The 57,671-nt window shown below is 64.8% G+C and carries 44 protein-coding genes and 1 pseudogene (1 of these 45 running past the window's edge); 25 read left to right on the top strand and 20 right to left on the bottom strand.

All coding sequences use genetic code 11. The features are described from left to right. The 5 genes from FNJ47_RS02000 to FNJ47_RS01980 all read right to left on the bottom strand — a co-directional run. A protein-coding gene (locus FNJ47_RS02000) for an ABC transporter substrate-binding protein (RefSeq protein WP_163150035.1) crosses the window boundary here: on the bottom strand, nt 1-681 show its 5' portion. The gene continues 510 nt to the left of window position 1, outside the view; only the first 681 of its 1,191 coding nucleotides appear in the window; the start codon lies at nt 679-681; its stop codon lies off the left edge, out of view. Between the two features lie 42 nt (nt 682-723). Then, nucleotides 724-894 carry a hypothetical protein gene (locus FNJ47_RS01995; RefSeq protein ID WP_163150032.1) on the bottom strand — a complete coding sequence of 57 codons (171 nt, stop codon included), beginning with the start codon at nt 892-894 and terminating at the stop codon, nt 724-726. A gap of 47 nt (nt 895-941) precedes the next feature. Further along, nucleotides 942-2,486 (bottom strand): SpoVR family protein, encoded by a 1,545-nt coding sequence (locus tag FNJ47_RS01990; protein WP_163150029.1) that lies wholly within the window; start codon nt 2,484-2,486, stop codon nt 942-944. A gap of 4 nt (nt 2,487-2,490) precedes the next feature. Further along, nucleotides 2,491-3,759, bottom strand: a complete 1,269-nt coding sequence (locus tag FNJ47_RS01985; RefSeq protein ID WP_165445493.1) for a YeaH/YhbH family protein — start codon at nt 3,757-3,759, stop codon at nt 2,491-2,493. Between the two features lie 115 nt (nt 3,760-3,874). Beyond that, complete coding sequence (locus FNJ47_RS01980; protein WP_163150023.1) at nt 3,875-5,818, bottom strand: PrkA family serine protein kinase; 1,944 nt, start codon at nt 5,816-5,818, stop codon at nt 3,875-3,877. Between the two features lie 508 nt (nt 5,819-6,326). Between FNJ47_RS01980 and FNJ47_RS01975 the strand changes: the two genes are divergently transcribed. From FNJ47_RS01975 to FNJ47_RS01940, 8 genes are all read left to right on the top strand, one after another. Then, complete coding sequence (locus tag FNJ47_RS01975; RefSeq protein ID WP_163150019.1) at nt 6,327-6,956, top strand: hypothetical protein; 630 nt, start codon at nt 6,327-6,329, stop codon at nt 6,954-6,956. 57 nt (nt 6,957-7,013) lie between these two features. Continuing rightward, a complete protein-coding gene (locus FNJ47_RS01970; RefSeq protein WP_163150016.1) occupies nt 7,014-7,460 on the top strand; it encodes a DsrE family protein in 447 nt (148 codons plus the stop codon). 216 nt (nt 7,461-7,676) lie between these two features. Further along, a complete protein-coding gene (locus tag FNJ47_RS01965; protein ID WP_163150013.1) occupies nt 7,677-10,523 on the top strand; it encodes a bifunctional transaldolase/phosoglucose isomerase in 2,847 nt (948 codons plus the stop codon). A 12-nt stretch (nt 10,524-10,535) separates the two neighbouring features. Next, nucleotides 10,536-11,519 (top strand): phosphogluconate dehydrogenase (NAD(+)-dependent, decarboxylating), encoded by a 984-nt coding sequence (gnd, locus tag FNJ47_RS01960; protein WP_163150010.1) that lies wholly within the window; start codon nt 10,536-10,538, stop codon nt 11,517-11,519. 19 nt (nt 11,520-11,538) lie between these two features. Next, the gene (gene zwf, locus FNJ47_RS01955) at nt 11,539-13,032 is read left to right on the top strand and encodes a glucose-6-phosphate dehydrogenase (RefSeq protein WP_175068338.1); all 1,494 of its coding nucleotides are present in this window, start codon (nt 11,539-11,541) and stop codon (nt 13,030-13,032) included. A 1-nt stretch (nt 13,033) separates the two neighbouring features. After that, entirely contained in the window at nt 13,034-13,786 is a 753-nt protein-coding gene (gene pgl / locus FNJ47_RS50960; RefSeq protein WP_163150004.1) for a 6-phosphogluconolactonase, read from the top strand. A 66-nt stretch (nt 13,787-13,852) separates the two neighbouring features. Further along, nucleotides 13,853-14,341 carry a gluconokinase gene (locus tag FNJ47_RS50955; protein ID WP_430649343.1) on the top strand — a complete coding sequence of 163 codons (489 nt, stop codon included), beginning with the start codon at nt 13,853-13,855 and terminating at the stop codon, nt 14,339-14,341. Next, nucleotides 14,338-15,144 (top strand): HAD family hydrolase, encoded by an 807-nt coding sequence (locus FNJ47_RS01940; RefSeq protein ID WP_163149999.1) that lies wholly within the window; start codon nt 14,338-14,340, stop codon nt 15,142-15,144. Before FNJ47_RS50955 ends, FNJ47_RS01940 begins: the two co-directional genes overlap by 4 nt. A gap of 117 nt (nt 15,145-15,261) precedes the next feature. Here the strand turns inward: FNJ47_RS01940 and FNJ47_RS01935 are convergent, their stop codons facing one another. Both FNJ47_RS01935 and malQ read right to left on the bottom strand, forming a co-directional pair. After that, nucleotides 15,262-17,070: a glycoside hydrolase family 15 protein gene (locus tag FNJ47_RS01935; RefSeq protein WP_163149997.1), complete on the bottom strand. Its 1,809-nt coding sequence runs from the start codon at nt 17,068-17,070 to the stop codon at nt 15,262-15,264. Nucleotides 17,071-17,085: 15 nt separating this feature from the next. After that, nucleotides 17,086-19,035 carry a 4-alpha-glucanotransferase gene (gene malQ, locus FNJ47_RS01930; protein WP_163149994.1) on the bottom strand — a complete coding sequence of 650 codons (1,950 nt, stop codon included), beginning with the start codon at nt 19,033-19,035 and terminating at the stop codon, nt 17,086-17,088. A gap of 203 nt (nt 19,036-19,238) precedes the next feature. Here malQ and FNJ47_RS01925 point away from each other — a divergent pair, with 203 nt between their 5' ends. From FNJ47_RS01925 to treY, 6 genes are read left to right on the top strand one after another with little or no spacing between them, the layout of a single operon-like run. Beyond that, the gene (locus FNJ47_RS01925) at nt 19,239-21,188 is read left to right on the top strand and encodes a maltotransferase domain-containing protein (RefSeq protein ID WP_163149991.1); all 1,950 of its coding nucleotides are present in this window, start codon (nt 19,239-19,241) and stop codon (nt 21,186-21,188) included. 10 nt (nt 21,189-21,198) lie between these two features. Beyond that, a complete protein-coding gene (gene treS / locus FNJ47_RS01920; protein WP_163149988.1) occupies nt 21,199-24,504 on the top strand; it encodes a maltose alpha-D-glucosyltransferase in 3,306 nt (1,101 codons plus the stop codon). Then, nucleotides 24,501-26,648, top strand: a complete 2,148-nt coding sequence (glgB, locus tag FNJ47_RS01915; protein ID WP_163149985.1) for a 1,4-alpha-glucan branching protein GlgB — start codon at nt 24,501-24,503, stop codon at nt 26,646-26,648. Before treS ends, glgB begins: the two co-directional genes overlap by 4 nt. Nucleotides 26,649-26,651: 3 nt before the next feature. After that, nucleotides 26,652-28,724: a glycogen debranching protein GlgX gene (gene glgX / locus FNJ47_RS01910; RefSeq protein ID WP_163149982.1), complete on the top strand. Its 2,073-nt coding sequence runs from the start codon at nt 26,652-26,654 to the stop codon at nt 28,722-28,724. Then, nucleotides 28,721-30,472: a malto-oligosyltrehalose trehalohydrolase gene (treZ, locus tag FNJ47_RS01905; RefSeq protein WP_163149979.1), complete on the top strand. Its 1,752-nt coding sequence runs from the start codon at nt 28,721-28,723 to the stop codon at nt 30,470-30,472. Before glgX ends, treZ begins: the two co-directional genes overlap by 4 nt. Before the next feature lie 4 nt (nt 30,473-30,476). After that, nucleotides 30,477-33,260 carry a malto-oligosyltrehalose synthase gene (gene treY, locus FNJ47_RS01900; RefSeq protein WP_163149976.1) on the top strand — a complete coding sequence of 928 codons (2,784 nt, stop codon included), beginning with the start codon at nt 30,477-30,479 and terminating at the stop codon, nt 33,258-33,260. 9 nt (nt 33,261-33,269) lie between these two features. Here treY and FNJ47_RS01895 read toward each other — a convergent pair whose 3' ends face one another. Further along, complete coding sequence (locus FNJ47_RS01895; protein ID WP_163149973.1) at nt 33,270-33,578, bottom strand: polyhydroxyalkanoic acid system family protein; 309 nt, start codon at nt 33,576-33,578, stop codon at nt 33,270-33,272. Nucleotides 33,579-33,744: 166 nt separating this feature from the next. On the opposite strand from FNJ47_RS01895, the gene FNJ47_RS01890 reads away from it, so the two are divergent. After that, complete coding sequence (locus FNJ47_RS01890) at nt 33,745-33,909, top strand: DUF3309 family protein (RefSeq protein ID WP_021080901.1); 165 nt, start codon at nt 33,745-33,747, stop codon at nt 33,907-33,909. A 179-nt stretch (nt 33,910-34,088) separates the two neighbouring features. Here the strand turns inward: FNJ47_RS01890 and ligD are convergent, their stop codons facing one another. Next, a complete protein-coding gene (gene ligD / locus FNJ47_RS01885; RefSeq protein ID WP_163149969.1) occupies nt 34,089-36,719 on the bottom strand; it encodes a DNA ligase D in 2,631 nt (876 codons plus the stop codon). A gap of 104 nt (nt 36,720-36,823) precedes the next feature. Here ligD and ku point away from each other — a divergent pair, with 104 nt between their 5' ends. Next, nucleotides 36,824-37,711: a non-homologous end joining protein Ku gene (gene ku / locus FNJ47_RS01880; protein ID WP_163149965.1), complete on the top strand. Its 888-nt coding sequence runs from the start codon at nt 36,824-36,826 to the stop codon at nt 37,709-37,711. Nucleotides 37,712-37,823: 112 nt separating this feature from the next. Here the strand turns inward: ku and FNJ47_RS01875 are convergent, their stop codons facing one another. From FNJ47_RS01875 to FNJ47_RS01845, 7 genes are all read right to left on the bottom strand, one after another. Then, a complete protein-coding gene (locus FNJ47_RS01875; RefSeq protein WP_163149964.1) occupies nt 37,824-38,048 on the bottom strand; it encodes a DUF6496 domain-containing protein in 225 nt (74 codons plus the stop codon). 54 nt (nt 38,049-38,102) lie between these two features. Then, on the bottom strand, nt 38,103-38,792 hold the full coding sequence (locus FNJ47_RS01870) for a response regulator (protein WP_163149961.1): 690 nt from the start codon (nt 38,790-38,792) through the stop codon (nt 38,103-38,105). Continuing rightward, nucleotides 38,789-41,500 (bottom strand): sensor histidine kinase, encoded by a 2,712-nt coding sequence (locus tag FNJ47_RS01865; RefSeq protein WP_163149958.1) that lies wholly within the window; start codon nt 41,498-41,500, stop codon nt 38,789-38,791. The genes FNJ47_RS01870 and FNJ47_RS01865 overlap by 4 nt, the downstream gene beginning before the upstream one ends. Nucleotides 41,501-41,539: 39 nt before the next feature. Continuing rightward, complete coding sequence (locus FNJ47_RS01860) at nt 41,540-42,145, bottom strand: K(+)-transporting ATPase subunit C (protein WP_163149955.1); 606 nt, start codon at nt 42,143-42,145, stop codon at nt 41,540-41,542. A 116-nt stretch (nt 42,146-42,261) separates the two neighbouring features. After that, nucleotides 42,262-44,373: a potassium-transporting ATPase subunit KdpB gene (gene kdpB, locus FNJ47_RS01855; protein ID WP_163149952.1), complete on the bottom strand. Its 2,112-nt coding sequence runs from the start codon at nt 44,371-44,373 to the stop codon at nt 42,262-42,264. A 23-nt stretch (nt 44,374-44,396) separates the two neighbouring features. Next, nucleotides 44,397-46,100 carry a potassium-transporting ATPase subunit KdpA gene (kdpA, locus tag FNJ47_RS01850; protein ID WP_163149949.1) on the bottom strand — a complete coding sequence of 568 codons (1,704 nt, stop codon included), beginning with the start codon at nt 46,098-46,100 and terminating at the stop codon, nt 44,397-44,399. A 119-nt stretch (nt 46,101-46,219) separates the two neighbouring features. After that, a complete protein-coding gene (locus FNJ47_RS01845) occupies nt 46,220-46,309 on the bottom strand; it encodes a K(+)-transporting ATPase subunit F (RefSeq protein WP_163149946.1) in 90 nt (29 codons plus the stop codon). A 494-nt stretch (nt 46,310-46,803) separates the two neighbouring features. Between FNJ47_RS01845 and FNJ47_RS01840 the strand changes: the two genes are divergently transcribed. The 6 genes from FNJ47_RS01840 (at nt 46,804) to FNJ47_RS01815 (ending at nt 51,149) form a co-directional block, all read left to right on the top strand. Continuing rightward, nucleotides 46,804-47,268 carry a hypothetical protein gene (locus FNJ47_RS01840; RefSeq protein ID WP_163149943.1) on the top strand — a complete coding sequence of 155 codons (465 nt, stop codon included), beginning with the start codon at nt 46,804-46,806 and terminating at the stop codon, nt 47,266-47,268. A gap of 13 nt (nt 47,269-47,281) precedes the next feature. Further along, nucleotides 47,282-47,557, top strand: coding sequence for a hypothetical protein (locus FNJ47_RS01835; RefSeq protein WP_163149940.1), 276 nt, complete (start codon nt 47,282-47,284; stop codon nt 47,555-47,557). Nucleotides 47,558-47,671: 114 nt separating this feature from the next. Further along, on the top strand, nt 47,672-47,926 hold the full coding sequence (locus tag FNJ47_RS01830) for a hypothetical protein (RefSeq protein WP_163149937.1): 255 nt from the start codon (nt 47,672-47,674) through the stop codon (nt 47,924-47,926). A gap of 21 nt (nt 47,927-47,947) precedes the next feature. Continuing rightward, entirely contained in the window at nt 47,948-48,877 is a 930-nt protein-coding gene (dapA, locus tag FNJ47_RS01825; protein ID WP_347341598.1) for a 4-hydroxy-tetrahydrodipicolinate synthase, read from the top strand. Nucleotides 48,878-48,993: 116 nt separating this feature from the next. Beyond that, nucleotides 48,994-50,391, top strand: coding sequence for an NfeD family protein (locus tag FNJ47_RS01820; RefSeq protein ID WP_163149931.1), 1,398 nt, complete (start codon nt 48,994-48,996; stop codon nt 50,389-50,391). Beyond that, on the top strand, nt 50,388-51,149 hold the full coding sequence (locus FNJ47_RS01815) for a slipin family protein (RefSeq protein ID WP_163149928.1): 762 nt from the start codon (nt 50,388-50,390) through the stop codon (nt 51,147-51,149). Before FNJ47_RS01820 ends, FNJ47_RS01815 begins: the two co-directional genes overlap by 4 nt. Nucleotides 51,150-51,158: 9 nt before the next feature. On the opposite strand, the gene FNJ47_RS49755 is transcribed toward FNJ47_RS01815, so the two are convergent. Together FNJ47_RS49755 and FNJ47_RS01810 are read right to left on the bottom strand one after the other, a co-directional pair. Further along, entirely contained in the window at nt 51,159-51,323 is a 165-nt protein-coding gene (locus FNJ47_RS49755; RefSeq protein WP_165445485.1) for a hypothetical protein, read from the bottom strand. A gap of 1 nt (nt 51,324) precedes the next feature. Further along, nucleotides 51,325-51,600: a hypothetical protein gene (locus tag FNJ47_RS01810; RefSeq protein ID WP_163149925.1), complete on the bottom strand. Its 276-nt coding sequence runs from the start codon at nt 51,598-51,600 to the stop codon at nt 51,325-51,327. 259 nt (nt 51,601-51,859) lie between these two features. Between FNJ47_RS01810 and corA the strand changes: the two genes are divergently transcribed. The 3 genes from corA (at nt 51,860) to lon (ending at nt 55,853) form a co-directional block, all read left to right on the top strand. Beyond that, nucleotides 51,860-52,876, top strand: coding sequence for a magnesium/cobalt transporter CorA (corA, locus tag FNJ47_RS01805; protein WP_163149922.1), 1,017 nt, complete (start codon nt 51,860-51,862; stop codon nt 52,874-52,876). Between the two features lie 179 nt (nt 52,877-53,055). Then, nucleotides 53,056-53,463, top strand: a complete 408-nt coding sequence (locus tag FNJ47_RS01800; protein WP_163149919.1) for an Hsp20/alpha crystallin family protein — start codon at nt 53,056-53,058, stop codon at nt 53,461-53,463. Between the two features lie 11 nt (nt 53,464-53,474). Beyond that, the gene (lon, locus tag FNJ47_RS01795) at nt 53,475-55,853 is read left to right on the top strand and encodes an endopeptidase La (protein ID WP_163149916.1); all 2,379 of its coding nucleotides are present in this window, start codon (nt 53,475-53,477) and stop codon (nt 55,851-55,853) included. Between the two features lie 329 nt (nt 55,854-56,182). On the opposite strand, the gene FNJ47_RS01790 is transcribed toward lon, so the two are convergent. Beyond that, nucleotides 56,183-56,458: a hypothetical protein gene (locus tag FNJ47_RS01790; RefSeq protein ID WP_163149914.1), complete on the bottom strand. Its 276-nt coding sequence runs from the start codon at nt 56,456-56,458 to the stop codon at nt 56,183-56,185. A 90-nt stretch (nt 56,459-56,548) separates the two neighbouring features. Next, nucleotides 56,549-57,550 (bottom strand): annotated as a pseudogene (locus tag FNJ47_RS01785) (MFS transporter); the annotation flags it as partial. Between the last annotated feature and the right edge of the window lie 121 nt (nt 57,551-57,671).

Genomic DNA, 57,671 nt, shown 5'->3' with positions numbered 1-57,671 from the left:
GAAGAACACGTCCGCGCCGGACTCGCGCATCGTCACCATCTGGGAATCGATAGTCGGGTCGGTCGTGAGGTAGGTGGTCTCGGCCACGATCTGGCCGGCATGCTCGCCAAGCCCGTCCTTGAAACCCCTGAGATAATCCTTGCCGGCGTCTTCGTTCGGCGTGATCACCGCGATCTTCGCGTCCGGCTTGGTCTTCAGGATGTATTTTGCGTAGAGCCGACCTTCGAGCTCGTAGGTTGGATTGAAACCGACCGTCCACGGGAATTGCTTCGGATCGTTCCAGCGCGTCGCGCCCGAGGACACGAACAACTGAGGCACCTTCTTGATGTTCAGGTACTTCTGCACCGAGATATTGGGCGCGGTGCCGACCGCGCTGAAGATCGCGAGCACCTCGTCCTGCTCGACGAGCTTGCGCGTCTGCTCGACGGTCTTCGACGGCGAATAGGCGTCATCGAGACTCTCGAAGTCGATCTTGCGGCCGTTGATGCCGCCCTGATCGTTGAGCATCTGGAAATACGCGGCTTCGGCGCGCGCGATGGTGCCGTAGGCCGACGCCGGGCCGCTGTAGGGCGCGGTGTTTCCTATTCTGATCGCGCTTTCGGCTGCGATGGATGGCGGGATCGTGGCGGCCGTGAGCGCGGTGAAGGCGAGCAGGCCCGCCAGGCGAGAGCGAGTTGACAAGAGCATATCCTTTTCTTGGTTTTCTTGACGCGGCGCACATTATCAATCGCGCCCGAGCAGGCAATCACCAAGAAAGCCGCCGCGAAATTTCCGCATGCCGGCCATCACGTTCGCGCACAGAACGTGATGTGTTTTCAGAGCCTGCAATGTTGCCGGAATGTTCATGATGTGAGCCTTCGCCGGACGCGAAGGTTCACCGAGCAAGATCTGCATTCCGCACGGCGGGCCGCGCCGCACTCAGGTCAGCGACAGCGTCATCCTCAAGCCGCGACCGCTGCCGCGCGTGGGCTGACGACGTATTCCTTCAGCACCTTGTCGGTACCGTCAACTTCGGTCAGCGCGACGTCGTAGGTCCAGAGATCGGCGAGATGCTGCAGCACGCGCCGTGCGTCGGTCTCGTTGAGCTGCGCGCCCTTCACGGTGGTGTGACGCAGCATCAGGCGGCGATCGCCGTCGAGATCGACATCCACGACCTCGATATTGGCGTCGACGAAGCCGACGTCGTATTGCCGCGCCAGCTCGCGACGAACCCGGCGGTAGCCACGCTCGTCATGGATCGCATCGACCTTGATCCCCTGGCTTTCGGCGGGGTCGTCGTGCAGATGGAACATGCGGAAGCGCCGGATCAATGCCGGACTGAGGAACTGGTTGATGAAGCTCTCGTCGCGGTAGTTGCTCCAGATCTCGCGCAGCACGCCCTCGACGTCACCCTTGCCGGCGATGTCGGGGAACCAGTCACGGTCTTCGTCTTCCGGATTCTTCACGATCCGCTCGATGTCCTGCATCATCGCAAAGCCGAGCGCATAGGGATTGAAGCCGGAGTAGCGGCGGTCGTCGAACTCGGGCTGGAACACCACATTGGTGTGCGACTGCAGGAATTCGAGGAAATTGCCGTCGGTGATCCGGTCCTGCTGATGCAGCCGGCTCATGATGCGGTAATGGACGTAGGTCGCGGTGCCTTCGTTCATCACCTTGGTCTGGCCCTGCGGGTAGAAGTACTGCGCGATGTGGCGCACGATGCGAATGAGCTCGCGCTGCCAGCCTTGCAGGCGCGGCGCGGTCTTCTCCAGGAAGTAGAGGATGTTCTCCTGCGGCAGACCGAGCAGCGCGCGGCGCCGCTCGGCAGTGAGCGCGGCCTTGCTCTTGGCCTTGGTGTTCGGCACCGTCCGCCACAAATCGTTGAACACGGCCTCCTCGTGCTGGCGGCGCTCGCCGGCACGCTTCTCCTCGGCACGCAGATCGAGCGCCTTCTTTCCGGGATAGCGGTCGACGCCATGCGACATCAGCGCATGCGCGGCGTCCAGCGTCCGCTCCACCGTCTCGCGCCCATGGCGATCCTCGCAGGCCGCGATGTAGCCTTTGGCGAATTCGAGATAGTCGAGGATGCCGTCGGCATCGGTCCACTGCTTGAACAGATAGTTGTTCTTGAAGAAGTGATTGTGCCCGAACGCCGCGTGCGCGATCACCAGCGTCTGCATCGTCGCGGTGTTCTCCTCCATCAGATAGGAGATGCACGGCGAGGAATTGATCACGATCTCGTAGGCGAGGCCCATCAGGCCCTTGCGATACGACGCTTCCTGGAAAGCGAACTGCTTGCCGAACGACCAGTGCTTGTAGAACAGCGGCATGCCGACCGACGAATAGGCGTCGAGCATCTGCTCGGCGGTGATCACCTCGATCTGGTTGGGATAGACGTCGAGCCCAAGCTCGGTGCGCGCGATCTTCTCGCAGGCGTCGTGAATCCGCTGCAAGGTCTGGAAATCCCAGTCGGCGCCCTCGAACAGCCTTTCCCCGGAAGAACCCATTACGCTACACCCTTTCCTGCTTGGCTCGGCGCTTGAACAGGTCCTGGAACACCGGGAAGATCTCGCCGCGTTCGCTGACCTTGCGCATCGACAGTGGCTGGCCCTCGTTGCGCAGGCGCTCATAGAGCGTCCAGAGCGAGGAGTCCGGCATGTCGAAGGTATAGTTGGCGGCTTCACCGACCTCGAGATAGGCGAAGAACTGGCAGACCGGCAGGATCTTGTCGGTCAGCAGTTGCCCGGTCAGCCCGCTGTCCGAGGTCATGTTGTCGCCGTCGGAGGCTTGCGCAGCGTAGATGTTCCAGTCGGCCGGACGGAAGCGGGTGCGCACGATGTCGTTCATCGCAACCAGCGCGCTCGACACCAGCGTGCCGCCGGAAGCCGGCCCATGGAAGAACGTATCCTCGTCCACCTCCTCGGCGCGGTCGGTGTGCCGGATGAACACGATCTCGACGTGCTTGTAGCGCCGCTTCAGGAACACGTAGAGCAGCATGTAAAACCGCTTTGCCAGGTCCTTCATGTGCTCGGACATCGAGCCCGAGACGTCCATCAGGCAGAACATCACAGCCTGCGCCACCGGCTTCGGCACCGTCTCGAAGCGGCGGTAGCGGATATCGATCGGATCGATGAACGGAATTCGCTTGGCCTTGGCCTTCAGCGCCTCGAGCAGCGCCAGCAGCTCGGTGCGGCGCGTCTCGTCGTCGCACTCTGCAAGCTCCGCCTCGAGCGTCTCGATCTCATCCTTGCGCGGCCGGCGCAGCGCCACGCGTCGCGCCAGCGCCCGGCTCACCGTGCGACTGATCGAGATGTTGGCGGGCGAGCCCGATGTCGCATAACCCGCGCGGCGGATACCCTCGCTCTCGGTCTCCGCGAGCTTGCGCTTGGCAAGATCGGGCAATTCGAGGTCGTCGAGGAAGAGATCGACGAATTCCTCGCGGCTGAGCACGAAGCGGAAGGCGTCTTCGCTGTCGCCCTCGCCCGCGCCGGAACCCTTGGCGCCGCCCTGGTTCGGGCGTTGCAGCCAGTCACCCTCGACGAACTTCTTGTTGCCCGGCATCACCATGTCGCGCGTGCCGCCTTCGCGCCGGAAACGCGGCTCGTCCATGCCGTCCAGGGGGATGGTCACTTCGCCGCCCTCCAGGACATCCTTGATGTCCCGGTCCTGAGACGACTTCTTGACGGCTCCCTGCACCAGCGCCTTGGCGCGGCGCAGGAACCGCTGCCGGTTCTCCAGGCTCTTGCTACCCGGATTCAACCGCCGATCGACGATATGCATGACCACGTTGCATCTGCCTCACCGGATGCGATCATGACCAGTCGCATCGCATTTTTCTTGGACGGGACGGAACGGGACGAAACGGAAAGCCGATGCCGGCTTTCCGTTTCGTGTACTAGCCGGCCTGCTTCACCCGCATGTACCACTCGACGAGGCGGCGGACCTGGCGCTCGGTATAGCCGCGCTCCACCATCCGCTCGACGAACTCGCCGTGCTTCTTCTCGGTCTCGCCGTCCTTCTTGGAGCCGAACGAGATCACCGGGAGCAGATCCTCGACCTGCGAGAATATCCGCTTCTCGATCACGTCGCGGACCTTTTCGTAGGAGGTCCAGCTCGGGTTCTTGCCGTTGTTGTGCGCCCGCGAGCGCAGCGAGAACTTGACGACCTCGTTGCGGAAGTCCTTCGGGTTGGCAATGCCGGCCGGCTTCTCGATCTTGGTCAGCTCCTGGTTCAGCAGCTCGCGGTTCATCAGCTGGCCGGTGTCGGGATCCTTGAAGTCCTGATCCTCGATCCAGGCGTCGGCATAGTCGACGTAGCGGTCGAACAGGTTCTGGCCGTAGTCGGAGTAGGATTCCAGATAGGCCTTCTGGATCTCGTTGCCGATGAACTCGGCATAGCGCGGCGCGAGGTCGGCCTTGATGAATTCGAGATAGCGCTTCTCGGTCTCGTCAGGCAGCTGCTCGCGGCGGATCGCCATCTCCAGCACATACATCAGGTGTACCGCATCGGCGCCGACCTCCGTGGTGTCGTGATTGAAGGTCGAGGCCAGCACCTTGAAGGCAAAGCGGGTAGAGACGCCGTCCATGCCTTCGTCGACACCGGCTGCATCCTTGTATTCCTGCACGCTGCGCGCCTTCGGATCGGATTCCTTCAGGCTCTCGCCGTCATAGACTCGCATCTTGCCGAATAGCGTCGAGTTTTCGTGCTTGCGCAGCCGCGACATCACCGAGAAGCGGGCCAGCGTTTCCAGCGTGGCCGGCGCGCACGGCGCGGCGGCAAGCTCGGAGCCTTGGATCAGCTTCTCGTAGATCTTCTGCTCCTCGGTGACCCGCAGGCAGTACGGCACCTTGATGACGCAGATGCGGTCGATGAAGGCCTCGTTGTTCTTGTTGGTCTTGAAGCTCTGCCACTCGGCTTCGTTGGAGTGCGCGAGGATGATGCCGGTGAACGGGATCGCACCGATGTTCTCGGTGCCGATGTAGTTGCCTTCCTGCGTCGCGGTCAGCAACGGGTGCAGCATCTTGATCGGCGCCTTGAACATTTCGACGAACTCGAGCACGCCCTGGTTGGCGCGGTTGAGGCCGCCGGAATAGCTGTAGGCGTCGGGATCGTTCTGGGCATAGGTCTCGAGCTTGCGGATGTCGACCTTGCCGACCAGCGAGGAGATGTCCTGATTGTTCTCGTCACCGGGCTCGGTCTTGGCGACCGCGATCTGGCGCAGCCGGGAGGGCTGGATGCGCGCGACGCGGAACTGCGAGATGTCGCCGCCGAAGGCTTCGAGCCGCTTGTAGGCCCAGGGCGACATCAGCCCGCTCAGCCGGCGGCGCGGAATGCCGTACTTCTCCTCGATCATCGGCCCGAGCTGCTCCGGATCGAACAGTCCGAGCGGGCTCTCGAACACCGGCGACAGCTCGTCACCCGCCTTCAGCACGTAGATCGGATGAATTTCCATCAGCGCCTTGATGCGCTCGGCGAGCGACGACTTGCCGCCACCGACCGGCCCGAGCAGATAGAGGATCTGCTTGCGCTCCTCGAGGCCCTGCGCGGCGTGACGGAAGAAGCCGACCAGCCGCTCGATCGTGTCCTCCATGCCGTAGAAGCCGGCGAAGGCCGGATACGACCGTATCGTACGGTTCAAAAAGATACGGCCAAGGCGTGGGTCCTTGGCCGTGTCGATCATCTGGGGCTCACCGATTGCCGCTAATAACCGCTCGGCCGCATTGGCATATCGCATCGGATCACTTCGACACGACTCCAGATACTCGGCCATCGACATGTCGGTCTGGCTTCGCGCTTCAAACGACCTTGCGAAGGCGTTGAACAAAGAATCGTTGTACATGATCCCTCTCTCCACGATATGTATCGCCGCACGGCTGACACGAGTCGTAACCAGAGCGTCCAAGGATCGAATCAGCGTCGGCACGCTGGGTCCATTGGACACTCGACCGACTCACTTCGGCAATGCACGGCGCGTGCACCCTCTGCCTTATCAACAGGCAGGAAGCTTAATGGTTCATCAATATCCCCCATTGGTAGCCTGTTTTTAACGGTTGTAACTCCTCAGCCACATCCGTGGTTTACCGGGGCCCAGGCTTCCTAGGCGGACTTCCGAGCGGGGCAACTTCCCCGTCCGGAGATGAACGTTGGCCTCCCTGAAAACGTGTGGCTGTCCAGCCTTGGCGTCAAGATGCGCACGTCACAGATTCGGATGAACAAACATTCAGAAGCCGTTGAACGTGCCTCCTTCTTGCCGCGACTAAGGCAACGAGCCGGCGCAGTTCCACGCGGCACCATTGCCGCGCTGTAAAGATGACACCTTGAAGGCGCGGGCTATTCCCGAGGCGGACATGAAGCAGACGTTTCTTGTTGTCGCAGTTGCCGCCGCAGCCTGCGCCGGCGCGGCGTCGACCGTCCAGGCGCAGGAAGAGGTCGACAAGGCGGTCGACAAGGGCCTGGCAGCCGCCTTCGACAACAGGATGTTCGCAGGCCCGCCCGGCGCGAAAGCCTATGCCTGCTTCGTGCGGCGATACGATGCAGATCATCTCGCGCGGCATCCGAAGCAGAAGGTCCGCGCGATGAAGCTTCTGGTGTCGGCCGAAGACGCGCCGGAGGACAAGACCACCAACTACTCGTTCCGCCTCGGCGTCGCCTACCGCCACCGCTCCGGCAATTTCGACTCCAGCGGCCATTGCAACCACGCGACCGCGACCGAGTCCGGACACGAAATACGCTTTGAATGCGGCGTGGATTGCGAAGGCGGCGGTATCAGCGTGGCGCTGTCGAAGGACGATAAATACGCGATCGCACGCCTGAGCAGCATCAGGATGTGGAATCACAACAAGCCCGACGTTGAGGCGAGCGAAGAGCTGCTCGCCGGCGCCGACGACAAGATCTTCCGCGTCGATCGCGCAGGCCTGAGCGAATGCGCCGAACTCGTGACCGACCGCAAGGAACTCGCGGCGCTCCGTCACAAGTAATAGGCTCGCACAAGCGATGGGCTTGGTCAGGTCAACAATAATTGCGCGAGGGACGCCATGCACCGACGCAGTATCCTGTGGGGCACGCTCTCGGCGATCGGCGCCGCCTTCGCGGCGTCGCGGGCGACTGCCGCCACCGAACCATCGCCGCAGAAGCTGAGGGTGGTCTATCACCTCGACGACCTCGACAAGGTCAGTTTCGTGATCGGAAACATCCAGAACCATCTCGACGGCGTCGGCGGCCCCGGCAATGTCACGATCGCGCTGGTGGTGCACGGCCAGGCGCTGAAGGCGTTTCATTCGTCAGGAGCCAATCCTGACCTGTCCAAGCGTGTCAGGCAGTTCAGCAAGGATGGCATCGAGCTCGCCGCCTGCGGCAACACCATGAAATCGCAGAACATCGGCCTGAAGGACCTGCTTCCCGGCTTCGTCGCGGCCGAGCGCGGCGGCGTGGTCCGCATCGCCGAGCTGCAATCCCAGGGCTATCTCTACCTGCGGCCCTGACGCGCGGTCGCGCACCGCAACGCGTCATAAAAATGTGCTGAGTTCGGGGTCTGCTCGGACCGCGTCCGAGGGGATCGAACTGTTGTGAATGGCGTTATCCCTTGGGAATGCTGATATTCCGCCCGGGCCCCCAGCCATGTTGACAATCCCCCTCCGCGCCCGAAAGCTGCCCGGGAACCCAAAAATCGACCCTCGATCGAACGAGAACAGGCACCCATGAACCCCGTCAAAGCACTCGAAAATCACCGCCAGGCCGTCTGGCTGGACTTCCTCGCCCGCGGGTTCGTCGCCAAGGGCGACCTGAAGCGGCTGATCGAGACCGATGGCGTCAAAGGCGTGACGTCCAACCCCTCGATCTTCGAGAAGGCGATCGGCAGTTCGGACGAGTATGACGGGGCGATCGGCCAGGCCCTCAAGAAGGGCGACCGCTCGGTCGCCGACCTGTTCGAGCATCTTGCCGTGGTGGATATCCAGCATGCCGCCGACGTGCTGCGCCCGGTCTACGATCACAGCCACGGCGGCGACGGCTTCGTCAGCCTCGAAGTGTCGCCCTATCTCGCCATGGACACCAAGGGCACGATCGTGGAAGCCGAGCGGCTCTGGAAAGACGTCCACCGCAAGAACCTGATGGTCAAGGTGCCGGCGACGCCGGAGGGCCTGCCGGCGATCGAATATCTGATCGGCGAAGGCATCAGCATCAACATCACGCTCTTGTTCTCGCAGGAGGTCTATCGCCAGGTCGCGGAGGCCTATCTCAGGGGTCTGGAGAAGTACGTCGCCAAGGGCGGCGATCCCTCCCATGTCGCGAGCGTCGCCAGCTTCTTCGTCAGCCGCATCGACTCTGCCGTCGACAAGCAACTGGACGAGAAGATCGCAAAGGCCAACGATCCGCACGAAAAGGAACGGCTCGCGGCACTGAAGGGCAAGGTCGCAATCGCGAATGCAAAGCTCGCCTACCAGGACTACAAGCGCCTGTTCTCGGGCCCGCGCTGGGACAGGCTGACAGCCAAGGGCGCCAAGCCGCAGCGGCTGCTGTGGGCGTCGACCGGCACCAAGAACAAGGACTACAGCGACGTCCTCTACGTCGAGGAGCTGATCGGCCCCGACACCGTCAACACCGTGCCGCCGGCAACGCTCGACGCCTTCCGCGACCACGGCAAGGTCCGCGATAGCCTCGAGGAGAATGTCGAGGACGCTCGCCACGTGCTGGAGGAGCTGGAGAAGTCCGGCATTTCGCTCGATGCGATCACCGAGGAACTGGTGAAGGACGGCGTCAAGTTGTTCGCCGACGCGGCCGACAAGCTCTATGGCGCGGTCGCCCACAAGCGCGCCACCTCGCTCGGGGGCGGCATCGACCAGCAGAAGCTGGCGCTCGGCGCGACCATTTCGAAGGCAGTCGAGAAGAGCACCGAGGAATGGCGCACGTCGGCCAAGATCCGCCGGCTCTGGCACAAGGACAAGTCGGTCTGGACCGGCGATGACGAGGACAAATGGCTGGGCTGGCTGACCAGCGCCGCCTCCGCCGACGTCGCCGACTACGAGGATTTCGCCAAGCGCGTGAAGGGACAGAACTTCACCGACGCCGTCGTGCTCGGTATGGGCGGCTCGAGCCTCGGACCGGAAGTGCTGGCCCAGACCTTCCCGCACAAGTCCGGCTTCCCGCGGCTGCACGTGCTCGACTCCACCGATCCGGCGCAGGTTCGTGCGATGGAGGAGTATGTCGACATCGCCAGGACGCTGTTCATCGTCTCCTCCAAATCCGGCGGCACCACCGAGCCGAACGTGATGAAGGACTACTTCTTCGACCGGGTGGCAAAGGCGATTGGCAAGGACAAGGCCGGCCATCGCTTCATCGCGGTGACCGATCCCGGCTCGTCGCTGCAGAAGGTCGCGATCAAGCAGGGCTTTGCCCGCATCTTCTACGGCGATCCCGCGATCGGCGGCCGCTATTCGGTGCTGTCGCCGTTCGGCCTGGTGCCGGCGGCGGCGGCCGGCATCGACCTCCGCAGCCTGCTCGGCCATACGCTCGCCATGGTGCGCTCGTGCGGCGCCGACGTGCCGCCGCAGGAGAACCCGGGCGTCCAGCTCGGGCTTGCGATGGGCATCGCCGGGCTCGAGGGCCGCGACAAGGTGACGATCTTCGCCTCGCCCGACGTCGCCGATTTTGGCGCCTGGGCCGAGCAGCTGATCGCGGAATCGACCGGCAAGGACGGCAAGGGCCTGATCCCGATCGAGGGCGAGACGATCGGCGACGCGACAGTCTACGGCAACGACCGCTTCTTCATCGACCTCCGCACCGAGGGTGAGAGCGACGCCGCGCATGAGGCGAAGCTCGCCGCGCTGGAGGCCGCCGGCCACCCCGTGGTTCGCATCGTGATGAAATCGATCGACCATATCGGCCAGGAGTTCTTCCGGTTCGAGATCGCAACCGCGGTGGCAGGCTCGATCCTCGGCATCAACCCGTTCAACCAGCCCGACGTCGAGGCGGCCAAGATCAAGACGCGCGAGCTGACGGCCGCGTTCGAGAAGACCGGGTCGCTGCCGGCCGAGCAGCCGGTGGTGTCGGCTGATGACGTCGAGATCTACACCGACGCGCAAAACGCCGAGGAGCTGCGCAAGGCCGGCGCCAATGGCGACCTCAATTCCTGGATCAGAGCCCACCTGTCGCGTTCCGGCCGCGGCGACTATGTCGCCCTGCTCGCCTATATCGAGCGCGACGGCGACACCATCGACGCCATGCAGGCAATGCGGCTGAAGGTCCGCGACGCCAAGCACCTTGCGACCTGCGCCGAGTTCGGCCCGCGCTTCCTGCATTCGACCGGGCAGGCCTACAAGGGCGGGCCCGACAGCGGCGTGTTCCTGCAGGTCACGACCGATGACGCCCACGACCTGCCGGTGCCCGGCCAGAAGGCGAGCTTCGGCGTCATCAAGGCGGCGCAGGCGCGCGGCGATTTCGACGTGCTCACCGAGCGCGGCCGACGGGCGCTGCGCGTGCATCTCAAGGGCGATCTCACCTCCGGGCTCGCGGCGCTCGACGCCGCGATCTCGGCTGCACTGAACTGACGGAGGCCCCAGATGCAACTCGGCATGATCGGCCTCGGGCGGATGGGCGGCAACATCGTCCGCCGCCTGATGACCCAGGGCCACACCACCGTGGTCTATGACAAGGACCCCAAGGCAGTCGCGGCGCTGGTCGCGGACAATGCCACGGGCGCTTCGTCGCTGGAGGACTTTGTCCTCAAGCTGGAAGCGCCGCGCACCGCCTGGGTGATGCTGCCGGCCGGCAAGATCACCGAAGCCACCATCGAGGCGCTCTCGAAGCTGATGCAGCCCGGCGACGTCATCATCGACGGCGGCAACACCTTCTGGCAGGACGACGTCCGCCGCGGCAAGGCGCTCAGGGAGCGCGGGCTGCATTATGTCGATGTCGGCACCAGCGGCGGCATCTGGGGCATCGAGCGCGGCTACTGCATGATGATCGGCGGCGACAAGCCGGTGGTCGACCGCCTCGACCCGATCTTCAGGACACTCGCGCCCGGGATCGGCGACATTCCGCACACCCAGGGCCGCGACGGCCGCGATCCGCGCATCGAACAGGGCTACATTCACGCCGGTCCTGTTGGCGCCGGGCATTTCGTCAAGATGATCCACAACGGCATCGAATACGGCCTGATGCAGGCCTATGCCGAAGGCTTCGACATCCTGAAGAACGCCAACATCGAGGCGCTGCCGCCGGAGCATCGCTTCGATCTCGACATCGCCGACATCGCGGAGGTCTGGCGGCGCGGCAGCGTGATCCCGTCCTGGCTGCTCGACCTCACCGCCTCGGCGCTGGCGCAGAACCACACGCTCGACAATTATTCCGGCTTCGTCGAGGATTCCGGCGAAGGCCGCTGGACCGTCAATGCCGCGGTCGACGAGGCCGTGCCGGCCGAGGTGCTGACGGCCGCGCTCTACACGCGCTTCCGTTCGCGCAAGGATCACACCTTCGCGGAGAAGATCCTCTCTGCGATGCGCGCAGGTTTCGGGGGCCACAAGGAGCCGCCGAAGAAGTCTTGAATCGAACGTGGAAGGTCACGTGCAGAAGAAACCCGATCCCTGCTCCTTCATCATCTTCGGCGCCACCGGTGATCTGACGCACCGGCTGGTCGTTCCGGCGCTCTACAATCTCGCCGCCGGCAATCTGCTGCCGGAAAAATTCTGCGTCGTCGGCGTCGTCCGCAAGGGCATGTCGAGCGAGCAGCTGACCGACAGCCTGCTGCAGGGGCTGCGCAAGTTCGCCACCCGCCCCGTGGATGAGGCGATCGCGAAGCGGCTGTTCGAATGCGTCACGGCGATCGAGGCCGATCCGCGCGATCCGGCCTCGTTCGATGCCATGAACGAACGGCTCGACAAGCTCGAGAAGGCGCGCGGCACCGGCGGCAATCGGCTGTTCTATCTGGCGACCCCGCCGAACGCCTTCCTGCCGATCAGCGAGCAGCTCGGGCGCACCGGCATGCTGGCGGAGAACGGCGTCTGGCGGCGACTGATCATCGAAAAGCCGTTCGGCACCGATCTGGCGTCGGCCAAGGCGCTGAATGCCGCGCTGCTGAAGCTGATGGACGAGCACCAGATCTACCGGATCGACCATTACCTCGGCAAGGAAACCGTGCAGAACATCCTGGTGCTGCGCTTTGCCAACGGCATGTTCGAGCCGATCTGGAATCGCAACCATATCGACCACATCCAGATCACCGTCGACGAGAAGATCGGCGTCGGCCATCGCGGCAGCTTCTACGACTCAACCGGTGCGCTGCGCGACATGGTGCCGAACCATCTGTTTCAGCTGCTATCGCTGGTGACGATGGAGCCGCCTGCGCGCTTCGACGCCCATGCGGTGCGCTCGGAGAAAGCCGAGGTGCTGAGCGCGATCCAGACCCAGACCGAGCATGAGGCGCTGTCCAATTCGGTGCGCGGCCAGTATCGCACCGGCCGGATCGGCGACGCCGAGATCGAGGACTACCTCAAGACACCGGACGTCAGGCCCGACAGCTCGACCGAGACCTATGCCGCGCTGAAACTGACCATCGACAATTGGCGCTGGGCCGGCGTGCCGTTCTATCTGCGCACCGGCAAGGCCCTGACCACCAAACGCACCGAGATCGCGATCAAGTTCAAGCAGGCGCCGTTCGCGATGTTCCGGGATACCGCGGTCGAACGCTTGTCGCAGAATTACCTGGTCATCTCCACCGAGCCGACCGAAGGCATCGAACTGCAGTTCAACACCAAGGTGCCGGGCCCGGCGATCAACATCGACGGCGTCGAGATGAAGTTCCGCTACAAGGACTACTTCAAGGCCGAGCCGTCGACCGGTTACGAGACGCTGATCTATGACTGCATGATCGGCGACAATCTGCTGTTCCAGCGCGCCGACAGCGTCGAGGCCGGATGGACGGCGGTGCAGCCCTTCCTCGACGCCTGGAAGAGCGCCGGCGGGCGCGGCCTGCAACCCTACAAGGCCGGCAGCGAAGGCCCGGAAGCCGCCAACGCGCTGCTGACGCGCGACGGCCGCAGCTGGCGGAAGCTCGGCTGACATGGCCGCCGGCAGCGAGCGCAAGATCATCACGGTCGCCGATCCGGCGGCACTGGCGAAGACGGCCGCCGAGCGGGTGATCGCAAGGATCGACGAAAACTCCGGCCGGATCGCGATCTGCCTCACCGGCGGCTCCAGCCCCAAGGCGCTCTACCAGCTGCTGGCGACACCGGACTATCGCGCGAGGATTCCGTGGGACCGGATCGACTGGTTCATCGGCGACGAGCGGCTGGTGCCGCGCAAGGACAAGCTGCACAACATGAGCATGGCGCGGCAAGCCTTCCTCGACCGCTGCGCGCCGGCTGCGAATGTGCACCCGATCGCGACCGACACCGCCGACCTCAGGGATCCCGACGTCAGCGCGGCACTGTACGAGAACGAGCTGATGGCGTTTTACGGCGCCGAGCAGCTCGATCCGAAGCGGCCGCTGTTCGACCTGGTGCTGATGGGCATCGGGCCCGACGGCCACACCGCCTCGTTGTTTCCCGGATATCCCGCGGTCGAGGAAACCGCGCGCTGGGTGGTCGGGGTGCCCAAGGCCAATGTCGAGCCGTTCGTGCCGCGGGTGTCGCTGACCCTGCCCGCGCTCGCCTCTTGCCGCGAGATGCTGTTCGAGGTCGCGGGCGAAAACAAGCGCGCGATCTTGACGCGCCTGTTCGCAGGCGAGAACCTGCCGGCAAACCGCGCGCGATCGCTGGGCGAAACCGTCTGGCTGATCGACCAGGCCGCGCTGCCGGAGGGCTTCCTTGGGTGATTTTCTCGATGAGTTTCTTGGGTGACTTCCTTGGGTGACAGGCAAAACCCCTGCGCACTGGTCGTGATGGGCGTCTCCGGATCGGGCAAGAGCACCATCGCCGACCGCCTTGCAATCCGGATCGGCTGGCGCTTCGAGGACGGCGACAGCTTTCATCCGCCGAGCAATGTCGCGAAGATGCATTCCGGCCAGCCGCTCACCGACGAGGATCGCTGGCCCTGGCTGCGCGCGATCGCCCATGAGATCGACCGCACCTGCGGCGTCCGCGAGCGCGCCGTCATCGCCTGCTCCGCGCTGAAGCGCAGCTATCGCGACATCCTGGTGCATGGCCGCGAGGATATCCGGATCGTCTTCCTCGACGGCACGCAGGAGCTGATCGCCGGGCGGCTGGCCGCGCGCAAGGACCATTTCATGCCACCGGGCCTGCTCGCCAGCCAGTTCAGGACGCTGGAGCCGCCGACGCCGGACGAGCGCCCGATTACGGTCGCGATCGACCGATCGGTCGACACCATCATCGAAGACATCGTCACTCAATTGAAGCTGGACCGCTCATGACCCGCATCGCCCTTGTCGTCTCCGATGTCGACGGTACGCTGCTCACCAAGGACAAGACCTTGACCGACGGCGCCCTGACGGCGGTACGCAGGCTGCATGAGGCCGGCATCGGCTTCACCATCGTCTCCAGCCGGCCGACCATCGGGATGGGCTTCCTGGTCGCGCCGCTCGCGATCACGCTGCCGATCGGCGCCTTCAACGGCTCGTCGATCGTCGATCCGCAATTGAAGCCGATCGAGCAGCATGTGATCCCCCCGGCCGTGGCCAGGCGGGCCGTCGACCTACTCCGCGAGCGCGGCATCGATATCTGGCTGTTCACCAACGACCGCTGGCTGACCCGAAATCCAGACGGCGAGTACAACGCGCACGAAAAGCGCGCGATCAAGCATGACCCGACCATCGTCGACGACTTCGCGCCCTATCTCGACCAGGCCTGCAAGATCGTCGGCGCCAGCTCGGATGCGCCCCTGCTGCAACGCTGCGAAGCCGACATGCAGCAGATGGTCGGCCGTGACGCGACCGCGGTCCGCTCACAGACCTACTATCTCGACGTCACTCCGCCCGGCCACGACAAGGGCACCTTCGTCGAGGGCATCGCCAAGCGCCTCGGCGTGCCGCTCGAGAATGTCGCCACGATCGGCGACATGCAGAACGATCTGCCGATGTTCGCGCGTAGCGGAATCTCGTTTGCGATGGGCAACGCCAGCGATGACGTGAAGGCGCGCGCCACGCATGTCACTGAGACCAACGAGAACGACGGTTTCGCACGCGCCATGGATGTCGTGCTGACGACGGGCCGCTAAAGCGCGATGAGATTGGGTTGAATCGTCATCGCGCTTTAGCTCCTTGTTTGAGTATCGCCTTTTCGGAAAACCGCTTCGCACTTTTCCGGATCATGCTTTAAGGCACGATCCGGAAAATCAGGTCGACCGCTGCACCACGGGCTTCTCGGCGTCGGCCCTCGCGGCACTGAGATTGTGCGCCGTGTTGATCAGCGCGATATGGGTCAGCGCCTGCGGGAAATTGCCGGTCTGCCGGCCGGCGACGGAGTCGAATTCCTCCGCCAGCAGCCCGAGATCGTTGGCGACCGCCACCACGCGGTCGAACATGGTCTGCGCCTTGTCGACCTCTCCCGCCAGCACATGGGCGTCGGCGAGCCACAGGCTGCAGGCCAGGAACGCCCCCTCGATCGGCTGGATTTCATCGGATATGTCGCGCGGATCGTGACGCAGCACGAACCCGCCACGCATCATGTGCCGGTCGACCGCCTCGATCGTACCGCGAATGCGCGGATCGGTCGGCGGCAGGAAGCCGACCGACGGCAGCAGCAGCAGGCTGGCGTCGAGCAGCTTTGAACCATAGCTCTCGACGAAGCTGTTGAGATCAGGGTCGAAGCCCCGCCGACAGACGTCGCGATGGATGGCCTCGCGCAGCACCCGCCATTTGACCAGCGGCGCCTTGAAGCCGAACCGCTCCGCGCTCTTGATGGCGCGGTCGAACGCGACCCAGCACATCACCTTGGAGAACACGTAGTGTTTGGGCGTGCCGCGGCGCTCCCAGATGCCGTGATCGGGCTGGTCCCAGACATCGGCGAGATGACCGACCACGGTGCATTCGAGCGACCAGTTCTCCTCGTCGAGCTTGAGCATAGCCATGCGGGACTGGTGGAAGGCGTCGATCAGCTCGCCGTAGACATCGAGCTGAAGCTGCGCATGCGCGGCGTTGCCGACGCGGACCGGCGTCGCGCCCTCATAGCCGGGCAGCCAGCCGGCTTCCCATTCCAGCAGGCGACGCTGGCCCAGGATGCCGTACATGATCTGCATGTTGGCCGGCGCGCCTGCGGCAGCCCGCAGCAGCCAGTTGTGCCAGGCCGCTGCTTCCTCGGTATAGCCCGAATTCATCAGCGCCAGCAGCGTGAAGGTGGCGTCGCGCAGCCAGCAGAAGCGGTAGTCCCAGTTCCGCGCGCCGCCGAGCTTTTCCGGCAATGACGTAGTGGCTGCCGCGACAATGCCGCCGGTCGGCCTGAAGGTCAGCGCCTTCAGCGTGATCAGCGAGCGCATCACGAGGCCGCGCAGATCACCGCCGTCATAGGTTGAGCGGCTGCACCATTCCCTCCAGTAGTCCTCGGTGTCCTTCAGCGCCGCCTCGGGATCGATCGGCGCCGGCACCGGTTGAAAGGACGCGCCGTAGGTCAGGACGAACGGCACGGTGTCGCCCTCGCCGATCTCGAAATCGGCGATCGTGGTCAGATCCTTGCCTGATGTTTCGACCGGTGTGCGCAGCACGGTCATGTCCTGCCCGCAGATCGCCAGCAGCCCCTCGCCGTCCGGATTCTTCTTCACCCAGGGCACATCGACGCCGAAGCCGAACCGGATCACCAGCTCCATGTGCATCTTGACGCGGCCGCTGATGCCGCGAACGAGGCGGACCACATCGGAAGCGTTTCCGCGCGGCGGCATGAAGTCGATCAGCGCAACCACGCCTCCCTCGGTCTCGAACCGGGTCTCCAGGATCAGCGTATCGTCCAGGTAGCGGCGCGAGGTCCGCTTGATCGCCTCGGCGGGCGCCAGCTGCCAGCGGCCATTCTTTGAGGTGCCGAGCAGCGCCGCGAAGCAGGCATCGGAATCGAATGCCGGCCAGCACAGCCAATCGATCGAGCCGTCGCGGCCGACCAGCGCTGCGGTCTCGCAATCGCCGATCAGTCCATAGTCTTCGATCCGGGAAGCCACACACCGTGCTCCGCGTTATCTTGCGTGCGACCGCTCACGGGTTGCGCGCTTGAGCGCGTCGATGTCGATCGTCGACGCGAGTTGCTCGAGCGGGACCGGCAGCCGCCGCTTCCAGTTCGGATGCTCGTAGACGGTACCGGGGATATTCGGCTGCTCGACGATGCCGAGCAGATCCTCCATCGAAACCGCCATCATCCGCGACCGGGTCCGTGCCATGAAGCTCACCACCGAATAGAAGTCGTTGTGGTGGATGTCGTGCCGGCGCAGCACGTCGTCGAGCTGACCCAGCGCGTCCCAGCGCCCCTGGTCGGTCTCGCCGGGATCAATACCGAGCGCGCGCTTGGTCTTGAGGTCGCTGAACGAGCGCCAGCCGGCATAGGTCGAGAGATCGTGGGTGTTGAAGGTGACCAGCGCATTCGGCAGATAGTGGTCGGCGTTGCGGAAGGCGCGCTGGTCATCCTGCTCGAACATCATCACAAGATAGGACCAGATACCCCAGCCGTTCATCTGCTCGCGGAAACCCGGCGGCACGGTGCCGAGGTCCTCGCCGATGACGACGCAGCGGCTCGCCACACTCTCCTGCGCGGTCGCCGCCAGCAGCGCCTCGAACGGCATCAGCACATAGGCGCCGTTGGCCGGGCCGAAACCGCCCGGCACAAGATAAAGCCGCTTCAGCCCGAAGGCATGGTCGAGCCTGATCGCGCCGGCATGGTGCATCGAGGCGCGCAGCATCTGCCGGAACGGCTCGAACAAGCGCTGTTCGAGGCCGGCGGCGTTGAAGCCGGCCAGTCCCCAGTCCTGGCCCGCGGTGTTGAGCGGGTCCGGCGGCGCGCCGACGCCGAGATGACGCGAGATCGCGACCTGCTCATTCCAGGCGTCGAAACCATCCGACTGCACGCCGACGGCGACATCGAGATAGAGCCCGACCCGCATGCCGAGCTTGTGCGCCAGCGCCTGGCAAGCACCGAGCTGACGGTCCGCGGTCCATTGCACGAACTCGACAAACTCGACCTCGGCCGCGCTGTCGCGCGCCTCGCGCAATTTGGCGCAGACCGCGTCGTTGGGCTGCCGCCATTCGTCCGGCCACTCCCACCACGGCTTGTTGAATTTGTGCCGCATCGTCTCGAAGCAGGCGAAGCGCGACAGCAGCGTGCCCTGCTCGTTGCGATAGGCCTCGAAATCCTGCCGGCGGCCGGGGCCGGGATTGGCCTTGAAGGCGGCGAAGGCCGCGCGCAGCGCAGGCCATTTCAGCGCCGCGACGCCGATATAGTCGACCATGTCATGGCTGCGCAGTTGCGCCAGCGCGGCTTGCGTCTCGGAATCGGTGCGGAATTCGGGAATCCGGTCGACGTCGACATAGAGCGCGTTGAGGAACAGCCGACTGTTCGGCGAATACGGGCTGCAATCGCCCGGCCGGTCGTCGAACAACGCATGCAGCGGATTGAGCCCGATGCCATCTGCGCCGAGCTGATGGGCGAATTCGAGCAGCGCTTGCAGGTCGGTAAAATCACCGATGCCCCAATTGCGCGCGGAGCGCACGCCGTAAAGCTGGACCGCGATCACCCAGCAGCGATCGAACGCGCCGCCGAACGCGCCTTCCGGCGCCACCAGCAGCGGCAATTCCTCGCTGCCCGATGCATCCGATAGCTGCAACCGGTGCACGCCTTCCGCCAGACCGGACGGCCACGTCACATTCCGCTCATGCGCCGCGCCCTGCGCAAGCACCGCGGTGCCGTTCGTGACCTTCCATTGCACCGGAAGCCGGGCCGTCTCGGCGAGCTGCGTTTGCCCACCATGGCTGCCTCTGACGACCACGGGATCGGCGACGATCCGCCGCGGCGTCTGGGGCGGCAGCGCCGCGAGGATCGCCGTCAGCGCCTCGGGGGTTGTCACACGGCGGTGACCGCTACCATCGATATACTCGGTCTGGATTCCCAGGGTCTGGGCTTTGGCGTAAAGGTCCATTCGGCACGCTGCTTGCTCGCAACGGTATCGGGATCGTTGCTAAATTGTACAGATACGGGAAAGGGATAGTTGATGTTCAACGCTCTACCCTATCAAGCGTTCCCGCCGGGAACCATTGTCCGGCGAGCGGCTTTCTATATGGGTCTGGCGCGCCTCCTTCCCGGCGTCGGGACGTCATTTGCATTTTCAATGGCGGCATCACCGTGAACAAAACCCTCCGGCCTGTCGAGAGCGCCCATGGCACTTTTCATATCACCGATGTCTACCCGTCGGTCGATGGCGGCCGCTTTCCGATCAAGCGCATCGCGGGCGAACCTGTCGAGGTGTGGGCCGACATCTACCGTGACGGACATGACGTGATATCAGCGGCATTGGTGTGGCGGCACGTCGGCGACGACGCGTGGCAGACCGCGCCGATGACGCCGCACAGCGACGACCGCTGGGGCGGCAGCTTCGTGCCCGACCGGCCGGGCCGCTACAGTTTCGCGATCGAGGCCTGGACCGACGAATTCGCCAGCTGGCGGCATCGCTTCGAGCAGAAGCAGCGCGACGGCTGTGACCACACGCTGGATGCAGTCGAAGGCGCGGGCATGCTGACGCAGGCGCAGGCCGGGGGACCTGCCGCAGCCGCCGTCATCATCAGGCAGTGTGAGATCTTTCTGCAGACCGGCGAGCCGGGCGCGCTGCTCGCACCGGAATTGCGCGATGCGATGGCCGGCAGCCAGTTCCGCCGCGACCTGATGCGATCGCAGCTCTATCCGCTCACCGCGGACCGGCCGCGGGCGCGCAGCGGCGCATGGTATCAGATGTTTGCGCGCAGCCAGGGCAAGACGCCGGGCGTGCATGCGACCTTCGGCGATTGCATCGCGCGGCTGCCCGACATTGCCGCGATGGGCTTTGACGTCGTGCTGCTGGCGCCAATCCACCCGATCGGACAGACGCACCGCAAGGGCCGCAACAATGCCGCCATTGCGCAGCCGGGCGATCCCGGCAGCCCCTATGCGGTCGGTTCGGCCGAAGGCGGCCACGACGCCGTACACCCCGAGCTCGGCGCGTTGGACGACTTCCGCGCTTTCGTTGCGGCATGCCAGTCGCACGGCCTCGAGGTCGCGCTCGATTTCGCCGTGCAATGCTCCCCCGATCATCCCTGGCTGACCGAGCATCCGGACTGGTTCAAGCGGCGTCCGGACGGATCGATGCGCACGGCCGAACATCCGCCGCAGCACTGGGACGATGTCGTCAATCCGGATTTCGGATCCGAGGATGCCACAGCGCTGTGGCGCGCGCTGCGCGATGTCGTGCTGTTCTGGGTCGAACAGGGCGTCAAGATCTTCCGGGTCGACAACCCGCACACCAAGCCGCTGGCATTCTGGGCATGGCTGATCCGCGAGGTGCAGGACCGCGATGCGGATGTGCTCTTTCTTTCCGAAGCCTTCGCGCGGCCGAAACTGATGAAGGGTCTCGCCAAGCTCGGCTTCACGCAGTCCTACACTTACTTCACCTGGCGCACCCAGCGCGTCGAGCTCGAACAGTATCTCGGCGAGTTGACCTCGTATCCCGAGCGTGACTTCTTTCGGCCGAATTTCTTCGTCAACACACCCGACATCCTGCCCTTCCACCTGCAAAGCGGCGAGTCCTGGATGTTCAAGTCGCGTCTCGCGCTGGCCGCGACGCTTTCAAGCAGCTACGGTATCCATAGCGGCTTTGAATTGCTCGAGCACACGCCGGTCCCCGGCCGCGAGGAATATCTCAACTCCGAGAAATACGAGATCAGGGTTCGCGACTGGGATCAGGTGGGGAACATCAAGCCCTATGTCGCGGCCCTCAACCGAATCCGGCGCGGCAATCCGGCCCTGCAACAATTCGCCAATATGCGCTTTATCAATGTCGATGACGGCGGCGTGATCGGCTTTGTCAAGGAGGCCGCCGATCAGGGCAATGTGATCGTGGCTGCGATTGCATTGTCATCAGAACCGCGTGAGGTCTGGCTTCCGCTCGGCGACGTCATGGTCGGCCGCGGCGAGGCCCGCCGTCCTGTCGCGGAACTGGAAGACCTTATCACCGGCGAGCGTCATGCGCTCGAATGGGGAGGCATCCGCCTGCATCTCGATCCTGCGCGCGATCCCGCGTTGCTGCTGCGCTGTATCGCCTGAAGGAGCTTTCATGAACGTATTCTCCTCCGTCGATGCCGAGGTGAAGGTCGCAACCGAGACCTCAGACCAGCTCTGGTACAAGGACGCGATCATCTACCAGCTGCACGTCAAGGCGTTTGCCGACAGCAACAATGACGGCATCGGCGACTTCGCGGGTCTGACGGAGAAGCTCGGCTATCTGCAGGAGCTCGGCGTCACCGCGCTGTGGCTGCTGCCGTTCTATCCCTCGCCGGGCCGCGACGACGGCTACGACATCGGCGACTATGGCGACATCAATCCCGATTTCGGGACGATGAAGGACTTCAAGCGCTTCATCCAGGAAGCCAAGAAGCGCGGCCTGCGCGTCATCACCGAGCTCGTCGTCAACCACACTTCGGACCAGCATGCCTGGTTCAAGCGCGCGCGCCGCAGCCCGCCGAATTCGAGCGCGCGCAGCTGGTATGTCTGGAGCGACACCGATCAGAAATACCTCGATACGAGGATCATCTTCACCGATACCGAGAAGTCGAACTGGACCTGGGATCCGGAGGCCGGCCAGTTCTACTGGCACCGCTTCTTCTCGCACCAGCCGGACCTGAACTTCGACAATCCGCGCGTGGTGCGCGCCATCGTGCAGGTGATGAAGCGCTGGCTCGACACCGGCGTCGACGGCTTCCGGCTCGACGCCATTCCCTATCTGTGCGAGCGCGACGGCACCAACAACGAAAACCTGCCGGAGACGCATGCCATCATCAAGCGGCTGCGCCAGGAACTCGACGCCTATGCCAAGGGCAAGATCCTGTTGGCCGAAGCCAATCAATGGCCGGAGGACGTGCAGGAGTATTTCGGCCATGGCGACGAATGCCACATGGCTTATCACTTCCCGCTGATGCCGCGGATCTATATGGCGATCGCGCAGGAAGACCGCTTTCCGATCACCGACATCCTCAGGCAAACGCCCGACATCCCGTCGGCGTGCCAGTGGGCGCTGTTCCTGCGCAATCACGACGAACTGACGCTGGAAATGGTCACCGACGTCGAGCGCGACTATCTGTGGTCGACCTATGCCAACGACCCGCGCGCCCGCATCAATGTCGGCATCCGCCGTCGCCTCGCGCCGCTGATGGACAATGACCGGCGCAAGATCGAGCTGATGAACTCGCTCTTGCTGTCGTTCCCCGGCACGCCGATCATCTACTACGGCGACGAGATCGGCATGGGCGACAACATCTATCTCGGCGACCGCAACGGCGTGCGGACGCCGATGCAATGGTCGCCGGACCGCAATGGCGGTTTCTCACGTGCCGATCCCGCGCGGCTCTACGCGCCGATGATCATGGACCCGGTCTACGGCTATGAGGCCGTCAATGTCGAGGCGCAGTCGCGCAGCCTGTCCTCGCTGCTGTCGGCGACCAAGCGGCTGATCGCGGTGCGCAAGTCGACGCTCGCATTCGGGCGCGGCACCATGACCTTCATCCGCCCCGAGAACCGCTCGGTGCTCGCCTATGTGCGCCAGTACCAGGGCGAGGTGATCCTGTGCGTCGCCAATCTGTCGCGCTCCGCGCAGGCTACCGAGCTCGACCTCTCCGCCTTCAAGGACCGCATCCCGCTCGAGATGCTCGGGCGCACGCGCTTCCCGGCGATCGGCGAGCTGCCCTACATGATCACGCTAGCCCCTTACGGCTTCTACTGGTTCCAGTTGCAGGAGCGCGACAAGTCCGAGCCGGTGACGCCGCGCGCCGTGCCGGAATTCGAGACGCTGGTGGTGCCGCTCAATTCGACCTGGACCTCGCTGGCGCGCGAGCGCGGCGTGTTCGAGCACGACGTGCTGCCCGGCCATCTCGCTCGTACGCGCTGGTATCCGGAGCATTCCGCCAAAGCGATCCAGCCGACGCTGGTGTCGGCGATCCCGTTCTGCGACGTCGGCGACAACAGGCCCTGGCTGATCGTCTTCGAGACCACGCAGCGCGGCACCACCAGCCGCTACGTGTTGCCGATGCAGATCGAGTGGGTGCGCTTCGATCGCGAACGCTACAATCCGCGTGCTTTCGCCGCCGTGCGCCAGGGCGCGCGCGAGGGCACGCTGCTCGATGTCGCTACCGACCAGATCTTCACCGGCCTGTTCCTGCGAAACTTGCGGGAAAACCTCACGGTCGATGAAGGCGAGCAGGGCTTGAAGCTCGAATTCCGGCCGACCAGCCGCTTCTCGGACCGGCCGGTGCGGCAGCCCGAGCGCATCCGTGTGTTCGAGAACGATCAGCCGCATTCGACCGCGCTGGTCGACAACGAATATGTCACCAAGATCTACCGGAAGCTCGAGGTCGGCATCAATCCGGAGATCGAGATGGGCCGCTTCCTTACCGAAGTGGTCGCCTTTCCGAACACGCCGGCCTTGCTCGGCACCTCTGAGTTGGTCGAAGGCGACAAGCGCAGCGCGGTCGCCGTGCTGCATGCGATGGTGGTCAACCAGGGCGACCTCTGGACCGTCGCAGCCTCGCATCTCGACCGCCTCATCGAGCGACAGCGCCTGCTGGCGGCGAGCGAACGTCCGGAGGAGAATGGCGATCATGCGACCTGGCTGCGCCACATGTCGCATAGCGGCAAGCGTCTCGCCGAGCTGCACATGGCGCTCGCCAGCAATCGCGACCTGCCGGACTTCGCGCCCGAGCCGACCAGGCCCGAGGACCTGCAGCGCTGGACCGATGAGATCATGGCGCGTGCCGAGCGCGTGTTCGACACGCTGAAGCAACGCCGCGGCTCCCTCAAGGAGCCCGAGCGGCTGCTGGCCGATCAGTTGCAGGCCCAGCACGACATGCTGCCGGAACGGCTCAAGGCGCTGCTGCCGCGCGAGACCGACGGCTTCAACATCCGCCATCACGGCGACCTGCATCTCGGCCAGCTCCTGGTCGCCAAGGACGACATTTTCATCATCGATTTCGACGGCGGACCCGGCCGCACCATCGCCGAGCGGCGGCGCAAGGCGCCGGCGGCCCGCGATGTCGCCGGCCTGATCCGTTCGATCGACTATGCCGCGACCGCGGCGCTGGAACGCGCGCTCAGGGTCGCGCCCGACGAGAGCGGCAGGCTGAGCCTGGCTCTCGCGGAATGGCGCGACCAGGCCGTGGAGGTGTTTTTGACCGCCTATCGCGAGACCATGGCCGGACAGCGCCTGTGGCCGGCAGACGCCAGGGAGGCCGACCGCCTGCTCAACTTTTTCCTGCTTGAGAAAGCCTTCTACGAGATCGAGTATGAGCTGGCCAACCGGCCGGATTGGCTACGGGTGCCGCTGACCGGCCTGTTAAGGATTTTGGCGCAACAGCCACATGAGGGTGCATGACCAAACTGCCCGCCGAGGCCTATGCCATCATCGAGGGCCGTCACTCCGACCCCTTCCACTATCTCGGGCTCCACGCCGAGGGGGATCGCAACGTCGTGCGCGCCTTCCTGCCCGATGCCACCAATGTCGAGGCGATCGGCGAGCATGGCGAGACGGCACCGCTGGCGCGAATCCACGATGCCGGCCTGTTCGCGGGTCCCCTGCCGAACGGCTCGACGCGCTATCAGCTCCGCGCCCGCTTCGGCGACAACGTCGTCGAGCTGGAGGATGCCTACCGCTTTCCGCCGATCCTGAGCGATTTCGATCTCTATCTGCTTGGCGAGGGCACGCATCAGCGCCTCTACGACACGCTCGGTGCCCATCCGATGACGCTCGACGGCGTCGATGGCATCGGCTTCGTGGTGCTGGCGCCGAATGCGCGGCGGGTCAGCGTGGTCGGCGACTTCAATTTCTGGGACGGCCGCCGCCATCCGATGCGGGTGCGCGGGCCGGGCTATTGGGAGCTGTTCATCCCGCGCGCACGCGTCGGCGACCACTACAAGTTCGAGATCATCGGGCGCAACGGCCAGCATCAGCCGCTGAAGTCCGATCCGCTGGCGTTCGCCGCCGAGGTGCGCCCGAAGACCGCCTCGATCGTGATCGACGAGCGCAAGATCCCGCATCCGCGCCCGGCGCCGGATCGCGTCAACGCCCTGAGCTCGCCGATGTCGATCTACGAGGTTCATCTCGGTTCGTGGCGCCGCAAGGGCCGCAATGATTGGCTGACCTATCGCGAGATGGCGGAGCAACTGCCGGCCTATGCCAGCGACATGGGATTCACCCATATCGAATTTTTGCCGATCACCGAGCATCCATTCGACGGCTCCTGGGGCTATCAGCCGACCGGCATGTTCGCGCCGACCAGCCGGTTCGGCTCGCCCGACGATTTCGCCGCGCTGATCGACGCCTGCCACCGCGCAGGAGTTGCCGTGCTGCTCGACTGGGTCCCCGGGCATTTCCCCGACGATCCTCATGGCCTCGGCAATTTCGACGGCACCGCGCTCTATGAGCACGCCAATCCGTTGCAGGGCCGTCACCTCGACTGGGGCACGCTGATCTACAATTACGGGCGCACCGAGGTCACCAACTTCCTGGTGTCGAACGCGCTGTTCTGGCTCGATCGCTACGGCATCGATGGGCTGCGCGTCGATGCCGTCGCCTCGATGCTCTATCTCGACTACAGTCGTCCCGCCGGTGGCTGGATCCCTAACAAATATGGCGGCCGCGAGAATATCGAGGCGATCGATTTCCTGCGCCGCTTCAACACCGAGCTGTTCGCACATTTTCCGCAGGCGACGACGGCGGCGGAAGAGTCCACGGCGTGGCCGCAGGTGTCGCGCCCGGTCGAATATGGCGGGCTCGGCTTCGGCTACAAGTGGAATATGGGCTGGATGCACGACACGCTGAAATATATCGGCAAGGATCCCATCCACCGCAAATTCCATCACGGCGACATCCTGTTCGGCCTGCACTACGCCTTCTCGGAGAACTTCATCCTGCCGCTGTCCCACGACGAGGTCGTGCACGGCAAGCGCTCGATCCTCGGCCGCATGCCCGGCGACGACTGGCAGCGCTTTGCCAATCTGCGCGCCTATTACAGCTTCATGTTCGGCCACCCCGGCAAGAAGCTGATGTTCATGGGCTGCGAGTTCGGCCAGGAGCGCGAGTGGGATCACGACCATTCGATCGATTGGCATTTGCTGCAACAGCCGAGGCACAGCGGCATCCAGAACCTGGTCCGCGATCTCAATCGGCTCTACCGCGCGCTGCCGGCGCTGCACGAGCTCGACTGCGACCAGGCCGGATTCGAATGGGTGATCACCGACGACGCCAACAACAATGTGTTCGCCTGGATCCGCAAGGGCAATGACGCGCGCGCCCGCTGCCTCGTAGTCCTGAATTTCTCGCCCAACGTCTATCGTGACTATCGCGTCCGGGTGCCGTTCGCCGGCAAGTGGCACGAGGTGTTCAACTCGGATTCCTCCCATTACGGCGGCACCAATGTCGGTAATGTCGGCGAGGTCCGCGCCTCCGAGGGCGCCACGCCGGAGCTCAGCCTCACCATTCCGCCGCTGGCAGCGATCTTCCTCGTACCGGAAAGCTGATTCATGCGACTGACTGGAGGAACGTCCGCACGGCTCGGTGCAAGCTGGGACGGCAGGGGCACCAATTTTGCGCTGTTCTCGGCGAACGCGGAGAAGGTGGAGCTGTGCCTGTTCGACGGCCAGGGTCGCCGCGAGCTCGAGCGGATCGAGATGCCGGAGCGCACCGAGGACGTCTGGCACTGCTACCTCAACGACGTCTCGCCGGGCCAGCTTTACGGCTACCGCGTCTACGGGCCCTATGCGCCGGAGCGCGGCCACCGTTTCAACGCCAACAAGCTGCTGCTCGACCCCTATGCCAAGCGGCTGGCCGGCCGGCTGGTATGGAGCGATGCGCATTTCGCCTACCGCACCGGCAGCGCACGCGAGGATCTCTCGTTCGACCGGCGCGACAATGCCCGCGGCATGCCGAAGGCGGTCGTGGTCGACGAGACCTTCAACTGGGGTCGCCGCGAGATCCGGCCGCACATTCCCTGGGAAGACACCATCATCTACGAGGCGCACGTCAAAGGCCTGACGCAGAAGCGCGAGGATGTGCCGCCGAACCTGCGCGGCACCTATGGCGGGCTGTCGTCGCCGGCGATGATCGACCACCTGAAGCGGCTTGGCGTCACCACCATCGAGCTGTTGCCGATCCATGGGCTGATCGACGACCGTGTCCTGGTCGAGAAGAAGCTTTCGAATTACTGGGGTTACAACACCATCGCCTTCTTCGCACCCGAGGCACGCTACGCCCAGGACAATGCGCTGGACTCGTTTCGTACAACAGTCGCGCGACTGCACGATGCCGGCATCGAGGTGCTGCTCGACGTCGTCTACAACCACACCGCCGAGGGCAACCATATGGGCCCGACGCTGTGCTTCCGCGGCATCGACAATGCCTCGTATTACTGGCTGAACCGCGAGAACCCGCGCTTCTACGACGACTTCACCGGCTGCGGCAGCTCGGTCAATCTCACCCATCCGCGCGTGCTGCAGATGGTGATGGATTCGCTGCGCTATTGGGTCGAGGTCTGCCATGTCGACGGCTTCCGCTTCGATCTCGCCACCACCTTGGCGCGCGGACCGAACGGGTTCGATCGCAACCATCCCTTCCTCACCGCAATACGCCAGGACCCGGTACTGGCGACCGCAAAGATGGTCGCTGAACCCTGGGACCTCGGTCTCGGCGGCTATCAGGTCGGCGCGTTTCCGTCGCAATGGTCGGAGTGGAATGACCGCTATCGCAGCGCGATGCGGCGCTACTGGAGCGGCGAAGGCAGCCTGATCGGCGACATCTCGGGCCGCATGACCGCCTCGTCGGATCTGTTTCACCACGACAATCGCGCGACCCGGGCCAGCGTCAACCACATCACGGTGCATGACGGCTTCACGCTCGCCGATCTCTTCAGCTACAACGAGAAGCACAATGAGGCCAATGGCGAGGACAATCGCGACGGCTCCAACGACAACCACAGCAACAATTGCGGCCACGAAGGCCCGACCGACGATCCCGCGATCATCGCGCTGCGTCGCCAACTCAGGAAGAATGCGCTGGCCTGCCTGCTGCTCGCCCAGGGCACACCGCTGATCCTCGCGGGCGACGAGGTCGCCAACACGCAAGGAGGCAACAACAACGCCTATTGCCAGGACAACGAGACCGGCTGGATCGGCTGGGACAATCTCGGCACGGACGACGACGCCATCGATTTCATCGGCCACCTCAGCGCGCTGCGCCAGCGCTTCGGCCAGATCCGCTGCCAGAGCTGGCTCGACGGCCGCCGCACCGACGGCAGCTATGGCGTGCTGTGGCTGACTCCATCAGCGGAGGAGATGAAGGAGTCCGACTGGAAATTCCCCGAAAGCCGGTTCCTCGCCTATGTGCTGGGGCCGATGGAACAAGGACAGGCGCCGATCTTTATCGTGCTGAATGCCGCGCCGCAGGAGATCGTGTTCAGGATACCGAGGATGGCGGAATACAAGAGCTGGCAGCAGGTCCTGAACACCACCAAGGCGGAGCAGACCGGCGACCAATTCGCATCCGGCACCGACACCACGGCACCGCCGCGCTCAGTGCTGGCATTTGCGGGCTCGGCATGAGCAGGCAGCATTTCGGCGCTGAGCTGACACCCGACGGCGCGCGCTTCCGGTTGTGGGCGCCGGCAGCCAGGCGCGTCGACCTCCTGCTCGACAAACCGCATGCACTCACGCGCGATACAGCGGGCTGGTACGTTGCCGAGATTCCGGGCGCACGGGCGAGCACCCGTTATAAATTCCGCATCGATGACGAAGTCGATGTGCCCGATCCCGCCTCCGCATTCCAGCCGGACGACGTGTTCGGCCCGAGCGAGGTGATCGATCACACAGCCTTCAAATGGCGCGCGACCGAGTGGCGCGGACGCCGCTGGCACGAGGCCGTCGTCCTCGAGGCTCACGTCGGCACCTTCACGCCGGAGGGCACCTATCGCGCGATGATCGACAAGCTCGATCACCTCGTCGCAGCCGGCATCACCGCGCTCGAACTGATGCCGCTGGCGGATTTCGCTGGGCGCCACAACTGGGGCTATGACGGCGTGCTGTGGTACGCGCCCGACAGTGCCTATGGCAGGCCCGAAGACCTCAAGACCCTGATCGACGAGGCGCATCTGCGCGGGCTGATGGTGATGCTCGACGTGGTCTACAACCATTTCGGGCCCGAGGGGAATTATCTCGGCCGCTACGCGCCCACCTTCTTCAGCGATGCGCATACGCCATGGGGCAGCGCGATTGATTATCGCGTACCCGAGGTGCGCGCCTTCGCGATCGGCAGCGTCGTGAGCTGGCTCCGCGACTACCGCTTCGATGGGCTGCGCTTCGATGCCGTCAACACCATCGTCGAAGCCGGCGAAATCTCCATCCTGCATGACTTCAGCCGGGCCGCCGGCCAGCTCGCCATGGAGACAGGCCGGCAGATCAACCTCGTGCTGGAGAACGGCGACAACATTGCGAGCCTGCTTGACGCCGCCGAGGACCCGCCGGACGGCAGATTCCGCGGCCAGTGGAACGACGATTATCATCACGCCTGGCATGTGCTGCTGACTGGCGAAAAGCAGGGCTACTATGGTGATTACCGCTCGCCGAAGCAGGACCTCGCACGCGCGCTGTCGTCCGGCTACATCTATCAAGGTGAGGTCTCGGAGTTCTGGGGCGGCAAGGCGCGCGGCGAGCCGAGCGGCGCGCTGTCACCGACCTGCTTCATCAACTTCCTGCAGAACCACGACCAGATCGGCAACCGGCCGCTCGGCGATCGGCTCGAAAGCCTCGCAAAGCCTGCGGCGATCGAAGCCGCGCTGGCGGTGACGTTGATCGCACCTAACACGCCGATGCTGTTCATGGGCGAGGAATGGGGCGCGACGACGCCGTTCCCGTTCTTCTGCGATTTCAAGGGCGACCTCGCTAACGCCGTCCGCGCCGGCCGGCGCAGGGAATTTGCCTGGGCCTATGCCAAATATGGCGACGACATTCCCGACCCGCTTGCCGAGGAGACGGTGCGGTCGGCCGTGCTCGACTGGGCAGCACTCGGCCACGATCCCGCCCGCACACGGCTTGCGCTGGTGCGTGACCTGCTTGCCATACGCAGGCGCGAGATCACGCCGCACCTCCCAGGGGCGCGCTTCGGCGGCGACCGCGTGACGGGCGATCTCTTGACTGCGCATTGGCAGATGGGCGGCGGCCGCACGCTGTGGCTCACGGCCAATCTCTCCGATCGAGAGATCACCGGCACACGGGAGCCGAAGGGAACTGCGATATGGGGCGGCGCGTTGTCGAACGACCTCCCCGGCTGGGCGGTGCGCTGGCACATCGGATAGCACAATGCCTCCGGCGATCCCGATCGCGACATACCGACTGCAACTCACCGCCGATTTCGACTTCGATGCCGCCGCCGCCGTGGCGCCGTATCTGAAGGCGCTCGGCATCAGCCATGTCTATGCCTCGCCGTTCATGAAGGCGCGCCAAGGCTCGACCCATGGCTACGACGTCGTCGACCACACCAAGTTCAATCCGGAGCTCGGCGGCGAAGAAGGCTTCGCGCGGCTCAGCGATGCGCTGAAGCAGAACGACCTCGGGCTGATCCTGGATTTCGTGCCGAACCATGTCGGCGTGCACTTTGCCGACAATCCGTGGTGGCTCGACGTGCTGGAATGGGGCCCGGTGTCGCCGCACGCGGTCTCCTTCGACATCGATTGGGACCAATTGCCCTATCGCGCCCGCGGCGGCGTGCTGCTGCCGATCCTCGGCTCGTCCTATGGCCAGGCGCTGGAGCGCGGCGACATCGAACTGCGCTACGATGCGAACGAAGGCAGCTTCTCGGCCTGGTATTTCGAGCACCGTCTGCCGATCGCACCGGAGCGCTATGGCGAGGTGCTGCGGACCATCGTCCGCGAGGCCGCGGCCGAAGACGGCGCAGCCGGACGCGCCATACTCGGACTCGCCGCGCGATACCGCGGGCTGCGTCATCCGAACCGCGTCGAGGCCCCGACGCTGAAGGCGGCGATCAAGGCGATCGATGATAGCACCGCGATCATCGCGCGCGGGCTCGATGCCTATCGCGCCGGCGAGGATCGCCCGACCCAGACGCTGGCGCTACACCACCTGCTGGAGCGCCAGCACTACAAGCTCGGCCACTGGCGGCTTGCCTCCAGCGACATCAACTATCGCCGCTTTTTCGACGTCAACACGCTGGCCGGCCTCAGGGTCGAGGACGCCGCCACCTTCGAAGCGAGCCACAGCCTCGTGAAGCGGCTGATCGCGGAGGACCGGCTGCAAGGCCTGCGGCTCGACCATATCGACGGCCTGCGCGATCCCGCGCAGTATTTCCAGCGGCTGCGTCGCCTGATCCGCTCCGCGCAGGGCGCCAAGGCAAAGCCGTTCTACATGGTGATCGAGAAGATCCTCGGCGAGGACGAGAAGCTGACGAAGTTTGCCGGCGTCCATGGCACCACCGGCTATGAATGGATGAACACGATCAGCCAGGTGCTGGTCGACGGCAGCGGCCTTGATCCGCTCAACGAGGTCTGGCGCCAGATCAGCAACCAGTCGCCAAACCTGACGCCGGTGCTGCGCGCGGCCAAACGCCGCGTGCTGGAGACGCTGCTGACCAGCGAATTCACTGTGCTGGCGCGGCTCGTCGCGCGCATCGCCAGCGGGCATTATTCGACCCGCGACTTCTCCGCCGACAGCCTGCGGCAGGCGCTCGAGCTTTATGTGCTGCACTTCCCGGTCTATCGCACCTATCTCACCGGCTCCGGCCCGACTGCGCATGACCGTGCGCTGATCAGCGAGACCACCGAGCGCGCTCGCACCGACTGGTTCGCGGCGGACGAAGGCATTTTCGACTTCCTGCGCGATGCCCTGACGATGGACCTGCTGAAGCCCGGCCGCCCCCCGCACAGCGGGCCGCGGGTGCGGCGCTTCGCGCTGAAGGTGCAGCAATTCACCGGGCCGATGATGGCGAAATCGCTGGAGGACACGACGTTCTATCGCTATCACCGCCTGCTGGCGCTGAACGAGGTCGGCGGCGACCCGGCGGCGCGTGCGATCGCGCCTGAGAATTTCCACGCCATGATGCAGGCCCGCGCCCGCGAATGGCCGCACGGCATGACCTCGACCGCGACCCACGACACCAAGCGCGGCGAGGATGCCCGCGCCCGTATCATGGCGCTGGCGGAAATCCCGGGCGAATGGACCAGCGCGGTGGCGCGCTGGAAGGTGCTGAACGCGCCGCATCTGGTGCTCGACGGCGAGATGCGCGCACCGTCGGCGACGTTCGAATACATGCTGTATCAGGCCCTGCTCGGGGTCTGGGACCCGGATGACCCAGCGCTGGTCGCGCGCATCCAGGCCTATGCGCTGAAGGCGGCGCGCGAGGGCAAGCAGGAAACCAGCTGGCTCAATCCGCACGAGCCTTACGAGGCCGGCGTGAAAACCTTCATTGAGCGGATCCTCGATCGCAATACATCGCCCGAATTCCTCGATGCGCTGAATACGCTAGCCGAGCGCACCGCGCTGATCGGCGCATTGAATTCGCTCAGCCAGATCACGCTGAAGGCAACCATGCCGGGCGTGCCGGACTTTTACCAAGGCACCGAAAGCTGGGATCTCTCGCTGGTCGACCCCGACAATCGCCGTCCTGTCGATTTTGCCGCGCGCGCGGAAGCGCTTGCAACGCTGGAGACGCCGGATTGGGACGCGCTGGCACAGAGCCGGCGCGACGGCCGGCTCAAATTCGCATGGACGCGACATCTGCTGCGGCTGCGCAGCGAGCTACGCGAGGTCTTCGCCAGCGGCAGCTACGAACCGCTCACCGTCAGCGGGCCGCACCACGATCATGTCATCGCCTTCGCACGACGCTATGGCCGCGAGGCAGTCATCGTCGCGGTGACGAAATCATTCACGCCGTTCACGCAGGGCGGTCGCAGCTGGCCGCCACCTGAGGCCTTTGAAGGCGAGCTCGACCTGGTTGGATACGCCCTCCCCAGCGGCGATAACAAAATTCGGCTCTCGACACTGTTCGCCAGTCTGCCGGTCGCTGTGCTGAAGGCCAAGGTTGCGGCAGCAGCGAGGCAAGCCTCAAAGCGCGCGCGCTCCCACAGCTGACAGCGCGCGTCAGCGCTTGGTCAGCAGCAGCTGTCCGCTCTTCTGAATGGCGGCCTGCGCGACCTCGGCGAAGCGCTGCAGCAGCCACGGCAGCGTCACCTCCACGCGCACGACGGCATCCTCGACATCGACATGCCCGGCCGCGACCTGCCCCATCGCGCGGACACGAAAGTTCATGCGGTTATTCTCCCAGCGCTCCTCGTCGACACTCAGCACCGGCACGTTCGCGGCTGCGCGCGACAGGCCCGTCTTCAAGCGGCGGATGGCCTCGTCACGGCCAAGGCTGTGGGGAATCGAGACGATCAGCGGAGCCGACATCGGGGTGTACTCCTCCAAGGATTCCGTTCATGTAGTTCTGTTCCAACCCAAACGGAAGACCACACAGCTTTATCGCACCGCCCAACCCGGAACCTTCATCATGACGGGTTGTTTCCTCTCCCGAAGGGCAGAGATCAACAGGCCCGCCGGGCTGAGGAGAGTTGAGATGTCAATTGGAACGATCATCCTTATTATTCTGGTCATTGCGCTGCTTGGTGGCTTCAGCGGCATCGGCGGCGGGCCGTTCTACGGCACCGGCTATTATGGCGGCGGCGGTCTCGGCCTCGTGATCGTGATCCTGCTCATCCTGCTGTTGCTCGGACGCCTCTAGCGCCGGGAACGTTGCGTACTATCCGCATCAACAACTGTCATCACCCGCGAAAGCGAACGCGGGTGATCCAGTATTCCAGAGGCGTCGACGATTGAACCGATGGGCCGCGGCGTACTGGATACCCCGCTTTCGCGGAGTATGACGACGTGAGTCAACGGCACCAGCCCGCCCAATGACGGCTACAATGCCGCGAGCTTCTTCATCGCCGGCTTGATCGACGAGGCCGCGTCCTCATAGCCGTCCCAGGCCTTGGTCTTCGCGAGCAGCGCCGGCACCGACCGCACCGTGTACTTCTTCGAATCGAGATCGCCGCGCACCTGGGTCCAGGTCAGCGGCATCGACACGGTGGCGCCCGGTCGCGCCCGCGGCGACAGCACCGCGACCGCGGTCGAGAGCCGGTCGTTGCGCAGATAGTCGAGGAAGATCTTTCCGGTGCGCTTGGCCTTCGACATGTTGATCAGGTAGCGTTCGGGGTCATCCTGCGCCATCCACTGGCAGATCGCTTGCGCGAACGCCTTGGCCTCCTTCCACGTCACCTTGTCCTTCGCGCCTGAGGAGAGCGGCGCCACGACGTGGAGACCCTTGCCGCCGGTGGTCTTGCAGAAGCTCTCGAGGCCGACCGCGGTGAGCCGCTGGCGCATGTCTTTGGCAGCGTCGATCACGTCGGAGAACGCGACATCGGGCGCGGGATCGAGATCGAACACCAGCCGGCTCGGCGTGTCGTAGGCATCGGGCGCACAATTCCAGGGATGCAGCTCAAGGCCGCCGAGCTGCGCGACCGCGGCGAGCCCCTCGACCTGATCAATCTGCAGATAGGGCTTGCGGTCGCCGGAGACCTTGGCGAGCTTCAGGAGCTTCGACGTGCCCGCCATCGCGTGGCGCTGGAAGAAAGTCTCGCCCTTGATGCCGTCAGGCGCGCGCACGATCGAGCACGGCCGGCCCTTAAGGTATCCGATCATCCATTCGCCGACCGCAGCGAAATAGTTGGCGAGATCGAGCTTGGTCACTGGCTCGGCATCGCCGGCATCCGGCCACAGCGCCTTGTCGGGATGGGAGATGACGACACCCATTACCTCGGCAGTCCCCTTTTTCGCCACGCCTCTTGCCATCGGCTTCACCACCTTGGTTACGACCGGCCGTTCGGCCTCGACCTCATGCGCCGGCTTGTCCTGGCGCAGGCCCTTGAACGCCGCCTGGCGGATATTCTGAGCATCAGTCCAGCCGGCGAACTCGATCTCGGCGACCAGTTCGGGCTTCAGCCAGTGCACGTCGCGGGTCTTCTTCGGCGCATTCTTGCCGCCGAACGGGCTGGTGTCCGATGCCGCCGCCTTCAGCGCCGGCATGATGCGGCGAACGGTGTCCTGGCCGAAGCCGGTGCCGACGATGCCGACAAAGGCCAGATGATCGCCGCGATAGACGCCCGCCATCAGCGAGCGGAATTTGCCGTTGGTATCCTTCCAGCCACCGATCACCACCTCATGGCCGGCGCGGATCTTGGCCTTGGTCCAGTCATCGGACCGGCCCGACCGATAGGCGCCGTCGAGCTTCTTGGAGACGATACCTTCCAGCCCGAGCTCGCGCGCCGAGTCCAGCACGGCGTCGCCACGCTGCTCGAAATGCTCGACATAACGGATCAGAGGGTTCTTGCCCTTGCGGGCAGCGAGCAGCGCCTTGAGCCGCGCCTTGCGCGCGGTGAGTGGCAGCGGGCGCAGATCCTCGTGGCCGGCAAACAGCAGGTCGAACGCGTAGAAGATCAACTGACCGGTCTTGCCGTCCGAGAGCGCCGCCTGCAACGTCGAAAAATGCGGGATGCCTTTCTCGTCGAGCGCGACGATCTCGCCATCTATCAGGGCATCCGGCAGCTTGCCGGCCTCCTTCACGATCGCGCCAAACTTGTCGGACCAGTCGAGCCCCTTGCGGGTCTTCAGCACGGCCTCACCGTCCTCGACGCGAAGCTGCACGCGATAGCCGTCGAACTTGATCTCGTGGCACCAGCCCGCGCCATTTGGCGGGCTCTCGACCGCGGCGCAGAGCTGCGGCGTGACGAAATCGGGCATCTCCGTCACCTGCTTCGACGTCGCCTTCGGTCGTTCCTTCAGCTTTGCTTTCGGCGCCGGCGCCTTGGTTTTGGCGCGCGCGTCCGCCGCCATGCCGTGACTGGATTGCCAGACCGCGTCCGCCTTGGCTTTGCCACTGCCCTTCGCCAGCATGAACGGCTTCGGCGCCCGACCCTTGCCGGCTGCGATCTGCTCCATCGAACGGCCGGAGGCAACCGAGCGGTCCTCGGCGAGGATTGCTTCGCCGTTGCCATCGACGGCATACTCATCTCGGTGCTTGATCAGCAGCCAGTTGGTACGTTTGCCGCCGGTGCGATCGTTCTTCATCCGCACCAGCACCCAGCTGCCGTGCAGCTTGTCGCCATGCAGCGTGAACTTCAGGTCGCCCTTCTTGAAGCCACGCTCGGGATCGTCAGATTCCCAGGTGCCGCGATCCCACAGCTGCACCGTGCCGCCGCCATACTGGCCTTCGGGAATGGTGCCTTCGAAATCGCCATAGTCGAGCGGATGATCCTCGACCTCGACCGCGAGCCGCTTGTCATGCGGATCGAGCGAGGGCCCGCGCGTCACCGCCCAGGACTTGAAGACGCCGTCGAACTCCAGCCTGAAATCATAATGCAGCCGCGTCGCATCATGCTTCTGGATCACGAAGCGCCGCTGCTTCGCTGGCGCGACCCTGACCTCGCCCGACGGCTCATTGGTCTTCTCGAAGTCGCGCTTCTTGCGATAGGTGGTGAGATTTCTCAGCGACACGTAAAGGCCTCGGGACAAACGGCGGCCGCCGCCCGTGCGGCCATCAGGAACCAAAACCTACGGTATCCGTTCAAGTTCCAAACTCAAGCTGTTTGGAGACGATGATGGCTGCTCCCCGCGCCTACTGGAAAGGCACGCTCAAACTCTCGCTGGTGTCGTGCCCCGTGGCGCTCTACCCGGCCTCGACCACAGTCGAGAAGACGCGCTTCCACATGATCAACCGGGAGACCGGCAACCGGCTGAAGCAGCAGATGGTCGATACCGAGACCGGCGATATCGTCGAGGGCGACCAGAAGGGCCGCGGCTACGAGGTAAGCAAGGGCAAATATGTCGAGATCGAGAAGGACGAGCTCGAGGCGGTCGAGATCGAGAGCAACCACACCATCGATATCGACAGTTTCGTGCCCGAGGGCGAGATCGACAAGCGCTATCTCGACCACCCCTATTACATCAGGCCCGACGGCAAGGCCGGCGTCGACGCCTTCGCGGTGATCCGCGACGCCATGAAGGACCAGGACCGGGTCGCGCTGGCGCGGATCGTGCTGACCAACCGCGAACACGTGATCGCGATCGAACCACTCGACAAGGGCATGCTCGGCACCACCCTGCGCTACCCCTACGAGGTGCGCGAGGCCGACGATTATTTCGATGACATCAAGAGCCCGAAAGTGACCAAGGACATGATCGAGCTTGCCGGCCATATCCTGGACAGCAAGGCCGGCCATTTCGACCCGTCGAAATTCAAGGACGAATACGAGACCGCGCTGAAGGCGCTGGTCCGCCGCAAGGCCGCCGGCAAGCCGATCAAGGCCGCCGCGCGCGAGGAGAAGCCAAGCAATGTGGTGAGCCTGATGGACGCGCTGAAGCAGAGCCTGAAGGACCGGAAAGGCGGCGCCAGGCGCTCAGGCTCCAGCGCACGGCGCCCGGCCGCGCAACGCCGTACCGCCAAGAAGGCGCACCGGTCGAGCGCGCGATCGCGCAAGGCGGGATAAGGCCTCTCCACGTCATTGCGAGCGAAGCGAAGCAATCCATCTTTCCCCGCGTGGAGAGATGGATTGCTTCGTCGCTTCGCTCCTCGCAATGACGAGGATGGATATGCGAAGGCTACCTCTTCTTCGACGTCTTGCGCTTCTTCGCCGTCTTCTTCTTGGACGCCTTCTTCGGCACCTTCCGCCCCTTGGCGCGCGCTTCGGACAGACCGATAGCGATTGCCTGCTTGCGGCTCTTCACCTTCTTCTTGGAGCGGCCGCTGCGCAGCGTCCCGGCCTTGCGCTTCTTCATTACACGCTCGACATCGCTCGATGCCTTCCGCGAGTATTTTCTTGCCATGGCTTCTCTCCCGATAAGGGAGAACAAGCCTCGATCGGAGCGAAGGTTCCGAAGCTAGTCTGCCGCGCGCAGCCGATAGCCGATGCCGGTCTCGGTCAGCACGAATTGCGGGCGCTCGGGGTCGGCCTCGATCTTCTGGCGGAGCTGGCGCACATAGACACGCAAATATTGCGCGTCGGTCAGCTCGTCCCACAACTCCTTCAGCAGGAAGCGATGCGTCAGCACCTTGCCGGCGTGCTGAACCAGCACGCGCAGCAGGTCATATTCCTTCGGCGACAGCTTGATCTCCTTGTCGCCGACCTTGACGATCCGCCGCACCAGATCGACCGCGAGATCGCCGGAGCGGAACACCGGCCGCTCGCCCTGCACCTGCAACTGGTGGCGCAGCGCCGCGCGCAGCCGCGCCAGCAATTCGTCCATGCCGAACGGCTTGGTCAGATAGTCGTCGGCGCCGAGATCGAGCGCCTGCACCTTGCCGGCCTCGTCGCCGCGGCTCGACAGCACCACCACCGGAACGCTCTCGTTGCGGCCGCGGATCATGCGCAGGAGGTCGTGGCCCTGGATATCGGGCAGTCCGAGATCGAGGATGATCAGCGCCGGCCCCTCGGCCAGCATCTCCAGGGCGATCTTGCCGTTGGAGGCTTCCAGGATGTCGTAGCCCTGGGTGCTGAGCCCCATCCGCAGCAGCTTGCGGATCGGCGGCTCGTCGTCGATGACCAGGACCTTGATGGGTGTCGCGTTCATGCAACAGTGTCCAGCGCGTTGGTGTCGGCCGGGATCGGCAGGCGGATGGTGATGACGGCGCCGCTCCGGTCGGAGCGGTTGGCCGCCGCGATCGTGCCGCGCATTGCCTCGACGAAGCCGCGCGAGATCGCAAGCCCAAGGCCGGTGCCGGGGCGGACATGGTCGCCCTTCTCGGCGCGATAGAATTTGTCGAACACGCTCTCGAGCTCGGCCGCCGGAATACCGTTGCCTTCATCGAGTATCTGCAACGCGATCGTGTCACGGTCGCGCACGCCGTGGATCGAGATCGTGGTGTCCGATGGGGCGTACTTGGCGGCGTTGTCGAGCAGATTGAACAGCACCTGCTCGAACAGCACGGCGTCAAGCTCCAGCATCGGCAGATCGGCCGCGAGCTCCAGCGACACCCGGTGATGCACCAGGATCTTGGCGGCGCGACGCAGCGCGCTGCCAACGATCTCGCCGACGTCGTGCCGTGCGGTGTTGGGCACGATCGCGCCTGACTCCAGCTTGGTCATGTCGAGCAGATTGGCGATGAAACGATTGAGCCGCTCCGACTCGTCGATCACGGTCGCGAGCAGGTCATGCTTCTGGGCGTCGCTCAGGTTGGCGCCGAGATCGCGCAGCGCCGAGGCCGAGCCGAGCACCGAGGCCAGCGGCGTCTTGAGGTCGTGCGAGATCGAGGTCAGGAGTGCGCCGCGCAGCCGGTCGGATTCCACCGTGCGCTTGACGCGATCCATGTCCTCGACCAGCAGCACACGCTCGATCGCCAGCGCCCCCTGGTCGACCAGCGCATCGAGCAGCCGGCGCTGGTCCGGCGTCAGCAGCGGCCCGGTGCGGTCGTCGTCGATGCCGATCACCCCGATCGGGCCGCGGCCGGTGCGCATCGGCAGGAACAGCCGCTTTCCGCCGGGCAGCGTGTCCGAGCCGCGGCCTGCCGGGCGGTCGTTGCCCCAGGCCCAGTTGGCGGCGGCGAGATCGGCCTGATCGAGCTGGTCCTCCGGCGGATAGCCGCTCTTGACGGTCAGCATGCCGCCCTCCGGCAGCAGCAACACCACACGCACCTTCAGCATCAGCGCGATCTGGTAGGCGGTCGCCCACAACACGTCGTCCAGCGTCGCGGTGCCCGCGAGCTTGCGGCTGAAGGCATAGAGCGACTCGGTGGTGCGGACGCGGCCGATCGCGGTGTCGGCCTGGGTGCGCACCCGCGCCGCGACGTTGGAGACCAGCAACGCGATCAGCATGAAGAAGAAGAACGCCGCGACGTTGGTCGGGTCGGTGATGGTGAAGGTATAGACCGGCGGCAGGAAGAAGAAATTGTAGCACAGCGAGGCGGCGACGCTCGCCAGCAGCGACGGCCACAGGCCGTAGCGCGCCGCAGCGCCGACCACGGCGGTGATGAACACGAGGTCGACATTCTCGATGCCGAAGAACGGCTGGATCAGCTTGGCCGCGCCGAGCCCGATCGCCGTCAGCAGCAGCGCCATCAGGTAAGGCCGCGGGTTGAACGGCTCCTGCCGCTGCGCGGTCTGCACCGCCGCCTTGCCGACCGGCAGCTCGTCGCCGGCGATCACGTTGACGCTGATATTGCCGGCGCGGCGCACCAGATCGTGCACCACGGAGCCGTGCGTCAGCTCGAACCAGCGCGAACGCGTCGATTTGCCGATGATGATCTGGGTGACGTTGTTGGCTTGCGCAAAATTGATGACGTCGTCGGCGATGCGGCGGCCGACACCGGGCAGCGTCAACGCCTCGCCGCCGAGCGATTCCGCAAGCCGCATGGTATCGGCCAGGCGGTCGCGCTGCTCGTCGCTCAGTTGCAGGCTGCGTCGCGTCTCGATGCTGACGGCGGTCCATTGCGCGTGCAGCCGGTCGGCCAACCGTTTGGTGTAGCGCACGAGGCCTGCCGCGCGCGGGTCCTCGCTCAGGCAAACAAGAATCCGCTCGCCGGCGGCCCACGGGCCCTGGATCGCATTGGCCTGCATGTGGTTGAGCAGCTGCTCGTCGACCCGCTCGGCGGTGCGGCGCAGTGCCAGCTCGCGCAGCGCGGTCAGATTGCCGGGCGAGAAATAGTGCTCCAGCGCCCGCTCGGCCTGCTTGGGCACATAGACCTTGCCCTCCTTCAGCCGCTGGATCAGGTCGTCGGGCGTGAGGTCGATCAGCTCGATCGCATGGGCGCGATCGACCACCGAGTCGGGCACGGTCTCGCGCACCCGCACATGGGTGATCTGCGCGACGACGTCGTTGAGGCTCTCGATGTGCTGAATGTTGATCGCGGTGTAGACGTCGATGCCGTGCGACAGCAGCTCCTCGACATCGAGATAGCGCTTGGGATGCCGGCTGCCCGGTGCATTGGTGTGGGCGAGCTCGTCGACCAGCGCGAGCTGAGGGCGCCGCGCGATCACGGCATCGAGGTCCATTTCCTCGAGCGTCTGGTCGCGATAGGCCAGCCGCTTCCGCGGGATCACTTCGAGACCCCTGAGCAGCGCCTCGGTCTCCATCCGGCCGTGGGTTTCGACGACACCGACCACGACGTCCACGCCCGCCTTGAGGCGGGCGTGGGCGCTCGAGAGCATCTCGTAGGTCTTGCCGACACCGGGCGCGGCGCCGATGAAGATCTTCAGCCGCCCCGAGCGATCGGTCTCCCGGCGCGCCGCCTCCAGCAGCGCATCCGGCGAGGGTCGTTTGTGGGGGTCACGCTGATTGGCCATACCGCAATATAGTCATCCTGCGAGAGCGGGCCTACTCCCCTATTTCGCCTTTGCTGCGTCGAGCGCCAGGTTGAGCGCAAGAACGTTAACGCGGGGCTCGCCGATCACGCCGGCGAAGCGGCCTTGCGTGTTCTGCGTCACCAGCTCACGCACCACATCTTCCGACATGCTGCGCGCCTTGGCCACCCGCGGCACCTGGAACAGCGCGGCGTCCGGCGAGATGTCCGGATCGAGGCCGCTGGCGGAGGTGGTGACGAGATCGACCGGCACGCCGGCGGAGGGGTTCTCCGCCTTCAGCCTCTCGACATCCTCCTTGACCCGATCGTTCAGCGCCTTGCTGGTCGGACCGAGGTTGGAGCCGCCGGAATTGGCCGCGTTGTAGGGCGCCGGCACGGTCTTGGAGGAATCGTTCGGATCGGGCGCGACCGTCGCCGACGGCCGGCCATGGAAGTATTTGTCCTCCTTGAACTCCTGCCCGATCAAAGCGGAGCCGATCACCTTGCCGTCCTTCTCGATCAGGCTGCCTTGCGCCTGCTTCGGAAAGATGACGCCGGCGATCGCCGTCATGGCGAGCGGATAGGCAAGGCCCGTGATCGCGGTCAGCAGAACCAGCACGAGAATGGCGGGGCGAATTTCTTTCAACATGATGTATCTCCTAGGTCTCTTTCGTCATTGCGAGCGAAGCGAAGCAATCCATGGTTCGGCACAACGGATGGGTGGATTGCTTCGTCGCTTCGCTCCTCGCAATGACGGCTACACGGTTACGCCAGGCCCAGGGCGGCGACGATGAGGTCGATCGCCTTGATGCCGATGAACGGGATGATGATGCCGCCGAGGCCATAGATCATCAGGTTGCGGCTGAGCAGCGCACCAGCGCCGACGGCGCGATACTTGACGCCCTTCAGCGCCAAGGGGATCAGCGCAATGATGATCAGCGCGTTGAAGATGATCGCCGACAGGATCGCGCTCTGCGGGCTCGCGAGGTGCATCACGTTCAGCACCTGGAGCTGCGGATAGAACGCGAGGAACATCGCCGGGATGATCGCAAAGTACTTCGCGACGTCGTTGGCGATCGAGAACGTGGTCAGCGCGCCGCGGGTCATCAACAGCTGCTTGCCGATCTCGACCACCTCGATCAACTTGGTCGGGTTGGAGTCGAGGTCGACCATGTTGCCTGCCTCGCGGGCCGCCTGGGTGCCGGTGTTCATGGCGACGCCGACATCGGCCTGCGCCAGCGCCGGCGCATCGTTGGTGCCGTCGCCGCACATCGCGACCAGCTTGCCTTTGGATTGCTCGTCGCGGATCAGCTTGAGCTTATCCTCAGGGGTTGCCTGCGCCAGGAAATCATCGACGCCGGCCTCGGCCGCGATCGCGGCTGCGGTCATCGGGTTGTCGCCGGTGATCATCACGGTCCGGATGCCCATCCGGCGCAATTCTGCGAAGCGTTCGCGGATGCCGCCCTTGACGATATCCTTGAGGTGCACGACGCCGAGCAGCTTGCCGTCCTTGGCGACCGCCAGCGGCGTGCCGCCGGCCTTGGCGATCTCGTCGGCGATCGCCTGGATCTCGCGGGCTTCCGCGCTCATCGTCGCCGCGACCGCACGGACGGTGTTGCCGGAGGCGACCGTACGGGGTGAACCGCCGTCGACATAGGCGAGGATGGCATCCACCGCGCCCTTGCGGACCGACGACGTGCCGGCGTCGATGCCGCTCATGCGGGTCTGCGCGGTGAACGGCACGAAGGTCGCGGCAAGCTCGTGCATGTCGCGACCACGGATGCCGTACTTCTCCTTGGCGAGCACCACGATCGAACGGCCTTCCGGCGTCTCGTCGGCCAGCGAAGCGAGCTGTGCCGCGTCGGCGAGGTCCTGCTCGGGGACGCCGCGGATCGGACGGAACGCGGTCGCCTGGCGGTTGCCGAGAGTGATGGTGCCGGTCTTGTCCAGCAGCAGCGTATCGACGTCGCCGGCGGCTTCCACCGCGCGGCCGGACATCGCCAGCACATTGAAGCGCACCAGGCGGTCCATGCCGGCAATGCCGATCGCCGACAGCAGCGCGCCGATCGTGGTCGGGATCAGCGTGACGAACAGCGCCACCAGCACCACGACCGAGATCGAGCCGCCGGCATAGGCCGCATAGCTCGGGATCGTCACCGTCGCGAACACGAAGATGATGGTGAGGCCCGCCAGCAGGATGTTGAGCGCGATCTCGTTCGGCGTCTTCTGCCGCTCGGCGCCCTCCACCAGCTTGATCATGCGGTCGATGAAGGTCGAGCCCTGGGCTGCGGTGATGCGGACGCGGATCCAGTCCGACAGCACCTGGGTGCCGCCGGTGACCGCCGAGCGATCGCCGCCGGACTCGCGGATCACAGGCGCGGATTCACCGGTAATCGCCGCTTCATTGACTGAAGCAACGCCTTCGATCACCTCGCCGTCCGACGGGATGTTGTCGCCGGCCTCGACCAGCACGATATCACCGACCTTCAGCGAGGTACCGGGCACCATGCGATAGGTCCGGTCGGTGCCGGTGAGCAGCTTGGCCTGACTCTCGGTACGGGTCTTTTTCAGGGACTCCGCCTGCGCCTTGCCGCGGCCTTCGGCAACGGCCTCGGCGAAGTTGGCGAACAGCACGGTGAACCAGAGCCAGAGGATGATCTGGAAGGTGAAGCCGAGATTGGCGTTACCAATGACAAGGTCGCGCATGAAGATCACGGTGGTCAGCGCCGCCACGACCTCGACCACGAACATCACGGGGTTCTTCGCCATCAGCCGGGGATCCAGCTTGACGAAGGCCGATTTGATCGCCGGCACCAGGATCTTCGGGTCGAGCATGGTCGACGCCGTCACCTGCTTCTGCAGTCTTGTGGTTTCCATGGATGTCACTCCGGACAATTCGATCAGAACAGGGTGTTGGCGTTCATGGCGAGGTGCTCGACGATCGGCCCGAGCGCCAGCGCCGGGAAGAAGGTGAGACCGCCGATGATCAGGATCACGCCGATGACAAGGCCGACGAACAGGCCGCCGGTGGTCGGGAAGGTGCCCGCCGAGGCCGGGATCGACTTCTTCTCGACCAGCGAACCTGCAATGGCCATCGCCGGCACGATCATGAAGAAGCGGCCGACGAACATCGCCATCGCGAGCGTCAGATTGTAGAACAGGGTGTTGCCGGTGAGGCCCGCGAACGCCGAACCGTTGTTGCCGGTTCCCGAGGTGTAGGCATAGAGCACCTCGGTGAAGCCGTGCGGACCGGCATTGGCCATCGAGGCCACCGCCGACGGCAGCACCACGCCGACCGCGGTCCAGCCGAGATACATCAGCGGCAGCACCAGGATCGCAAGCATCGCCATCTTGACCTCGCGCGCCTCGATCTTCTTGCCGACATATTCCGGCGTACGGCCGACCATCAGGCCGGCGACGAAGATCGCCAGCACGACGAACAGCAGCATGCCGTAAAGGCCCGCACCGACGCCGCCGATGATGACTTCGCCAAGCTGCATGTTGATCAGCGGGATCATGCCGCCGAGCGCGGTGAAGCTGTCATGCATGGCATTGACCGCGCCGCAGGAGGCGGCGGTGGTGACGACGGCGAACAGCGAGGACGCGACGACGCCGAAGCGGACCTCCTTGCCCTCCATGTTACCGCCGGTGAGACCCAGCGCCTGCAGCGCCGAGGTGCCGTTGGCTTCCGCCCAATAGGTGACGGTGACGCCGGCGACGAACAGGATGCCCATCACGGCGAAGATCGCCCAGCCCTGGCGCTGGTTGCCGACCATGCGGCCGAACACATTCGTCAGCGCCGCACCCAGCGCGAAGATCGAGATCATCTGCACGAGGTTGGACAGCGCGGTCGGATTCTCGAACGGATGCGCGGCGTTAGCATTGAAGAAGCCGCCGCCATTGGTGCCAAGCATCTTGATCGCAACCTGCGAAGCGACAGGTCCGAGCGCGATGGTCTGCTTGCCGCCCTCAAGCGTGGCGGCATCGACATAAGCGCCGAGCGTCTGCGGCATGCCCTGCCAGACCAGGAACAGCGCATAAACGATGCAGATCGGCAGCAGCACGTAGAGCGTGCAGCGCGTGACGTCGACCCAGAAATTACCGACCGTGCGCATCGACGAGCGGGTGAAGCCGCGGATCAGCGCCATCGCCAGCGCGATGCCGGTCGCCGCCGACAGGAAGTTCTGGTGGGTCAGGCCCAGCATCTGGACCAGATAGGACAGCGTGCTCTCGCCGCCGTAGTTCTGCCAGTTGGTGTTGGTGATGAAGGAGATCGCAGTGTTGAACGAGAGATCCTCGGCAACCGCGGTCTGGCCGGCCGGGTTGAACGGCAGCACCGCCTGCAACCGCATCAGGCCGTAGATCAGGGCGAAGCCGCCGACATGGAACAGCAGCATCGCGACCGTATAGGTCAGCCAATGCTGCTCGCGCCGCTCGTCGACGCCGCCGACCCAGTAGATGCCGCGCTCGAGGGGGCGCAGCACGGGGGAGAGGAAGGTGCGCTCGCCGCTGAACACGCGGGTCATGTACCAGCCGAGCGGTTTGACCAGCGCGATCACGATCGCGCAAAATAGAATAATTTGAATCCAGCCGATGACGGTCATCGCGTCAAACCTTTCGAATGGGTGCGAAGCGCAGCAGCGACGCGAACATGCCGAGCAACAGCCCGGTCAGCACCGCGTCGGCCAAGAGGATCGTGCAAAGCGCGAGCATGGCGAACCGCCTAGAAGCGTTCGGGCCGCAGCAATGCGTAGGTGAGGTAGAACAACAGGCCGAGCGAAACGAGGCTGGCGAGCGAGTAATCGAAGATCATCGTCGCCTCCGTCACAGCCGTTCGCAGGCGTAGGCGTAGCCGATGCCGGCCGCGAAGAAGCCGATCGCGAGCGCCGCCATGAGAATGTCCATCATGAGAGACTCCTATGCATCCGAGGGGCGCGGGCGACCGTATAAGCGCTCCGCGCCGGATCGCCGTGAGGTGCCATCCGGGGCATAGGTTTTCGAGAGGTGGCGAATAAGGACGTTATAGGAATCGTATAAGTGCCTCAGTGCCGCCAACGTTCTCAGCCGTCGTCCCGGCGAAAGCCGGGACCCATAGCCACAGGGCCGAGTTTTGCGACGGCTGGAGCTCCAGCGCGACACGACAACTGAGATCGGTGGTTATGGGTCCCGGCTTTCGCCGGGACGACGCGCGGCCTTTATGGAATCCCTATATCTCCGCCCCTCGCCTCATCTCGTATTCAAATGGCACTCCGGCCATTTTGGGCCTGCGGCCAATGCTTTGGGCCGCACCCAGGACGAGATGACGCCATGTCCGTGCTATCCGAAAACACCTCGACCGATCTCGGCGAACGGCTGCGCGACGCCTATGCGGTATCCGCCGAATTCATGGCCGACATCATCAGCCAGACCTGCCGGCGCTTTCCCTCGGTCGGACAGAGCGGCAAGACCGCCCGCGTCGAGCGCCTGATCCGGTCCGGCGCCTGGACCGATGCCGCAATCGCGCTGCTCGATCTCGAACTGCCACAGTGGCAAATCCGCCGCCTGGTCTATGACGAGGGCGAGTGGCACTGCGCGCTGTCGCGCGAGCGCGAGCTGCCGGACTGGCTCGACCAGTCGATCGAGACCCGCCATACCGATCTCGCACTCGCAATCCTCAGTGGCTTCGTCGAGGCGCAGCGGATCTCGACGCCCGAGAATCGCACCAGCGTGCCGACCGTGCGTCGCGAACCGCGCACGCTGTACGAGCCGCTGCTCGTCGACAATATCGGCTGACGGCGGCGCAGCCGTGAACACCAAACAATTGCCGCGGCAACTGCCGTCGATCCAAGTCATGGTCCGGTTCGGCTTCCGGCTTGCCATCATGATCGGCTTCGCGGCGTTCGCCGGCGCCGGCTTCGGCAGGGGCCTCGTCACGCTGCTCTTGATGTCGGCCGTGATCTGCGCCTTCGCCGGGATTGCCAAACGGGAAATGCCGTTTGCCGCAAACCTCAATCACTGGGACGAGATGACCGCCTATGTCGCGCTGTGCGCGCTCGGCACCGGCATCGTCCAGCGCCTCTGAACCATCCCATGAAATCCTATGCCGCTCCTATGAAGTCGCTGCTCGCTCGTGCTCGATTTCATATCCGGCAAGACAGACATTGAACGCGTGACTTCCACCTTAAGGACGACCACAGTGAAATTCGTCGAACCTCCCTTGTGTAGCGCAGCGTCCACCATTGTCTTCATCGGCCGCAACCACCGCGGCCAATGGGTCGCCCAGCAGCAGAACGGCCTCTATGGCGGCCTGTTCGTCAATCGCGCCCAGGCCGTCAAATACGCGCTGTTCGAGAACGGCCAGCACCCCGAAATGATCGTCGAGCTGTCGCGCGAGATCGAGCTCGATATGCGCGGCGAGACCGCAAGCCTCCCCGCAAGCCGCGTGGCCTAAGCCACCCCCATGACTTCAAATGTGACTTCGATAGCGGCGTCGCGTCCGGATTCGGGCGAATGGCTGTCGGGCTTCATCCCCGATCTTCCGACCCCCTTCAATCACCGGGACGAAATCGACACCGAAGCGTTCGGCCGGCTGTGCGAGCGCCAGATCGCGGCCGGCGCCACGGCACTGGTGGTCGGCGAGACTGCAGGTGAGAGCTCGACGCTCGAGCCCGCGGAGCGCACGCAGCTGGTCCGCATCGCCGACCGCGTCGCACGCAAGCGGGTCCGCATCATCGCCGGCGCCGGGTCGAACGCGACGGATCGTGCCGTCACGTTCACGGCCGCCGCGGAAGCAGCCGGTGCCGACGCCATATTGTCGGTCGTGCCTTACTACAACAAGCCGATGCCACAGGGCATGGCGGCGCATTTCCGCGCCGTCGCCGCGGCCACGACCTTGCCAGTGATCCTGCACGACATTCCGTCTCGAACAGTGAAAGGCCTGGTCGACGAGACGCTGGTCGAGTTGGCAGCTTCGCCGCAAATCGTGGGCCTGCGCGACAGCAGCGGCGACATCGGCCGGCTTACGCGCCTGCGCCCACGCCTGCCGGCGACATTCCGGATGCTGACCGGCGACGACACCATTTCGCTGGCGCATCTCGCAGCTGGCGGTCATGGCTGCATTTCCACCGTGGCGAACCTTGCGCCCGATCTGTGTGTGGCCGTGGCCCGGCATCTCCGCGCCGGGCGATTGCATCAGGCGCGCGAGCTGCACCGGCGGCTGACGCCGCTTGCGACACTGCTGGAACGCGACCATCCCGCTGCCCTGAAATTCGCGCTGGCATTATTGGGCTTCATGCAGCCGGCGACGCGGCTGCCGATCGTTCAGCTGGAGGCGCAGGCGAAGGCCGAGATCGCGCAGGCGATGACCGACATCGCCGATGACTATCTGGCGGAAGCAAAATGAAAGCCGCGACGCGAGCCATCGCAATGCACAATAGGAGCCACGCACGGCTCCGTGACACCGCGCCATATTGAGGTTCCCGGACGGCGCCCCATATCCACGGCAAGGGAGTGCTTGCCGTGCAGACCCTCAAGGCGGCTCTCGTTATGGCGACCGTCCTGGTCGCTCTGGTTTTCTCCATCCGTCCCGGCGCGGCCGCGGACAACAGCCATCTTGCCCTGACCATTTCAATCGACGGCGCGATCGGGCCGGCATCGGCCAGTTACGTCAAAGATGCTCTGGCCAAGGCCGCCGAACGGCGCGCCGAGATCGTCATCCTGCGCCTGAACACACCGGGCGGTCTCAGCACCAGCATGCGCGAGATCATCACCGACGTGCTGGCCTCGCCCGTTCCCGTCGTCGGCTATGTTGCGCCCTCCGGCGCCCACGCCGCGAGCGCCGGGACCTATATCCTCTATGCGACCCATCTTGCCGCGATGGCGCCTGGCACCAATATCGGCGCCGCGACGCCGGTCCAGATTGGCGGCCCGATGCCGGGCCTGCCGGGCAGCCCCCCGGACAAGGGTGGCAAGGATCAGAAAGACGGCGGCAGCGCGTCCGAGACCAAGGATGCCATGACGGCGAAGGTGACGAACGATGCCGTTGCCTTCATCCGCAGCCTCGCCGAACTGCGCGGCCGCAATGCCGACTGGGCCGAGAAGGCGGTCCGCGATGCTGCCACCCTCAGCACCAACGCCGCATTGCAAGCCAATGTCATCGAGTTTACCGCGCGCGATCCGGCCGACCTGCTGAGGCAGATCGACGGCCACACGGTGGAGCTTGCCGGCGGCAAGACACAGCGCCTGGCGACCAAGGATGCCGTGATCGAAGCCATCGACCCCACCTGGCTCTCGCGCGCACTGGCGGTCGTCACCGACCCCAACATCGCGTTCGTCCTGCTGATGGTCGGCATCTACGGCCTGATATTCGAGTTCATGTCGCCCGGTGCCGTGGCGCCTGGGGTCGTCGGGACGATCTGCCTGCTGCTCGGCCTCTATGCACTCAACATGCTGCCGATCAACTATGCCGGCTTCGCCCTGATGCTGGTCGGGATCGCGCTGCTTGCGATCGAGGCGTTCAACCCGACCGTCGTGATCGGCCTCGGCGGCATCGTCGCCTTCGTGCTTGGCGCCGCCATGCTGTTTCGGATCGAGGCGCCCGGATACCACCTGTCATGGTCGGTGATCTGCATCGTCGCGGCGATGTTCGCAGGCCTCGTTCTCGTCGTGCTCGGCGCGCTGCGCCGCGCGCGCAACGGCCCGATCCGCCTTGGCGCGCAAGCCATGCGCGGGCTATCGGCCGAGGTGCTCGACTGGACCGAGACGTCAGGCCACGTCTTCACCAATGGTGAACGCTGGCAGGCGCGCGGCACCGAGACATTCAGGGCCGGAGAGACGGTCGAGGTCGCCAACATCGTCGATCTGACGCTGGTGGTGCGGCGTGCGCCGGCCGCCGCCGGCCAGGGAGGTAAAGCATGATGCTTGATTATTTCACCTATGCGGCGATCGCGTTGCTGATCATCATATTCCTGACCCAGGCCGTGCGCGTGCTGCGCGAATATGAGCGCGGCGTCATCTTCACGCTGGGTCGTTTCACCGGGGTGAAGGGTCCCGGGCTCATCATCCTGATTCCGGTTGTGCAGCAGCTGGTGAAGGTCGATCTCAGGGTGGTGGTGCAGGTGGTGCCGCCGCAGGACGTAATTTCTCGCGACAACGTCTCGGTCAAGGTCAACGCCGTTCTCTACTTCCGCATCGTCGACCCCGAGCGCGCCATCATCAAGGTCAGCGACTACATGGCTGCGACCAGCCAGCTGGCCCAGACCACGCTGCGCTCGGTGCTCGGCAAGCACGAGCTCGACGAGATGCTGGCGGAACGCGACCGGCTGAACGCCGATATCCAGGAGACCCTCGACAAGCAGACCGACGTCTGGGGTATCAAGGTCAACGCGGTCGAGATCAAGGACATCGATATCAACGAAACCATGGTGCGGGCGATCGCCAAGCAGGCCGAGGCAGAGCGGCTGCGGCGCGCCAAGGTGATCAACGCGATGGGCGAGCAGCAGGCCGCCGAGAAGCTGGTCGAGGCCGGGCGGATCCTCGCCCAGGAGCCGCAGGCGATGCAGCTCCGCTATTTCGCCGCGCTGCATGACATTGCCGGCGAGCGCTCCTCGACCGTGGTCTTCCCGCTCCCGATGAATTTGCTCGATCACCTCACGCGCCGTAGCGAGGCGACGTGATCGCAATTGCTAATGCCCGTGATGCTTGGCCCGCCACGCAGGTCCGGGGCCGCGCATATAATGGGCTTCGGGCCGGTAGACGCTGATCGGCTCCTCGCCGATCCAGGCGAAGAATTTGAGCAGCCCCTCTGCGGCGCTGCGCAGCAGGGACGCGATGAATACAACTGCGCGCATCTCAGTAGTCCCACTTCTCGCCGAGCACGACCGGCGCCCGCGGATATCTCTCGGCATCGCCGCCGGGCATGCCGACGTTGAGATGGGTCCGTGCCCAGTCCTCATGCCCGCGATGCAGCAACAGCTCGTTGCGCAGCCGGTGGATTTTTGCCGCGGCGATGGCGCGGTGAAGCGTCCTGAAGGCGAGGCCGATCCGCCGGATGGTCCGCCGCAGCACCAGAGGCATGGCACCGGCCGAACCGTGCGGCCGGACATCGTGTACGTGGAGCAAGGTCATGTCCCACCTTCCTGTTGGCGGCGCGCGAACGCACCGCGTCACGCCATAGATGCTGGGAAGTCCGTAGGAATTCGAGAGGACACGCCGCGGCGCGACATAGGAGTCGCATAAAGACCGGCCAACCTGCGATGGGACCGGATGTGCCGCCCCGTACAGGCCGGAACGCAATGTCGCTGGCCGTGTTGACCAGCGCCCATTCAGTGCTAGCCTTTCGACAGCAAACAGCGTCAAGCGGGCTTGATCACCGAGGGTGAAGACCATGAACCTCGTATCGCCAACTGTCGCAACCGCCGGGCCGGTCCACGCCGATGGCGTGGTCGCGGCAGGCGTCTATGTCGAGGGACGACGCGTGGCCAATATCGCGATCGATGAGGCCGCGAGCTGGCGCAACAAGCCGGATCATGTCGTGTGGATCGGCCTGCACGAGCCCGACATGACGCTGCTGAGCAGCCTGCAGCGACAATTCCAGCTGCACGACCTCGCGATCGAAGATGCGGATCATGCGCATCAGCGTCCGAAGATCGAACAATACGGTGATGCGCTGTTCATCGTGGCACGCACCGCGCAGCTCGAGGGCGAGAGCATCTCGTTCGGCGAGACGCACCTGTTCGTCGGCGAGGGCTACATCGTCTCCGTTCGCCACGGCGCCTCGACCTCCTACACGCCGGTCCGCGAGCGTTGCGAGAGCTGCCCGCGCGCTCTCGCCCGGGGCGAGGACTACATCCTCTATGCCATCCTCGATTTCATCGTCGACAACTACTCACCGGTGCTCGAGACGATCCAGGAGGAGGTCGAGGCGATGGAGGCGGAGGTGCTGGCGAGCGCGATGACGCGGGCACAGATCGAGCGGCTCTATCTGCTGCGGCGCGACCTGCTGCGGCTACGCAACGCGGTCGGGCCGCTGGTGGAGGTCTGCCGCAGGCTGGAGCGCGACAACCTGCCGATGGTGCGCGAGACGATGCGGCCGCTGTTCCGTGATGTCACGGACCACGTCCGCACCATCCAGGAACGCATCGATTCACTGCGCGAGGTGCTCGCCTTTGCATTTGAGGCAAGCCTGCTGGTCGGTCAGGCGCAGGAAACCGCGATCTCCAAGAAGCTCGCCTCATGGCTTGCGATCGTGGCGGTGCCGACCGCCGTCGCCGGCATCTACGGCATGAATTTCAAGTACATTCCGGAGCTGCAATGGGAGTACAGTTATTTCGTCGTGATGGGCCTGATGCTGGTCGCATGCGGCGCGCTGTTCTGGCAGTTCAGGCGTTCCGGCTGGCTGTAGGCAGCGATCAGAACATCGAGCCATTCTGGCCCGGAGCAGAGCGCAGCGGCGCATCCCAGCCATGCTGCAAATCGTGACATTACGGACAATTTTACCCTCGATCGGCGGCACCAGAGGCCGGTTTACGGTCGGCGGCAAGACCGGTAACCTCGCCTCCCAATGCGACGTGGAGACTGCCCATGCGGCCCAAGGATCAGATCAACTGGATGCTGACGGATGCGATCGAGGCGCTCGCCCGCGCCGAACGATTGCACCAGAGCTTCCTCAATTTGCACCCGCGCGGGGAAACCAGCGAGCCGAGCTGGGAACCGCCGATGGACGTGATCGAGACCGAGGAGGAGATCCTGATCCTGGTCGCGCTGCCGGGGGTCGATCCCGACGAGGTCGAGGCCGCGCTCGACGGCGGCACGCTGGTGATCTCCGGCCGCCGCACTTTGCCCTCCGAGCTCCGCAACGCCCGCATCCTGCGCCTCGAGCTGCCGCAGGGCCGCTTCGAGCGCCGCATCGCGCTGCCGACCGGCCGCTACACCATCAGCCGCTTTGCCGCGCATGGCTGCGTCGGCCTGCGGCTCGGAAAATCGAGCTGAGGGATTTCGATATGGCTGCATCAGACATTTCAAGCCCGGCATCGAGCTCGGCCCCGATTCCGAGCGACGCGATGATCATCGTCCCGGTGCGCAACACCGTGCTGTTTCCGGACGTGATCATCCCGATCACGATCGCGCGCGCGACCTCGATCGCCGCGGCCCAGCAGGCGGTGCGCGAGCAGCGGCCGATCGGCATCCTGCTGCAACGCGATCCCGAGACCAACGATCCCGGCCCGGACGGGCTCTACCGTGTCGGTACTGTCGCCAACATCGTGCGCTACATCACCGGCGCCGACGACACCCACCATCTGGTCTGCCAGGGCGTGCAGCGCATGCGCGTGCTCGACTATCTGCCCGGCACGCCGTTCCTCGCCGCCCGCGTGCTGCAGATTCCCGAACCGACCAACACCTCGCCCGAGATCGAAGCGCGCTTCCTTAATCTGCAGCGCCAGGCGCTGGAGGCCGCGCAATTGCTGCCGCAGACGCCGCCCGAGTTGATCGCCGCGCTGCAGGGTACGACGTCGCCGGCGACGCTGGCCGACCTTGCGACCTCCTACATGGACATCAAGCCGGCGGAGAAGCAGGACATCCTGGAAACCATCGACCTCGTGGCGCGGATGGACAAGGTGTCGCGCCATCTCGCCGAGCGCATCGAGGTGCTGAGGCTCAGCCAGGAGATCGGGCAGAAGACCAAGGCGGTGTTCGACGAGCGGCAGCGCGAGGCGATCCTGCGCGAGCAGATGGCGACCATCCAGCGCCAGCTCGGTGAAGGCGACGGCAAGGCCGCCGAGGTCGCCGAACTGACCAAGGCGATCGCGGAGGCCAAGATGCCACCGGAGGCCGAGGGCCAGGCGCGGAAGGAATTGCGCCGCTATGAGCGGATGCCCGAGGCCGCGGCCGAATCCGGCATGGTGCGCAGCTATCTCGACTGGCTGATCGACCTGCCCTGGAGCATTCCGGAGGAGAAGCCGATCGACATCGCGGAAGCGCGCAAGATCCTCGACCAGGACCATTACGGTCTGGAGAAGATCAAGAGCCGCATCATCGAATATCTCGCGGTGCGCAAGCTCGCGCCCGGCGGCAAGGCGCCGATCCTCTGCTTCCTCGGACCTCCCGGCGTCGGCAAGACCTCGCTCGGGCAATCGATCGCGCGCGCGATGTCGCGGCCGTTCGTTCGGGTCAGCCTTGGTGGCGTGCATGACGAGGCCGAGATCCGCGGCCATCGCCGCACCTATATCGGCGCGCTGCCCGGCAACATCATCCAGGCGATCAAGAAGGCCGGCGCGCGCAATTGCGTGATGATGCTGGACGAGATCGACAAGATGGGGCGCGGCATCCAGGGCGATCCGTCGGCCGCGATGTTAGAGGTGCTCGACCCCGAGCAGAACAGCACCTTCCGCGACAATTATCTCGGCGTGCCGTTCGACCTCTCCCGCGTCGTCTTCATCGCCACCGCCAACATGCTCGACGGCGTCCCGGGCCCGCTGCTCGACCGCATGGAGCTGATCAGCCTTGCCGGCTACACCGAGGATGAGAAGCTCGAGATCGCCAAGCGCTATCTGGTGCGCCGCCAGCTCGAGGCCAACGGCATCAAGGCCGAACAGGTCGAGATCGAGCCGGATGCGCTGCGGCTGATCATCAAGAGCTACACCCGCGAGGCAGGCGTCCGCAATCTCGAGCGCGAGATCGGCAAGGTGCTGCGCAACGTCGCGGTGCAGATCGCCGAGGGCAGCACCAGCCACGTCACGATCACGCCAAAGGACATCGTGTCGCTGCTCGGTCAGCCGCGGTTCGAGAACGAGATCGCGCAGCGCACCAGCATCCCGGGCGTGGCCACCGGGCTTGCCTGGACCCCGGTCGGGGGCGACATCCTGTTCATCGAGGCCTCGCGCACGCCGGGCCGCGGTGCGTTGATGATCACCGGGCAGCTCGGCGACGTGATGCGCGAGAGCGTGCAGGCCGCGATGACGCTGGTCAAAAGCCGCGCCGCCCAGCTCGGCATCGACCCCGCCGTGTTCGAGAAGAGCGACATCCATGTCCACGTTCCCGCCGGCGCCACACCGAAGGACGGCCCCAGCGCAGGCGTTGCGATGTTCACCGCCCTCACCTCGCTCCTGACCGACCGCACGGTGCGCAGTGACACCGCGATGACCGGCGAGATCTCGCTGCGCGGCCTCGTGCTTCCGGTCGGCGGCATCAAGGAGAAGGTGGTCGCCGCCGCGGCCGCGGGCCTGACCCGGGTGATGCTGCCGGCGCGCAACAGGCGCGACTACGACGACATCCCCGCCGGCGCTCGCGCCAAGCTGGAATTCATCTGGCTGGAGCGCGTCGACGAAGCAATCGCCGCCGCGCTGGAGCCCGCCAAGGCGACGCCCGCGGCTGCGGAGTGAGTGGCGGCAGATAACGCTGGGCGTTGATCATCTCGCCCGGGGCTTACCCCTCTCCCTAGCCCTCCCCCGCAAGGGGGGAGGGAGTCTGATCAGCGTGCTCACCTTACGTTGCGCCGCGCAAGAAGCGCAGACGATGTTTGAATAGCTGCAAGGTCTGTCATGCACACGAGTGCTGCGAGCACCGACCAGGTCTCGGACGATCTCGGCATCGAATGTGTAAGGGAGTCACCGGCGGAAGGGTTCCCTCCCCCCTTGCGGGGGAGGGCTAGGGAGAGGGGTGCCGCACGGCGCGCTCTCTCCACTCAATGTTCAACGTATTCAGAGCGGCCTCAGGTCTTGGTCATGCAGTCCGAGATATAGAACCAGCGGTCGTCGCCGATCAGTCCCTTCTGCTTCACCTCTTTGCGGCAGGCCTTGAGCTTGGGCTTGTTGGCGTGCCACTGCGCTTTCATGGCCTTCAGTTTCTCCATCGTCAGCTTGATCTTCGACGGCTTGGCCGTGGTGGCGGCCGGCGCCGGCGCGGCCGGTGCCGCGGTCTGGGCCGAGGCGGCATGAAGCCCGACGGCGAGCAATGCGGCGGCAAGGCAAATCCGGGTGCGAACCATTGAAATCCCCCAATTCCATTTCTGTTTATTGAATAAAACGAATGCCGCAGGCGCCGTAGCATCGGCGACCCGCGGCGATGATCGTCGCGATCAGAGGATTTTGACCGCGCTGAGCAGCGTCATGTAGATGCCCCAGGCCAGCGGAATTCCGACGAACAGCCAGAACAGCGCCGCCCGGCCGTCCAGACCGCCCTTGCCGATACCGAACGATCCGCTCGGTCCGGCGCCACCAGTCGCGGTGGCTTCCTGCAGCTTCGCCACCTCGGCGTCGCTCATGTGCCACTTCGGATCGACCGGTTTGATCAGGTAGTTGCAGATGAAGCCGGCAATCAGCATGGCGCAGAGGATATACATCGTCGTGTTGTAGAGCTGGTCGCGCGGCACACCGGCCGCTAGTTGGAAATCGCGCAGGTAGTTCACCACCACGGGGCCGATAATACCGGCGGTCGACCATGCCGTCAGCAGGCGGCCATGGATCGCGCCGACGAACTGGGTGCCGAACATGTCGGCGAGATAGGCCGGCACGGTGGCGAAGCCGCCGCCATACATCGACAGGATGATGCCGAAGCCAAGCACGAACAGAAGCTTCGAGCCCATCGCGGCAAAGGTCGGCGCCAGCGCGTAGAGCACGATGCCGAGCACGAAGAACGTGTAATAGGTGTTCTTGCGGCCGATCTTGTCCGACAGCGAGGCCCAGAAGAAGCGGCCGCCGATGTTGAACAGCGACAGCAGGCCGGCGAAGCCGGCGGCGATCGCCGCGATCTGCGCCTTCTGCGAGGCATCAAGCGCATTGAAGCCGACATTGGGCAACCCGATCAGCTTGCCGGCGAATATCTCCTGCAGCATCGGCGAGGCCATGCCGATCACCCCGATGCCCGCCGACACGTTGAGGCAGAGCACCAGCCAGATCAGCCAGAACTGCGGCGTCTTGTGCGCGTTGTCGAGATGCACGTTCCTGGTCGAGATCATCGCGTTGGACTTGGCCGGCGGCGTCCAGCCGTCCGGCTGCCAGCCGGCCGGCGGGATGCGATAGCGGAACGCGCCGATCATCATGAAGACGAAGTAGATCGCGCCCATGGTGAGGAAGGTTTCCCGACCGCCGCGGCATGGCGACCGGCATGGCGATCATGGGCTTTGGTGGCGGCGCGATGATCGGTGCGCCGCTCGCGGACAGGCTGATGAACTATTTCAAGACGCCGACCTCGGTGGGCGT

This window comes from Bradyrhizobium uaiense (genome assembly GCF_010811875.1).
Classification (GTDB): domain Bacteria; phylum Pseudomonadota; class Alphaproteobacteria; order Rhizobiales; family Xanthobacteraceae; genus Bradyrhizobium; species Bradyrhizobium uaiense.
This window is presented reverse-complemented; position numbering and strand designations above follow the sequence as displayed.

What these genes read in the sequence shown, in the direction of transcription:
- gnd (WP_163150010.1), top strand. Translation starts at nt 10,536, where the DNA reads ATGCAACTCGGCATGATCGGCCTCGGGCGGATGGGCGGCAACATCGTC.
- FNJ47_RS01995 (WP_163150032.1), bottom strand. Translation starts at nt 894, where the DNA reads ATGCAGATCTTGCTCGGTGAACCTTCGCGTCCGGCGAAGGCTCACATC.
- FNJ47_RS50955 (WP_430649343.1), top strand. Translation starts at nt 13,853, where the DNA reads ATGGGCGTCTCCGGATCGGGCAAGAGCACCATCGCCGACCGCCTTGCA.
- treS (WP_163149988.1), top strand. Translation starts at nt 21,199, where the DNA reads ATGAACGTATTCTCCTCCGTCGATGCCGAGGTGAAGGTCGCAACCGAG.
- malQ (WP_163149994.1), bottom strand. Translation starts at nt 19,035, where the DNA reads ATGGACCTTTACGCCAAAGCCCAGACCCTGGGAATCCAGACCGAGTAT.
- FNJ47_RS01840 (WP_163149943.1), top strand. Translation starts at nt 46,804, where the DNA reads ATGTCCGTGCTATCCGAAAACACCTCGACCGATCTCGGCGAACGGCTG.
- FNJ47_RS01870 (WP_163149961.1), bottom strand. Translation starts at nt 38,792, where the DNA reads ATGAACGCGACACCCATCAAGGTCCTGGTCATCGACGACGAGCCGCCG.
- FNJ47_RS01940 (WP_163149999.1), top strand. Translation starts at nt 14,338, where the DNA reads ATGACCCGCATCGCCCTTGTCGTCTCCGATGTCGACGGTACGCTGCTC.
- FNJ47_RS01875 (WP_163149964.1), bottom strand. Translation starts at nt 38,048, where the DNA reads ATGGCAAGAAAATACTCGCGGAAGGCATCGAGCGATGTCGAGCGTGTA.
- FNJ47_RS01810 (WP_163149925.1), bottom strand. Translation starts at nt 51,600, where the DNA reads ATGACCTTGCTCCACGTACACGATGTCCGGCCGCACGGTTCGGCCGGT.
- FNJ47_RS01815 (WP_163149928.1), top strand. Translation starts at nt 50,388, where the DNA reads ATGATGCTTGATTATTTCACCTATGCGGCGATCGCGTTGCTGATCATC.
- corA (WP_163149922.1), top strand. Translation starts at nt 51,860, where the DNA reads ATGAACCTCGTATCGCCAACTGTCGCAACCGCCGGGCCGGTCCACGCC.
- FNJ47_RS49755 (WP_165445485.1), bottom strand. Translation starts at nt 51,323, where the DNA reads ATGCGCGCAGTTGTATTCATCGCGTCCCTGCTGCGCAGCGCCGCAGAG.
- FNJ47_RS01985 (WP_165445493.1), bottom strand. Translation starts at nt 3,759, where the DNA reads ATGCATATCGTCGATCGGCGGTTGAATCCGGGTAGCAAGAGCCTGGAG.
- glgX (WP_163149982.1), top strand. Translation starts at nt 26,652, where the DNA reads ATGCGACTGACTGGAGGAACGTCCGCACGGCTCGGTGCAAGCTGGGAC.
- FNJ47_RS01800 (WP_163149919.1), top strand. Translation starts at nt 53,056, where the DNA reads ATGCGGCCCAAGGATCAGATCAACTGGATGCTGACGGATGCGATCGAG.
- treY (WP_163149976.1), top strand. Translation starts at nt 30,477, where the DNA reads ATGCCTCCGGCGATCCCGATCGCGACATACCGACTGCAACTCACCGCC.
- FNJ47_RS01845 (WP_163149946.1), bottom strand. Translation starts at nt 46,309, where the DNA reads ATGATCTTCGATTACTCGCTCGCCAGCCTCGTTTCGCTCGGCCTGTTG.
- FNJ47_RS01865 (WP_163149958.1), bottom strand. Translation starts at nt 41,500, where the DNA reads ATGGCCAATCAGCGTGACCCCCACAAACGACCCTCGCCGGATGCGCTG.
- ku (WP_163149965.1), top strand. Translation starts at nt 36,824, where the DNA reads ATGGCTGCTCCCCGCGCCTACTGGAAAGGCACGCTCAAACTCTCGCTG.
- pgl (WP_163150004.1), top strand. Translation starts at nt 13,034, where the DNA reads ATGGCCGCCGGCAGCGAGCGCAAGATCATCACGGTCGCCGATCCGGCG.
- FNJ47_RS01980 (WP_163150023.1), bottom strand. Translation starts at nt 5,818, where the DNA reads ATGTACAACGATTCTTTGTTCAACGCCTTCGCAAGGTCGTTTGAAGCG.
- kdpB (WP_163149952.1), bottom strand. Translation starts at nt 44,373, where the DNA reads ATGGAAACCACAAGACTGCAGAAGCAGGTGACGGCGTCGACCATGCTC.
- FNJ47_RS01965 (WP_163150013.1), top strand. Translation starts at nt 7,677, where the DNA reads ATGAACCCCGTCAAAGCACTCGAAAATCACCGCCAGGCCGTCTGGCTG.
- FNJ47_RS01790 (WP_163149914.1), bottom strand. Translation starts at nt 56,458, where the DNA reads ATGGTTCGCACCCGGATTTGCCTTGCCGCCGCATTGCTCGCCGTCGGG.
- kdpA (WP_163149949.1), bottom strand. Translation starts at nt 46,100, where the DNA reads ATGACCGTCATCGGCTGGATTCAAATTATTCTATTTTGCGCGATCGTG.
- glgB (WP_163149985.1), top strand. Translation starts at nt 24,501, where the DNA reads ATGACCAAACTGCCCGCCGAGGCCTATGCCATCATCGAGGGCCGTCAC.
- FNJ47_RS01990 (WP_163150029.1), bottom strand. Translation starts at nt 2,486, where the DNA reads ATGGGTTCTTCCGGGGAAAGGCTGTTCGAGGGCGCCGACTGGGATTTC.
- lon (WP_163149916.1), top strand. Translation starts at nt 53,475, where the DNA reads ATGGCTGCATCAGACATTTCAAGCCCGGCATCGAGCTCGGCCCCGATT.
- FNJ47_RS01970 (WP_163150016.1), top strand. Translation starts at nt 7,014, where the DNA reads ATGCACCGACGCAGTATCCTGTGGGGCACGCTCTCGGCGATCGGCGCC.
- treZ (WP_163149979.1), top strand. Translation starts at nt 28,721, where the DNA reads ATGAGCAGGCAGCATTTCGGCGCTGAGCTGACACCCGACGGCGCGCGC.
- FNJ47_RS01890 (WP_021080901.1), top strand. Translation starts at nt 33,745, where the DNA reads ATGTCAATTGGAACGATCATCCTTATTATTCTGGTCATTGCGCTGCTT.
- FNJ47_RS01860 (WP_163149955.1), bottom strand. Translation starts at nt 42,145, where the DNA reads ATGTTGAAAGAAATTCGCCCCGCCATTCTCGTGCTGGTTCTGCTGACC.
- FNJ47_RS01975 (WP_163150019.1), top strand. Translation starts at nt 6,327, where the DNA reads ATGAAGCAGACGTTTCTTGTTGTCGCAGTTGCCGCCGCAGCCTGCGCC.
- FNJ47_RS01895 (WP_163149973.1), bottom strand. Translation starts at nt 33,578, where the DNA reads ATGTCGGCTCCGCTGATCGTCTCGATTCCCCACAGCCTTGGCCGTGAC.